Annotated in this window: 55 protein-coding genes, 1 other RNA gene and 3 riboswitches (2 of these 59 cut by a window edge); of the genes, 41 read left to right on the plus strand and 15 right to left on the minus strand. The window is 58.7% G+C overall.

The annotated features are described in order from the left end of the window. The 4 genes in view from G3578_RS01115 to pyrE are tightly spaced (at most 15 nt apart) and all read left to right on the plus strand, a layout consistent with a single transcriptional unit that may run on beyond the window. Window positions 1-282: the 3' portion of a carbamoyl phosphate synthase small subunit gene (locus G3578_RS01115; RefSeq protein WP_165207797.1), read on the plus strand. It extends 816 nt beyond the left edge of the window; 282 of the gene's 1,098 nt are visible here — the last part of the coding sequence; its start codon lies beyond the left edge, outside the window; its stop codon occupies window positions 280-282. Further along, window positions 266-3,478, plus strand: a complete 3,213-nt coding sequence (gene carB, locus G3578_RS01120; protein WP_165207799.1) for a carbamoyl-phosphate synthase large subunit — start codon at window positions 266-268, stop codon at window positions 3,476-3,478. Before G3578_RS01115 ends, carB begins: the two co-directional genes overlap by 17 nt. 15 nt (window positions 3,479-3,493) lie before the next feature. Further along, window positions 3,494-4,243 carry an orotidine-5'-phosphate decarboxylase gene (gene pyrF, locus G3578_RS01125; protein ID WP_165207801.1) on the plus strand — a complete coding sequence of 250 codons (750 nt, stop codon included), beginning with the start codon at window positions 3,494-3,496 and terminating at the stop codon, window positions 4,241-4,243. Further along, complete coding sequence (gene pyrE, locus G3578_RS01130) at window positions 4,240-4,887, plus strand: orotate phosphoribosyltransferase (protein WP_165207803.1); 648 nt, start codon at window positions 4,240-4,242, stop codon at window positions 4,885-4,887. Before pyrF ends, pyrE begins: the two co-directional genes overlap by 4 nt. A 21-nt stretch (window positions 4,888-4,908) precedes the next feature. On the opposite strand, the gene G3578_RS21235 is transcribed toward pyrE, so the two are convergent. Next, window positions 4,909-5,244: a HAMP domain-containing protein gene (locus G3578_RS21235; RefSeq protein WP_165207805.1), complete on the minus strand. Its 336-nt coding sequence runs from the start codon at window positions 5,242-5,244 to the stop codon at window positions 4,909-4,911. Between the two features lie 27 nt (window positions 5,245-5,271). Beyond that, a complete protein-coding gene (locus G3578_RS01140; RefSeq protein WP_165207807.1) occupies window positions 5,272-5,895 on the minus strand; it encodes a LysE family translocator in 624 nt (207 codons plus the stop codon). A gap of 271 nt (window positions 5,896-6,166) precedes the next feature. Here G3578_RS01140 and G3578_RS01145 point away from each other — a divergent pair, with 271 nt between their 5' ends. The 11 genes from G3578_RS01145 to G3578_RS01195 all read left to right on the plus strand — a co-directional run bounded on the left by G3578_RS01145 (window position 6,167) and on the right by G3578_RS01195 (window position 17,855). Then, window positions 6,167-7,123 (plus strand): nucleoside hydrolase, encoded by a 957-nt coding sequence (locus G3578_RS01145; RefSeq protein ID WP_165207809.1) that lies wholly within the window; start codon window positions 6,167-6,169, stop codon window positions 7,121-7,123. 178 nt (window positions 7,124-7,301) lie between these two features. After that, window positions 7,302-9,410 (plus strand): sigma 54-interacting transcriptional regulator, encoded by a 2,109-nt coding sequence (locus G3578_RS21100; protein ID WP_277603089.1) that lies wholly within the window; start codon window positions 7,302-7,304, stop codon window positions 9,408-9,410. A gap of 117 nt (window positions 9,411-9,527) precedes the next feature. Then, on the plus strand, window positions 9,528-10,526 hold the full coding sequence (gene dhaK / locus G3578_RS01155; protein ID WP_165207811.1) for a dihydroxyacetone kinase subunit DhaK: 999 nt from the start codon (window positions 9,528-9,530) through the stop codon (window positions 10,524-10,526). Between the two features lie 31 nt (window positions 10,527-10,557). Continuing rightward, window positions 10,558-10,953: a dihydroxyacetone kinase phosphoryl donor subunit DhaM gene (gene dhaM / locus G3578_RS01160; protein WP_165207813.1), complete on the plus strand. Its 396-nt coding sequence runs from the start codon at window positions 10,558-10,560 to the stop codon at window positions 10,951-10,953. A 27-nt stretch (window positions 10,954-10,980) separates the two neighbouring features. Continuing rightward, window positions 10,981-11,625 (plus strand): dihydroxyacetone kinase subunit DhaL, encoded by a 645-nt coding sequence (gene dhaL, locus G3578_RS01165; protein WP_165207815.1) that lies wholly within the window; start codon window positions 10,981-10,983, stop codon window positions 11,623-11,625. Continuing rightward, the gene (locus tag G3578_RS01170) at window positions 11,609-11,893 is read left to right on the plus strand and encodes an HPr family phosphocarrier protein (protein WP_165207817.1); all 285 of its coding nucleotides are present in this window, start codon (window positions 11,609-11,611) and stop codon (window positions 11,891-11,893) included. The genes dhaL and G3578_RS01170 overlap by 17 nt, the downstream gene beginning before the upstream one ends. A gap of 265 nt (window positions 11,894-12,158) precedes the next feature. Beyond that, on the plus strand, window positions 12,159-12,983 hold the full coding sequence (locus G3578_RS01175; protein ID WP_165208377.1) for an MIP/aquaporin family protein: 825 nt from the start codon (window positions 12,159-12,161) through the stop codon (window positions 12,981-12,983). A gap of 74 nt (window positions 12,984-13,057) precedes the next feature. Continuing rightward, a complete protein-coding gene (gene glpK, locus G3578_RS01180) occupies window positions 13,058-14,602 on the plus strand; it encodes a glycerol kinase GlpK (RefSeq protein WP_165207819.1) in 1,545 nt (514 codons plus the stop codon). 188 nt (window positions 14,603-14,790) lie between these two features. Then, window positions 14,791-16,452: an FAD-dependent oxidoreductase gene (locus G3578_RS01185; RefSeq protein ID WP_165207821.1), complete on the plus strand. Its 1,662-nt coding sequence runs from the start codon at window positions 14,791-14,793 to the stop codon at window positions 16,450-16,452. A 24-nt stretch (window positions 16,453-16,476) separates the two neighbouring features. Continuing rightward, complete coding sequence (locus tag G3578_RS01190) at window positions 16,477-17,037, plus strand: glycerol-3-phosphate responsive antiterminator (RefSeq protein ID WP_165207823.1); 561 nt, start codon at window positions 16,477-16,479, stop codon at window positions 17,035-17,037. Between the two features lie 143 nt (window positions 17,038-17,180). Continuing rightward, window positions 17,181-17,855: a uracil-DNA glycosylase gene (locus G3578_RS01195; protein WP_165207825.1), complete on the plus strand. Its 675-nt coding sequence runs from the start codon at window positions 17,181-17,183 to the stop codon at window positions 17,853-17,855. 10 nt (window positions 17,856-17,865) lie between these two features. Here G3578_RS01195 and G3578_RS01200 read toward each other — a convergent pair whose 3' ends face one another. Next, window positions 17,866-18,705 (minus strand): alpha/beta fold hydrolase, encoded by an 840-nt coding sequence (locus G3578_RS01200; RefSeq protein WP_165207827.1) that lies wholly within the window; start codon window positions 18,703-18,705, stop codon window positions 17,866-17,868. A gap of 148 nt (window positions 18,706-18,853) precedes the next feature. Then, window positions 18,854-18,959, plus strand: a riboswitch (SAM riboswitch). A 67-nt stretch (window positions 18,960-19,026) separates the two neighbouring features. Then, a riboswitch (SAM riboswitch) is annotated at window positions 19,027-19,132 on the plus strand. Window positions 19,133-19,305: 173 nt separating this feature from the next. On the opposite strand from G3578_RS01200, the gene G3578_RS01205 reads away from it, so the two are divergent. Further along, window positions 19,306-20,628 carry a homoserine dehydrogenase gene (locus tag G3578_RS01205; RefSeq protein ID WP_165207829.1) on the plus strand — a complete coding sequence of 441 codons (1,323 nt, stop codon included), beginning with the start codon at window positions 19,306-19,308 and terminating at the stop codon, window positions 20,626-20,628. Window positions 20,629-20,736: 108 nt separating this feature from the next. Beyond that, a complete protein-coding gene (locus tag G3578_RS01210; protein ID WP_165207831.1) occupies window positions 20,737-22,032 on the plus strand; it encodes an MFS transporter in 1,296 nt (431 codons plus the stop codon). Between the two features lie 53 nt (window positions 22,033-22,085). On the opposite strand, the gene abc-f is transcribed toward G3578_RS01210, so the two are convergent. Further along, window positions 22,086-23,732, minus strand: coding sequence for a ribosomal protection-like ABC-F family protein (gene abc-f / locus G3578_RS01215; protein ID WP_165207833.1), 1,647 nt, complete (start codon window positions 23,730-23,732; stop codon window positions 22,086-22,088). Window positions 23,733-24,139: 407 nt separating this feature from the next. On the opposite strand from abc-f, the gene G3578_RS01220 reads away from it, so the two are divergent. Beyond that, window positions 24,140-25,318, plus strand: a complete 1,179-nt coding sequence (locus G3578_RS01220; protein ID WP_165207835.1) for a MalY/PatB family protein — start codon at window positions 24,140-24,142, stop codon at window positions 25,316-25,318. Window positions 25,319-25,377: 59 nt separating this feature from the next. Here G3578_RS01220 and G3578_RS01225 read toward each other — a convergent pair whose 3' ends face one another. Both G3578_RS01225 and G3578_RS01230 read right to left on the minus strand, forming a co-directional pair. Then, window positions 25,378-25,851 carry a CcdC family protein gene (locus G3578_RS01225; protein WP_165207837.1) on the minus strand — a complete coding sequence of 158 codons (474 nt, stop codon included), beginning with the start codon at window positions 25,849-25,851 and terminating at the stop codon, window positions 25,378-25,380. A gap of 96 nt (window positions 25,852-25,947) precedes the next feature. After that, window positions 25,948-27,165 carry an MFS transporter gene (locus G3578_RS01230; protein ID WP_165207839.1) on the minus strand — a complete coding sequence of 406 codons (1,218 nt, stop codon included), beginning with the start codon at window positions 27,163-27,165 and terminating at the stop codon, window positions 25,948-25,950. A 181-nt stretch (window positions 27,166-27,346) separates the two neighbouring features. On the opposite strand from G3578_RS01230, the gene G3578_RS01235 reads away from it, so the two are divergent. Next, window positions 27,347-28,015, plus strand: coding sequence for a CPBP family intramembrane glutamic endopeptidase (locus tag G3578_RS01235; RefSeq protein ID WP_241254394.1), 669 nt, complete (start codon window positions 27,347-27,349; stop codon window positions 28,013-28,015). A 29-nt stretch (window positions 28,016-28,044) separates the two neighbouring features. Here G3578_RS01235 and G3578_RS01240 read toward each other — a convergent pair whose 3' ends face one another. Then, the gene (locus G3578_RS01240; RefSeq protein ID WP_165207841.1) at window positions 28,045-28,575 is read right to left on the minus strand and encodes a DUF309 domain-containing protein; all 531 of its coding nucleotides are present in this window, start codon (window positions 28,573-28,575) and stop codon (window positions 28,045-28,047) included. 89 nt (window positions 28,576-28,664) lie between these two features. Here G3578_RS01240 and G3578_RS01245 point away from each other — a divergent pair, with 89 nt between their 5' ends. After that, the gene (locus G3578_RS01245) at window positions 28,665-28,910 is read left to right on the plus strand and encodes a hypothetical protein (protein WP_165207843.1); all 246 of its coding nucleotides are present in this window, start codon (window positions 28,665-28,667) and stop codon (window positions 28,908-28,910) included. A 39-nt stretch (window positions 28,911-28,949) separates the two neighbouring features. On the opposite strand, the gene G3578_RS01250 is transcribed toward G3578_RS01245, so the two are convergent. Beyond that, window positions 28,950-29,120, minus strand: a complete 171-nt coding sequence (locus tag G3578_RS01250; protein WP_165208381.1) for a YjzC family protein — start codon at window positions 29,118-29,120, stop codon at window positions 28,950-28,952. Between the two features lie 131 nt (window positions 29,121-29,251). Between G3578_RS01250 and G3578_RS01255 the strand changes: the two genes are divergently transcribed. From G3578_RS01255 to G3578_RS01275, 5 genes are all read left to right on the plus strand, one after another. Continuing rightward, window positions 29,252-30,196 carry a GntR family transcriptional regulator gene (locus tag G3578_RS01255; RefSeq protein WP_165207845.1) on the plus strand — a complete coding sequence of 315 codons (945 nt, stop codon included), beginning with the start codon at window positions 29,252-29,254 and terminating at the stop codon, window positions 30,194-30,196. Between the two features lie 36 nt (window positions 30,197-30,232). Continuing rightward, window positions 30,233-31,117 carry a DMT family transporter gene (locus tag G3578_RS01260; protein ID WP_165208383.1) on the plus strand — a complete coding sequence of 295 codons (885 nt, stop codon included), beginning with the start codon at window positions 30,233-30,235 and terminating at the stop codon, window positions 31,115-31,117. 464 nt (window positions 31,118-31,581) lie between these two features. Beyond that, a complete protein-coding gene (locus tag G3578_RS01265) occupies window positions 31,582-31,923 on the plus strand; it encodes a DUF4870 domain-containing protein (RefSeq protein ID WP_206529397.1) in 342 nt (113 codons plus the stop codon). 263 nt (window positions 31,924-32,186) lie between these two features. After that, window positions 32,187-33,362: a CaiB/BaiF CoA transferase family protein gene (locus G3578_RS01270; protein WP_165207847.1), complete on the plus strand. Its 1,176-nt coding sequence runs from the start codon at window positions 32,187-32,189 to the stop codon at window positions 33,360-33,362. Next, window positions 33,359-34,126: an enoyl-CoA hydratase/isomerase family protein gene (locus tag G3578_RS01275; RefSeq protein WP_165207849.1), complete on the plus strand. Its 768-nt coding sequence runs from the start codon at window positions 33,359-33,361 to the stop codon at window positions 34,124-34,126. Before G3578_RS01270 ends, G3578_RS01275 begins: the two co-directional genes overlap by 4 nt. Window positions 34,127-34,234: 108 nt before the next feature. Here the strand turns inward: G3578_RS01275 and G3578_RS01280 are convergent, their stop codons facing one another. Continuing rightward, a complete protein-coding gene (locus G3578_RS01280) occupies window positions 34,235-35,200 on the minus strand; it encodes a carbon-nitrogen hydrolase family protein (protein ID WP_165207851.1) in 966 nt (321 codons plus the stop codon). A 248-nt stretch (window positions 35,201-35,448) separates the two neighbouring features. On the opposite strand from G3578_RS01280, the gene ssrS reads away from it, so the two are divergent. Next, window positions 35,449-35,640: non-coding RNA, 6S RNA (gene ssrS, locus G3578_RS01285), on the plus strand. A 43-nt stretch (window positions 35,641-35,683) separates the two neighbouring features. Here the strand turns inward: ssrS and G3578_RS01290 are convergent. The 4 genes from G3578_RS01290 to G3578_RS01305 all read right to left on the minus strand — a co-directional run bounded on the left by G3578_RS01290 (window position 35,684) and on the right by G3578_RS01305 (window position 39,856). Further along, a complete protein-coding gene (locus G3578_RS01290) occupies window positions 35,684-36,919 on the minus strand; it encodes a stalk domain-containing protein (protein WP_165207853.1) in 1,236 nt (411 codons plus the stop codon). A 204-nt stretch (window positions 36,920-37,123) separates the two neighbouring features. Next, the gene (locus G3578_RS01295; protein WP_165207855.1) at window positions 37,124-37,537 is read right to left on the minus strand and encodes a hypothetical protein; all 414 of its coding nucleotides are present in this window, start codon (window positions 37,535-37,537) and stop codon (window positions 37,124-37,126) included. Window positions 37,538-37,575: 38 nt separating this feature from the next. After that, window positions 37,576-37,920 carry a DUF2512 family protein gene (locus tag G3578_RS01300; protein WP_165207857.1) on the minus strand — a complete coding sequence of 115 codons (345 nt, stop codon included), beginning with the start codon at window positions 37,918-37,920 and terminating at the stop codon, window positions 37,576-37,578. Between the two features lie 196 nt (window positions 37,921-38,116). Further along, complete coding sequence (locus tag G3578_RS01305; RefSeq protein WP_165207859.1) at window positions 38,117-39,856, minus strand: Rqc2 family fibronectin-binding protein; 1,740 nt, start codon at window positions 39,854-39,856, stop codon at window positions 38,117-38,119. A gap of 271 nt (window positions 39,857-40,127) precedes the next feature. Here G3578_RS01305 and G3578_RS01310 point away from each other — a divergent pair, with 271 nt between their 5' ends. From G3578_RS01310 to rpe, 14 genes are all read left to right on the plus strand, one after another. After that, window positions 40,128-41,015 (plus strand): YicC/YloC family endoribonuclease, encoded by an 888-nt coding sequence (locus G3578_RS01310; RefSeq protein ID WP_165207861.1) that lies wholly within the window; start codon window positions 40,128-40,130, stop codon window positions 41,013-41,015. Window positions 41,016-41,038: 23 nt separating this feature from the next. Beyond that, on the plus strand, window positions 41,039-41,299 hold the full coding sequence (remA, locus tag G3578_RS01315; RefSeq protein WP_165207863.1) for an extracellular matrix/biofilm regulator RemA: 261 nt from the start codon (window positions 41,039-41,041) through the stop codon (window positions 41,297-41,299). A 20-nt stretch (window positions 41,300-41,319) separates the two neighbouring features. Beyond that, window positions 41,320-41,934 carry a guanylate kinase gene (gmk, locus tag G3578_RS01320; protein WP_165207865.1) on the plus strand — a complete coding sequence of 205 codons (615 nt, stop codon included), beginning with the start codon at window positions 41,320-41,322 and terminating at the stop codon, window positions 41,932-41,934. A gap of 2 nt (window positions 41,935-41,936) precedes the next feature. Continuing rightward, complete coding sequence (gene rpoZ, locus G3578_RS01325; RefSeq protein ID WP_165207867.1) at window positions 41,937-42,143, plus strand: DNA-directed RNA polymerase subunit omega; 207 nt, start codon at window positions 41,937-41,939, stop codon at window positions 42,141-42,143. 235 nt (window positions 42,144-42,378) lie between these two features. Further along, window positions 42,379-43,623, plus strand: a complete 1,245-nt coding sequence (gene coaBC, locus G3578_RS01330; RefSeq protein ID WP_165207869.1) for a bifunctional phosphopantothenoylcysteine decarboxylase/phosphopantothenate--cysteine ligase CoaBC — start codon at window positions 42,379-42,381, stop codon at window positions 43,621-43,623. After that, complete coding sequence (gene priA / locus G3578_RS01335) at window positions 43,623-46,073, plus strand: primosomal protein N' (RefSeq protein WP_165208387.1); 2,451 nt, start codon at window positions 43,623-43,625, stop codon at window positions 46,071-46,073. Before coaBC ends, priA begins: the two co-directional genes overlap by 1 nt. A 34-nt stretch (window positions 46,074-46,107) precedes the next feature. Next, the gene (def, locus tag G3578_RS01340; RefSeq protein WP_165207871.1) at window positions 46,108-46,584 is read left to right on the plus strand and encodes a peptide deformylase; all 477 of its coding nucleotides are present in this window, start codon (window positions 46,108-46,110) and stop codon (window positions 46,582-46,584) included. Between the two features lie 4 nt (window positions 46,585-46,588). Beyond that, complete coding sequence (fmt, locus tag G3578_RS01345; protein WP_165207873.1) at window positions 46,589-47,542, plus strand: methionyl-tRNA formyltransferase; 954 nt, start codon at window positions 46,589-46,591, stop codon at window positions 47,540-47,542. 1 nt (window position 47,543) lies between these two features. Further along, window positions 47,544-48,902 (plus strand): 16S rRNA (cytosine(967)-C(5))-methyltransferase RsmB, encoded by a 1,359-nt coding sequence (gene rsmB, locus G3578_RS01350; protein WP_165207875.1) that lies wholly within the window; start codon window positions 47,544-47,546, stop codon window positions 48,900-48,902. 190 nt (window positions 48,903-49,092) lie between these two features. Beyond that, complete coding sequence (gene rlmN / locus G3578_RS01355) at window positions 49,093-50,163, plus strand: dual-specificity RNA methyltransferase RlmN (RefSeq protein ID WP_165207877.1); 1,071 nt, start codon at window positions 49,093-49,095, stop codon at window positions 50,161-50,163. 4 nt (window positions 50,164-50,167) lie between these two features. After that, window positions 50,168-50,932 (plus strand): Stp1/IreP family PP2C-type Ser/Thr phosphatase, encoded by a 765-nt coding sequence (locus G3578_RS01360; protein ID WP_165207879.1) that lies wholly within the window; start codon window positions 50,168-50,170, stop codon window positions 50,930-50,932. A gap of 5 nt (window positions 50,933-50,937) precedes the next feature. Continuing rightward, window positions 50,938-52,890, plus strand: a complete 1,953-nt coding sequence (gene pknB / locus G3578_RS01365; protein ID WP_165207881.1) for a Stk1 family PASTA domain-containing Ser/Thr kinase — start codon at window positions 50,938-50,940, stop codon at window positions 52,888-52,890. 20 nt (window positions 52,891-52,910) lie between these two features. Next, window positions 52,911-53,801 carry a ribosome small subunit-dependent GTPase A gene (gene rsgA / locus G3578_RS01370; protein ID WP_165207883.1) on the plus strand — a complete coding sequence of 297 codons (891 nt, stop codon included), beginning with the start codon at window positions 52,911-52,913 and terminating at the stop codon, window positions 53,799-53,801. Next, a complete protein-coding gene (gene rpe / locus G3578_RS01375; protein WP_165207885.1) occupies window positions 53,795-54,442 on the plus strand; it encodes a ribulose-phosphate 3-epimerase in 648 nt (215 codons plus the stop codon). The genes rsgA and rpe overlap by 7 nt, the downstream gene beginning before the upstream one ends. Window positions 54,443-54,561: 119 nt before the next feature. On the opposite strand, the gene G3578_RS01380 is transcribed toward rpe, so the two are convergent. Then, a complete protein-coding gene (locus G3578_RS01380; RefSeq protein WP_165208389.1) occupies window positions 54,562-54,762 on the minus strand; it encodes a Uma2 family endonuclease in 201 nt (66 codons plus the stop codon). Window positions 54,763-54,805: 43 nt separating this feature from the next. After that, window positions 54,806-55,936: a M20 family metallopeptidase gene (locus G3578_RS01385; protein ID WP_165207887.1), complete on the minus strand. Its 1,131-nt coding sequence runs from the start codon at window positions 55,934-55,936 to the stop codon at window positions 54,806-54,808. A gap of 137 nt (window positions 55,937-56,073) precedes the next feature. Beyond that, window positions 56,074-56,184, plus strand: a riboswitch (TPP riboswitch). A 108-nt stretch (window positions 56,185-56,292) separates the two neighbouring features. Here G3578_RS01385 and thiT point away from each other — a divergent pair. After that, a protein-coding gene (gene thiT / locus G3578_RS01390) for an energy-coupled thiamine transporter ThiT (protein ID WP_165207889.1) crosses the window boundary here: on the plus strand, window positions 56,293-56,491 show its start. 371 nt of this gene lie beyond the right edge of the window; the window shows 199 of its 570 coding nt (coding positions 1-199); its start codon is at window positions 56,293-56,295; its stop codon lies off the right edge, out of view.

The following is a 56,491-nucleotide window of genomic DNA, read 5'->3' on the forward strand; positions in this document are numbered from 1 at the left end:
CCGGTGAAGGAACTGGCGACCGGCCGTACCTACATCACGTCGCAAAACCACGGGTATGCGGTGACGGAAGCCTCCATCAAAGGCACAAGCCTGGAAATCACCCATGTCGCCCTCAATGACGGCACGATCGAAGGGCTGCGCGATGCATCCAAGCAGGCGTTCTCCGTTCAGTACCATCCGGAGGCGGCGCCCGGCCCGTACGATTCCGGCTACCTGTTCGACCAGTTCATGGCGATGATCGCATCCGCGAAGGAGGAGAAAGCACATGCCAAAGCACGCTGACCTGAAAAAAATCCTCGTGATCGGCTCCGGCCCCATCGTGATCGGTCAGGCGGCCGAATTCGACTATGCAGGGACGCAGGCCTGCCAGGCCCTGAAGGAAGAAGGGCTGGAAGTCGTCCTCATCAACTCCAACCCCGCCACCATCATGACGGACACCAACATGGCCGACAAGGTGTACATCGAGCCGATCACGCCCGAATTCGTCGCCCGTGTGATCCGCCAGGAAAAGCCGGACGGCCTGCTGCCGACGCTGGGCGGCCAGACGGGGCTCAACATGGCCGTGGCGCTTGCGGAAGCGGGCGTGCTGGAAGCGGAAAACGTGAAGCTGCTGGGCACCAGGCTGTCCTCCATCAAGCAGGCGGAAGACCGCGAGCTGTTCCGCGCCCTGATGAACGAGCTGGGCGAGCCGGTGCCGGAATCGACGATCGTCAGCACGGTGGAGGAAGCGGTCGCATTCGCCGAGCGCATCGGCTATCCGATCATTGTGCGTCCGGCCTATACGCTGGGCGGCACCGGCGGCGGCATCTGCGAGGACGAGGCGGCCCTGCGCGAAATCGTCGCCTCCGGCCTGAAATACTCGCCGATCACCCAGTGCCTGATTGAAAAAAGCATCGCCGGCATGAAAGAAGTGGAGTACGAAGTGATGCGGGATGCCAACGACAACTGCATCGTCGTCTGCAACATGGAGAACATCGATCCGGTCGGCGTCCACACCGGGGACAGCATCGTCGTGGCGCCGAGCCAAACCTTGTCCGACCGCGAGTACCAGATGCTGCGCTCCTCCGCGCTCAAAATCATCCGCGCGCTGGGAATCGAGGGCGGCTGCAACGTCCAGTACGCGCTTGACCCGCACAGCTTCCAGTACTATGTGATCGAGGTGAACCCGCGCGTCAGCCGCTCGTCCGCACTGGCCTCCAAGGCGACGGGGTACCCGATCGCCAAGATGGCGGCCAAGATCGCCATCGGCTATACGCTCGACGAATTGAAAAACCCGGTGACCGGCCAAACCTACGCCTGCTTCGAGCCCACTATCGACTATGTGGTAAGTAAGATTCCCCGCTGGCCGTTCGACAAGTTCCAGTCGGCCAACCGCCGGCTGGGAACCCAGATGAAAGCGACGGGCGAAGTGATGGCGATCGGCCGGACCTTTGAAGAGTCGATCATGAAGGCGATCCGTTCGCTGGAGGTGGGAGCGTATCATCTGGAGCTGCCGGATGCCCGCGAGATTCCGAACGACGTCCTGCGCACCCGTCTGGTTGCACCCGATGACGAGCGTTTGTTCCTGCTGGCGGAGGCCCTGCGCCGCGGCTTCAGCCTGGAAGAGCTGCACGAGCTGACCAGGATCGACCGGTTCTTCCTGCACAAGATCGCCAACATCATCGAGCAGGAGCGCTCGATTGCCGACGTCGGCCTGACGGCAGAAATCCTGTACCAGGCGAAGCGCTGCGGCTTCACCGACCGCAAGATCGCCGAGCTGGCAGGCAGGACGGAGGAGGACGTGCGCGCGCTGCGCGAGCGCCACGGCATCATCCCGGTCTACAAGATGGTCGACACCTGCGCAGCCGAGTTCGAAGCCCAAACCCCGTACTATTATTCGACCTATGAGCAGGAAGACGAGCGCATCGAAACGGGCAGGAAGCGCGTCGTGGTGCTGGGGTCCGGTCCGATCCGCATCGGCCAGGGAATCGAATTCGATTACGCCACCGTGCATGCGGTCTGGGCGCTGAAGGAGGCGGGCTACGAGGCGGTGATCATCAACAACAACCCGGAGACGGTCTCCACCGACTTCAACACCTCCGACCGGCTCTACTTCGAACCGCTCTACTTCGAAGACGTGATGAACGTCATCGACAAGGAAAAGCCGGAGGGCGTCATCGTGCAGTTTGGCGGCCAAACGGCGATCAATCTGGCGGATAAGCTGGCCAAGCGCGGGGTGCGCATCCTCGGCACCAGCCTGGAAAACATCGACGCGGCCGAAAACCGCGAGAAGTTTGAAGCGCTGCTGCGCAGCCTCAATCTGGCGCAGCCGCCGGGCAAAACCGTCACCTCCGTGCAGGAAGCGGTGACAGCCGCCGATGAACTGGGCTTCCCGGTGCTGGTGCGCCCGTCGTACGTCCTGGGCGGCCGCGCGATGGAGATCGTCTACACGCAGGATGAGCTGCTCGCTTACATGGAACAGGCGGTGAAGGTCAACCCCGAGCACCCGGTCCTGATCGACCGCTACATGCTGGGGACCGAAGCGGAGGTAGACGCCATTTGCGACGGCGAAAACGTCCTGATCCCCGGCATCATGGAACATATCGAACGGGCCGGGGTTCATTCCGGCGACTCGATCGCGGTCTATCCGCCGCAGTCCCTGTCGGCCGCCATCAAGCGGGAGCTGATCGAGATGACGACCAAGCTGGCGCGCGCCCTGCAGATCAAGGGACTGCTGAATATCCAGTTCGTCATCTTCCAGAATCGTCCCTATGTGATTGAGGTAAACCCGCGCTCCTCCCGCACCGTGCCGTTCCTGTCCAAGGTAACGGGCATTCCGATGGCCAACATCGCGACGAAGGCGATTCTGGGGCAGTCGATCCCGTCTCAGGGCTATGATACGGGCTACCATCCGGAAGAGGAGATGGTTTCCGTCAAGGTGCCGGTCTTCTCCTTCGCCAAGCTGCGCCGCGTGGACATTACGCTCGGTCCGGAAATGAAGTCCACCGGCGAAGTGATGGGGAGGGAACGGACGCTGGCCAAAGCGCTGTACAAAGGGCTGCTGGCGGCAGGCATGAACATCCCGACGCACGGCTCGCTGCTCGTCACGGTGGCCGACAAGGACAAGGCCGAAGCGCTCGACATCGTGAAACGCTTCCGCCAGCTCGGCTTCAAGCTGCTGGCAACTGCGGGAACAGCCGACTATCTGGAAAAGGCGGGCCTTCCGGTCACCCGCGTGCACAAGCTGTCGGAAGGTACGCCCAATCTGCTCGACGCCATTCACTCCGGGGAGGTCAACATCGTGCTCAACACCTTGACCAAGGGGAAAACCCCGCAGCGCGACGGCTTCCGCATTCGCCGGGAAGCGGTGGAAAACGGCGCGGTCTGCCTCACGTCGCTGGATACGGCCAAGGCGCTCCTGCATGTGCTGGAGACGATCACCTTTTCGGCGGAAGCCATGCCGCAGCAGCGGTTGGGCAGCATCGCGGCAGCACGGTAAAGGAGGGTGAAAGGAATGGCCGCCAGAGACACAGACCTGCGCGACCGCGTGATCCTCGCGCTGGATGTTCCAACCATCGGGGAAGCAGAAAGCTGCCTGAACCGGCTGGAAGGAGAAGTCCGCTACGTCAAAGTGGGGATGGAGCTGTTTTACGCCGCCGGGCCGGAAGTGATCCACATGCTGAAAGAACGCGGCCTGCGCGTCTTCGTCGACCTGAAGGTGCACGACATCCCCAATACGGCACGCGGCGCCATGAAAAGCCTGGCCCGGCTCGGCGCGGATATGGTCAATGTGCATGCCGCCGGCGGAAAGGCGATGATGGCAGCGGCGCGGGAAGGATTGGAGGAGGGAACGCCTGCGGGCGGCACACGACCGCTCCTGATCGGCGTCACGATGCTGACCAGCACGTCGCAGGCGGTGATGAACCAAGAGATCGGGATCCCCGGGCTGGTGGAAGAGACCGTCGTCCGCTATGCGTCGCTGGCCCGTGACGCCGGCTTGGACGGGGTGGTTGCTTCCCCGCTGGAGGTGCCGCTCATCAAAAAGGCCGCAGGAGAGACGTTTCTCACCGTCACGCCGGGCATCCGGCCGGCAGGCGCCGACAAGGGAGATCAGACGCGGGTCACCACCCCGGCGGAAGCGTTCCGGCTGGGCAGCGATTATCTCGTGATCGGGCGAGCCGTCACTGCGGCTGATGATCCGCTGGCCGTCTGGCAGTCCGTCATTCACGCAAGCTATGGATCGACAGGGAGGAACAGGGGATGAGTTACACACAGTCATCAGATACCGCCAAACAAATTGCCGCTCATCTCTTGGAGATCGGAGCGGTGCATCTGCGGCCGCAGGAGCCGTTTACCTGGACGTCGGGCATCAAATCGCCGATCTACTGCGACAACCGGATCACCATGTCCTATCCGGCCGTACGTCGCTTGATCGCCCAATCGTTTGCCGCTCTTGTTCGGGAGCGTTATCCGGAGGCACAAGTGATCGCGGGTACGGCGACCGCCGGGATTCCGCACGCCGCCTGGGTGGCGGAGCTGCTGGACCTGCCGATGATTTATGTGCGCGACAAGGCGAAATCGCACGGTCGGCAGAATCAGATCGAAGGCGTTCTCGCGCCGGGACAGAAGGTGGTTGTAATCGAAGACCTGATCTCCACCGGCGGCAGCTCGCTGAAAGCGGCGCAGGCGGTGCAGGCAGAGGGAGGCGAAGTGCTGGGGGTGGCCGCCATCTTCAGCTATCAGTTCCCAATGGCGGAAGAGATGTTCCGGGAAGCGGGCATCCCGTTTGCCACCCTGTCCAACTACACGGCGCTGCTGACAGTCGCCCGCGAGCGCGGCGTGATTGACGAGGATCAGGAGAAGCTGCTCGCCAACTGGCGCGAATCGCCGCAAACGTTTTACGCATAAAAGCAACTCCCTTCCGTTGTGTCAGGAAGGGAGTTGTTTTTTGCTCATTTCGTTCAACTGATCCGCCAACAGGCAAAATTCCGTCGGTCCGACCGCGGGTACCTCCATTTGAACATCGCCGGACGCGATCCGCTTGGATTCCTCCGTGATGCGATGGATGGCAGTTTCCAACGGTTTGGTCAACAGCAGCACGCCGCGCGACAGTTTTTTGGGGGATGCTCCTTTCCGATACAGGATGAAGAAATAGCCTGCAACGATCGGAATACATGCGGGAAAAAGGAGGCCGCCTCCTTTGAATGCGACTACGAGAAACAGCAAGATAGCTGAACCGAACAGCCAGCAGATGAGATCTTTCACGGGGAAGGTTCCTCCTTCCGCAATCAGCTACTCCTCGGGCAGCACCAGCCGAATCCCGATAAACGCAAACAATCCTGCCTTGGCCAGGTTGACATATCTGCCGATTCGCGGGTTATCGAACAGCTTTCGCCCCAGGCTTCCCGCGAAGACGGCCACGATCGTAAAGATGACGATCGCCTGCAGCATAAAGAGCAGACCCAGCACGATCATCTGCATCGCCGCGCTGCCTGCCCCGGGCGTGACAAACTGGGGAAGGAAGGCGAGGAAGAAGAGCGACACCTTGGGGTTGAGCACGTTCATGAGGATCCCCCGTTTGTAGAGCTCGGGAAGCGGCAGCTGCGGCACGGCTTCGGCCGTCAGCGCGCTATGGCCTTCACGGACAGCCTGCCAGGCCAGATAGAGCAGGTAGCACGCCCCCGCCACTTTCAACGCATGAAAAAGCGCCGCCGATTGCGCGATGATGGCGGAGATGCCGAGTGCGGCGGCCAGCGTATGCACCGTCACGCCGGAACAGAGTCCGAGAGCCGTGGCAATGCCGGCCTTGCGTCCCTGAGAGATGCTCTGCATGATGACAAACAGGATGTCGGGCCCCGGCATAAGGGTGAGCAGTACGCACGCCGCAAGAAAGTAGGCGACATGGGAAACATCCATGAAGGATCACCTGCCGTATCACATTTTTTCCAATCGTAGCACTGTTCGCACGATTGGGCAATAGACCGGACGGGCAGGGGCGCTGCCGACGCCGCGCAGGCCATGGCGATATCCGCCGCTCCTTGCGGGGGATGGCACCTGCTGCGACACAGGTTTCACCGTGTAGAACAAATTACTCCCCTATTGGAAATTTTCTGTGATAGAATAAAAATGGCATGAAACGGTGCCGTCAACGATCCAGCAAATACATGTTCCAGACTGGGAGGATTTGATGAAAAGAATGAAGGTGTATTTCAATCATGACGGCGGCGTTGATGATCTGGTTTCCCTGCTGATGCTCCTGCAGATGCCGCACGTGGATCTGATCGGTGTCTCCGTCATCGAGGCGGACTGCTACCTGGAACCGGCCGTCTCCGCCACGCGCAAAATCATCCGGGCTTTTCATCACCGGGACATTTCCACAGCCGTATCGGATTCCCGCGGCAAGAACCCGTTCCCGCACGAATGGCGGATGCATCCGTACTATGTGGACGCGCTGCCCATGTTGAACGAAGCGAGCGCGGACATGAGCCTTTCCCCGCTGCCGGCTCACCGGCACCTGATCGCGGCGCTGCGGGAAGCGGAGGAGAAAGTGACCCTGCTGTTCACCGGTCCGCTGACCGACCTGGCCAGAGCGCTGGATGAAGATCCGGAGATCGAAGCCAAAGTGGAGCGCTTGGTCTGGATGGGCGGATCGTTTCTGCGCTGGGGGAATGTGCATGAGCCGAAGCATGACGGCACGGCCGAGTGGAATGTTTATTGGGACCCCGAAGCCGCAGCGCGTGTCTGGGAAAGCTCCATCCCGATCGTGCTCTGCCCGCTGGATGCGACCAACCAGCTGCCGATGACGGTGGCGAGACGGGAAGCATGGGCCAAGCTGCGCCGTTATCCGGCCATCGATTTTATCGGCCAGTGCTATGCCATGACGCCCCCGCTTGTCCATTTTGAGACCAACTCCACCTACTATCTTTGGGACGTGCTGGCCACCTCCTACCTCGGCAACCCGGATCTGGTGCAGATCAGCGATGTTCGCTGCCGGGTGCTGACGAGCGGCCCGAGCCAGGGAAGAACGGAGAAGTGCCCGGACGGCCGCATCGTGCACGTCATGGAACAAGTAGATACCGAAGCGTTTTTCGCCTACATGACCAACCTCTTGCAAACGGCGACGTATCGCGGAGCAGCCGAATAAGATTGCTCGTCCCGCCTCCTTCTGTCCGAGAAGGAGGTTTTTTTGTCAGATCGGAAAGAGGGAGTTTAAGTTCATGAAAATGATAAAGTGACGAAGCAAGGTTGGGGGCCCCCGCCGACAACAGCGATAGCTTAAGTCGGCGGGGATTTTTGTCGGCGGAAGGAAGTGGAGCGTCCGGATGGAATACCTAGATATTGAAATCACCCGATTCCGGGCAAGGCAGGGGATGTCTGTGCAAACGATCGAACTGACGGTAAACAAAAGCAACGGGCTGCACGTCCGCATGGTGGCTGCCCTGATTGCCAGGCTGCAGTCCCTGGTGGAAGATTCCGAGGTGCTGCGCCATGTGTATCTTGAGCATCAGGGCAGAAAAGCGGCGATCACCAGCATCCTTGCGCTTGTTGCGCTCAAGGTCAGGAAGGGGGACAAGGTGACGTTCCGCTTTGACAGGGAAGTGCCCTCCTCCGTCATCGAAGCATTGAAAGCGTTCCTGGAAAGCGCGGACCGGCAGGAATCGACGGACGAGAACCGGACGGACCAGCTGTTGATGGAAAATTCCACGACGGTGGATGTGGTGCTGTCCAGCCTTCCCTACGGCATTCTCGTGGTCAACCGGGAGAATGTGATTACCTATGTCAATCGGGAGGCGACGCGGCTTCTGGGACGCCGGGAAGAGGAGCTCCTGAACCAGTCGGCCGAACGGTTGATTCCCCACTCCCGGCTGCATTGGGTGCTCAAGACCGGCAAGGCGGAGATCGGCAAGCGGCAGAAGCTGGGCAGCCGCGTCCTGATCACGAACCGCTGCCCCATCTACGCCGAGAACCGGCTGATCGGGGCGGTCGCCCTGTTCCAGGATATCTCCAGCGTCGAAAAGCTGGGCAAAGAGCTGAAAGAGGTGAAAGCGCTGAAGGAACAGCTCGATCTGGTCCTCCAATCCGTGGAGGAACTGATCGGCTTGTTCGATCCCGCCGGCCGTCTGATTTACGCCAATGCGCACCTGGAACGGGCCCTGCAAAGCCTTCCGCACAAGGACCTGCTCTCTGCGCTCTTTCCCACGAAAGGCTGGAAGCAGGGGACGCCCCCCGGCAAAAGCATGACCGACATCGTGCACCTCGACGGCAAACAACCGTATATCGCCAAGCTCAATCCGGTGCTGGTGGAGGGAGAGCACTGCGGCAGCGTCTTGACCATGAGCCCGCTGAACGATGTCAAAACGCTGATGGCACAGCTTGATTTGGCCCTGGAGCGGACGCGCTATCTGGAAAAGGAGCTGTCCAAGCACGAAGCGCCGGCTGACGGCTTTGCGCACATCATCGGGTACAGCGGGCCGCTGGTGGAGTGTCTTTCCATCGCGAGCAAAGCGGCCAGGACCGACTCAACCGTGCTGATCACCGGGGAGAGCGGAACCGGCAAGGAACTGGTGGCCAGAGGCATCCATGAAGCCAGCAGCCGCAAGCAGAAGCCGTTCATCCGGGTCAACTGCGCCGCCATCCCCGCCAATCTGGTGGAGAGCGAGCTGTTCGGGCATGAAAAAGGCGCGTTTACCGGCGCCCTGCAGATGCGCCGGGGCAAGTTCGAGCTTGCCCATACCGGCACGCTGTTTCTGGACGAGATCGGCGACCTGTCCCTCGATCTGCAGGCGAAGCTACTGCGCGTCATCCAGGAACGGGAGTTTGAACGAGTCGGCGGCTCCGAAACCATCAAGGTGGATGTCCGGCTGGTGGCCGCCACGAACCGTGACCTGCAGAAGATGGTGCAGGCAGGCGACTTTCGCGAAGATCTCTTTTACCGCCTTCACGTCATCCCGATACACCTGCCTCCCCTGCGCAGGCGGAAAGAAGATATTCCGCTGCTGGTCGATCACTTCCGCGAGAAGCTGAATGAACGCCTGGGAAAAAATATCAAGGATTATGAAAGCGGTTTCATAAAGGTGCTGCGGGAGTACGATTGGCCGGGCAACGTCCGCGAACTGCAAAACGCGCTGGAGCGGGCGATGAGCATGTGCGAAGGGGACACCCTCATGATCAGGGATCTGCCCGAATATATTCTTCATAGCCGCACCGGCAGCAGCCAGGCTACATCCGCCCCGCCTTCCCAACTGCTGCGGGAGGGGGAGGTACGCACGATGGAGGAATATGAAAAGATGATCCTCCAACATGCCATCCGCCATTTTCCCAGCTTCAACCAGGCGGCCAAAGCGCTTGGCTTGACGCACAAGACGGTGGCGGCCAAAGTGCGGAAATACGGCCTGGAGCCGCTCATGGGGAAAAATTCCCAAAGCGATTGAGACAAAATCCCAATCCGCTTGACGCACACCCTGCCGCACCGGCGTTTGACGGCTTGGCACAGGGATTGCAGCCTATGGCAGGCGGAAGGCTGAGAAAGATAAAGGGAGGTAGGGAATGTGAAGAAGTTGATCAATCACCCGGAAAATGTGGTGCGGGACATGATTGACGGCATGGTGCTTGCACACCCGCAGAAGCTGAAAAATCTGCCGGACACGACGGTGCTGGTGCGGGCCGATGCGCCGGTCCACGGCAAAGTGGCGTTGGTGAGCGGCGGCGGGAGCGGCCATGAGCCGTCCCATGCCGGTTTTGTCGGTCTGGGCATGCTGCATGCAGCCGTGGCGGGCGAAGTGTTTACCTCCCCGGCGCCGGACCAGGTGCTTGCGGCGATCAAGGCGGTGGACAGCGGAGCGGGGGTCCTGCTGATCATCAAAAACTATGCGGGCGATGTGATGAACTTCGAGATTGCGGCCGAATTGGCGGCAGCGGAAGGGATCTCCGTCGCCCAAGTGATCGTCAATGACGACGTGGCCGTGGAAAACAGCACTTACACCACAGGGCGCAGAGGGATTGCCGGGACGGTCTTCGTGCACAAGATCGCCGGGGCGCTGGCCGAACAAGGGGCGCCGCTCGAAGAAGTGCAGCAGGTGGCGCAAAAGGTGATCGCCAATGTACGCAGCATGGGCATGGCGCTCAGCCCCTGCACGGTCCCCGCCGCAGGAAAACCCGGTTTTACGCTTGGGGAGGATGAGATGGAGATCGGGATGGGGATCCACGGCGAACCGGGCACGCACAGGGCAAGCATCGCCAGCGCAGACACGATCGCCGAGACCCTGACGGGAAAAGTGTTGGACGATCTGCAGCTTCAGACCGGGGACCGGGTAGCCGTGATGATCAACGGGTTGGGCGCCACACCGGTCATGGAACTGTACATTGTCTATAACAAAGTGGCCCGGATGCTGCAGGAAAGAGAGATCGTCATCCACGACACATTTGTCGGGGAATACATGACGTCTCTGGAGATGGCGGGCTGTTCCGTCACGCTCCTGAAGCTGGACGACCAATTGGCGGCCCTGCTGGATGCCCCGGCGGATACGATCGCGTGGAAGAAAAGATAACATACAGCCTGTACGGAAAGTGAGTGTTAGCATGGAAAAAGTCGGCATCGTCCTGGTATCCCACAGTTATGAACTTGTGCGCGGACTGGAGCGGCTGCTCCGCCAGCTGAATCCGGCTGTGCCGCTGGCCATCGCCGGCGGAACGGAAGAGGGGGAGATCGGGACCAGCGCGTATAAAATCAAGGAAGCGATTGAACAAGTGATGTCCCGGCAGGGGGCCGTGGTGCTCTTTGACCTGGGCAGCGCCCTCATCAACGCCGAACTGGCCATCGAGTGGCTGCCGGAAGCGAGCCGGGAACGGGTGCGGATCGTCGATGCCCCGCTGGTGGAAGGGGCGTACGCGGCGGTGGTGCAGTCGGGTCTCGGCGGCAGCCTGGCGGAGGTGGCGCAAACGGCGCAGGATGCCAAACAGATGGGCAAACTCTGAGGATGCGATCAAAAGGGGGACCGGAAGTTGCGATTCACGACCGAACAGGCAGTCGCCTGGATCAAACGGGCGAACGAACGGATACAGGAAAACCGGGAATACCTGACGGAACTGGATCAGGCGATCGGTGACGGCGATCACGGGATCAATCTTGCCCGCGGTTTCAGGGAAGCGGTCACCGCACTGGATCGCGGCGGCTTGGACGACATCGGTGCGGTTTTCAACCAGACGGGCATGACGCTGCTTTCCAAGGTGGGAGGCGCATCCGGGCCGCTGTACGGGACGGCTTTCATCAAGATGGGGGGCGCGCTCAAGGGCAGGCGGGAGATCGCTTTTTCCGATCTTGCGCAAGCGATCGACGCTGCGGTGGAAGGCATCGGCATGAGAGGAAAAGCCCAGCCTGGAGACAAGACGATGCTGGATCTATGGGAGCCGTTCGCCGGGTTTATTCGGGGATGTGAGCATGGCGTGGACCTCAAGGCGTTCCGCGACATGTGCGAGAATGAGCTGGAGAGAATCAAACAGCTGCAGGCCAGAAGAGGCAGGGCCTCGTTTCTGGGGAACCGCTCGATCGGCCATCACGATCCCGGCGCCGTTTCCTCCTGGTATTTGTTTGATACGCTGTGTGCGATTCTCTCAGAAAGCGGTGGACATGATGGAGACGACCATTAGTGCGGAGATCGTCGTGGGGCGGCCCGATGGCATCCACGCCCGTCCCGCCGGCGAATTGATCAAACGGCTGCAGGGCTTCACCAGCGCCGTGGAGTTCCAGGCGGGCGACAGGAAGGTAAACGGCAAAAGCGTGATCCAGTTGATGACGTTGGCCGTCAAGCAGGGAGAAACCCTGAGGGTGACGATCACGGGGGAAGACGCCGACGCAGCGCTTGCGGCCATCAAAGCGTTTCTGGCCGGCGATGAGGAATCGCCTGCGGTTCCATAAAATTGCATAGAAAAATCCCTTCACGCCAACAGATAACTTGACATTTTTTGAAAATTTAGTATACTTTGGGATGAAGTTAATAAACGCTGTGGAGATTGTGGAGAACAGCCGGTAGCTCAGAGAAGGGACCATCTTCTTGTCGGGTATTGGCTGTTTTTTCTTTCGATTTCGGCAGCGTTCCCAAACGTGGAAAGGAGGTGAAGCATGTTGTAAGCGCTTTACCGAGCATTGTTTTCCAAATATGATCACGGGAGGGGAAGGAATGATGTCGCCATTTTTGGGAGAAGTCATTGGTACGATGATTCTGATTATTTTGGGGGCAGGCGTGTGCGCAGGCCAAAATCTGAAAAAAGCGTTTTCCCAGGGGGGGGGATGGATCGTCATCACCTTCGGCTGGGGATTGGGAGTCGCCGTGGGCGTATATGCGGTAGGAGGCATCAGCGGCGCTCATCTGAATCCGGCCGTCACGATCGGGTTGGCCAGCATCGGGCAGTTCCCGTGGGAGAACGTGCCGACGTACATCCTGGCGCAGATGATCGGGGCATTCCTGGGCGCGGTGTTTGTCTGGCTCTACTACTACCCGCACTGGAAGGAAACTGAAGATCCGGGGGCCAAGCTGGGCGTCTTCTCCACCGGGCCGGCCATTTCGCATACGGCGGCCAACTTCATCAGCGAAATGCTCGGCACCTTCTTCCTGCTGCTGGGGATCCTGTCGATCGGGGCGAACAAGTTTACGGAAGGCTTGAATCCGCTGATCGTCGGCTTCCTGATCGTCGCCATCGGGCTGTCGCTGGGCGGAACGACCGGCTATGCGATCAACCCGGCGCGCGACCTGGGGCCGCGGATCGCGCATGCCCTCCTGCCCATTCCCGGCAAGGGCGATTCCAACTGGGGCTATGCCTGGATTCCGGTCGTGGCGCCGATTGTGGGCGGCATATTGGGATGTTTCTTCTATAAAGCGGCCTTCATCGATCACTCCATCACATCCATCATCCTCCTGGCAGCGTTCCTGATCCTTGCCATGGTGATCGGGAGAACCAGCGGGGCCAAGCATGAACAAGCAGGCACACAACGAAAAATAGCAGGCTGACAAGAACCTGCCAAAAATAAAAAATAAGTATGAATTGAGAATTATTATAAATAATGCCAGGAGGGATTGCAAGGATGGAAAAGCGGTATATGCTGTCGCTGGATCAGGGGACAACAAGCTCCCGGGCCATTCTGTTCGACAGGTCCGGGGCGATCATCGGCGTGGCTCAGAAAGAATTTACCCAACTCTATCCGAAGCCGGGCTGGGTGGAACACAATGCCGAAGAGATCTGGGAATCGCAGCTGGAAGTGTTGAAAGCGGTTTTGCTGGAGAATCACGTCAAGCCCGAGGAGATCGCGGGTATCGGGATTACCAACCAGCGGGAAACTGCGGTCGTCTGGGATAAGCACACCGGCAAGCCGGTTTACAACGCCATCGTCTGGCAGAGCCGTCAGACGATCGAGATTTGCAACCGGTTGAAAGAAGAAGGGTACGATCCGCTCGTACGGCAGAAGACCGGCCTGCTGATCGACGCCTACTTCTCCGGCACCAAGGTGACGTGGATCCTCGATCACGTGGAAGGGGCAAGAGAGAAGGCGGAGAAAGGCGATCTGCTCTTTGGCACCATCGATACCTGGCTGGTCTGGAAACTGACCAACGGCGCCGTCCATGTCACCGATTACTCCAATGCGTCCCGCACCCTGATGTTTAACATTCATACGCTGGAGTGGGATGAAGAGCTGCTGCGCATGCTCAATGTGCCGGCCAGCATGCTGCCGCGCGTCAGACCTTCCAGCGAGATCTATGGCTTTACCTCCCCCACGCTGTTTGACGTGGAGATCCCGATCGCCGGCATCGCGGGCGATCAGCAGGCGGCGCTGTTCGGGCAGGCATGCTTTACGGAAGGGGCAGCCAAGAATACATACGGCACCGGCTGCTTCATGCTGATGAATACGGGCGAAAAGGCGGTCGCCTCCAAAAACGGCCTCTTGACCACCATTGCCTGGGGCGTCGACGGCAAAGTGGAATACGCGCTGGAAGGCAGCATCTTCGTCGCAGGCGCCACCATCCAATGGCTGCGCGACGGCCTGAAGCTGATCGAGAAGGCGGCCGATTCGGAAAAGCATGCGCTGGCCGTTGACAGCACCGATGGCGTCTATCTGGTGCCCGCCTTCGTCGGCTTGGGCGCGCCCTACTGGGATATGGAAGCGCGCGGCGCCATCTTCGGGCTGACGCGCGGCACGACGCAGGATCATCTGATTCGCGCCGCGCTCGAATCGCTCGCCTACCAGACGAGGGATGTGCTGGAAGCCATGGAAGCCGACTCCGGCATCAAGCTGCAGAAGCTGGCTGTAGACGGCGGGGCGGTCGCCAACAACTTCCTCATGCAGTTCCAGGCAGACATCCTGGCCACGCCTGTGGAGCGTCCCCGCGTCAACGAAACCACCGCGCTGGGCGCCGCCTATCTGGCAGGCCTTGCCGTCGATTACTGGAACAGCAAGGAGGACATTATCAACAACAAGGTGGTGGAGCGCACGTTTACCCCCCAGCTCGACAAAGAGCGGCGTGAAGCGCTCTACGCCGGCTGGAAGAAAGCCGTCGAAGCCACGATGGGCTACAAGCTGCCAAAGAGCGGCGGCGATGAAGCGGGCAAAGTGACGGCCGAACAGCTGACCTGATGCCAGGCATGCACCCCCGGGTCCGTCTGAGCGCGTTCCGTTATGTCGTAAACACAAGTTAATCATGCTGTGGAGAAGATTGGAGTACAGCTAATGGCAAGAGGGCATGCAGCCATTCCCTTTTGTTCGTTAGCTGTTTTTTCTTTCATACCGGTACCCGTCCGCGGGGACAAAGAGGTGATGTCAACGTGAAGGAAGCAAACAAACTGTCCACCCTCAAGCGAGAAACCTATTTGCGCAGCATGGCGGATCGCAAGCTTGATCTGCTGGTGATCGGCGGCGGGATTACGGGGGCCGGCATCGCGCTGGATGCCGCTGTCCGTGGCTTGTCGGTGGGGCTTTTGGAGAAGCAGGATTTTGCGCAGGGAACCAGCAGCCGTTCCACCAAGCTGATTCACGGCGGGCTGCGCTATTTGAAGCAGGGGGACGTGAAGCTTGTCCGGGAGGTGGGACGGGAGAGGGCGATCCTGTACCGCAATGCGCCGCATATCGTCATCCCGGAAAAGATGTTGCTGCCGATCGTGGAAAAGGGGACCTACGGCAGGCTGGCCACCTCGTTCGGCCTCTGGCTGTATGATTATCTGGCCGGCGTCAGGAAGGATGAACGGCGGGTCATGCTGTCGAAGCAGGATACCATCGCGCTGGAGCCGCTCTTGCGCTCGGATATTCTGAAAGGCGCGGGCCTGTATTACGAATACCGGACGGATGACGCCCGTCTGACCATCGAAGTGCTGAAAACGGCTGCATCTTACGGCGCGGCCTGCGTCAATTATGCCATGGTGACCGATTTTCTCTACCAGGACGGAAAGGTGACGGGAGTGAGAGCGGCCGATCGGATCAGCGGCAGGGAGTACCGGATCTATGCGAGCAGGATTGTGAATGCGGCAGGTCCGTGGGCCGACGAGCTGCGCGCGAAGGATGGTTCCTTGTCCGGCAAACGGCTTCATCTGACCAAGGGGGTCCACCTGGTGGTTCCTCATGAAAAGCTGCCGCTGCGCCAGGCGGTCTATTTCGATGTGCCGGACGGCCGGATGGTGTTTGCCATCCCGCGCGATCGGGTGACCTACATCGGCACGACCGATACCAATTATGACGGGGATACTTCACGGCCCCGCGCCACGCGGGAGGATGCGGCGTATCTCCTGGAAGCCGTCAACCATATGTTTCCCGGTGCCAAACTGACCCTGGCGGACATCGCTTCCAGCTGGGCGGGATTGCGGCCGTTGATCCATGAAGACGGCAAATCGCCGTCGGAGCTGTCGCGCAAGGATGAGATCTTCCACTCGCCGACCGGTTTGATCACCATTGCCGGCGGGAAGCTGACCGGTTTCCGCAAAATGGCGCAGCGGATCGTCGATCTGGTCATGAAGCAGCTGGCCGCCGAAGAGGGCAGGGCGTTCGTACCGTGCACGACCGACCGGATTGTCCTGGCGGGCGGCCATTTCCCGTCACCGGAAGCCATTCCGGCTTTTGTCCGGAACCTTGCAGACGGAGTGGAGGAAGAACGGATACGCCAACTGGTAGGAAAATACGGCACCCAGGCCGAAATCATTCTGGAGAAGATGAAAACACTCGCTGCCGTGTCGGACGATCCGGCCCTGCAGATGGTGATCGCGGAAATCCATTACGGCGTGGAAGAAGAGATGGTAACCAATCTCCGCGATTTTCTCTTCCGCCGCACGGGACGCCTTTATTTCGAACGCCAGACGCTTCCCGCCCTGACAGAACCCCTACTGGCCGTGTTGGCGGAACGGTTCGCCTGGTCCCCGGATCGAACGGCCCTCGAACGGCAGATGCTGGAGGCGGAATATGCAGAGGCGGTGTCATTTCCGGAAGAGCGGGAGGCCTGACAGTGGGCAGGAGGAGGAAAGCTAGTGGAAGGATGTTTGCATCAGAAAATACTGCCGGCGATCCGGAACCTGAAAGATTTTGACGAGCTGCTCGACAGCGAATTTGAACGGCTGGTCTTGCTGAACATCCATATCGCCCAGCTGAAAGCGGTGGTCAACCGTGCCAAGGAGCACAAGAAAAAAATTTTTGTGCATGCCGATTTGATCGACGGGTTGAAGTCCGACGAGTACGCCACGGAATACCTGGCCCAGGAAATCCGGCCCGAGGGGATTATCACCACCCGCAACAACGTGATCCTGACGGCAAGGAAAAAAGGCATCATTTCCATTCAGCGTCTTTTTCTCATCGATACGATGGCGCTGGAAAACAGCCTTGCCCAGCTGGAGCGGACCAAGCCGGACTACGTGGAAGTGCTGCCGGGGGTAATCCCCCGGATGATCCGGGAAATCTCGCAGCGCATCCCGATCCCCATCATTGCGGGGGGATTGATCCGCACGAGGGAGGACGTGGAGCGGGCGCTGCAGGCCGGGGCCACCTCCGTCACGACGTCCCGAAAGGAACTGTGGGCGGCTCCCAACAAATGAGAGAACGCCCTTCGCGAATCAAAGGGGAGAGCCCTGAGCAGTATGTACAACCTTTGCCATCGCGGTACCTCTTTCTGCGGACATCCGTTATAATAGAATCGGAAAAAATCACGAACCAGGCAATAGGATGTGTGGAACCGCGTATGGCGATTTTGAAAAACGATTGGGCACCTTTGCTGGAGGAAGAGTTTCAGAAGCCGTACTATCTGAAGCTGCGCCAGTTCCTGATGCATGAGTACAAGACCAGAGTTGTTTATCCCGACATGTACGATATTTTCAACGCCCTGCACTATACCCCGTATGCCGGAACGCGCGTGTTGATTCTGGGACAGGACCCGTATCACGGGCGGGGACAGGCGCATGGGTTAAGCTTCTCCGTCAAGCCGGGCGTGGCGGTGCCCCCTTCGCTGCAGAACATTTACAAGGAACTGCAGCAGGATCTCGGCTGCCCCATTCCCGACCACGGCTATCTGGTGAAATGGGCGGAGCAGGGCGTCCTGCTGCTGAACACCGTCCTGACCGTGCGGGAGGGATCGCCCAATTCGCATAAGGGCATGGGGTGGGAGATCTTTACCGACCGCGTCATCGAGCTGTTGAACCAGCGGGAGGAGCCGGTGGTGTTCATCCTGTGGGGCAGGCACGCCCAGGAAAAAGGGCAGCTGATTACCGCCCCCCATCACCATATCATCCGTTCGCCCCATCCCAGCCCCTTTTCCGCGAACCGGGGCTTTTTCGGCAGTCGGCCGTTCTCCCGTGCCAATCAGTTCCTGCGCCGGATCGGACGCGAGGAGATTGACTGGGAAATTCCGAATCGATAAGCAGGTTCGGTTATTCCGACAGGAAGCGCAGAGTATGGGAGACCGTTTCCTGCGGATGCGACAGCATCAGGAGATGTTGGGAACCGGGAATCTTCACGGCGCGCGCCTGCCGGGTGCGGGACAGATAATCCGCAGCCGCATGGCGAAGGAATGTTTTTCCTTCCTCGAGCGGCATGTTTTCTTCGTCGGAAAGAAGCAGCAGCACGGGACAGGCAAGGCGGGAAAAGAGCGCAACCCTGTCAAAGCGCTCATATTCCTGAAAATAGGAGGCCAGCGCCTCCACCGGCAGCTTGAACCGGTAGCGGCCGTCCGCATCCGGCTCCACCTCGCTTTCGGCGATGGCCGGCGGAACCGTCGAGCCGGGATGATGGCGCGCGAAGGCGCGGTGTACGTCGTCGAGGGTGGAAAAGACCGTTTGCTGGTATTTTCTGACCTGCGCGTCGATGCGGAAACCGGGCAAATCCCCCAGATTGTAGAATCCCCCGTCGAGGAGCACCAGCTTCCGGACGCGCTGCGGATAGGTGGCGGCAAACAGCTGGGCGGGCACACAGGCAAAAGAGGCGGCCACGATCGCGATCTCCCTGATGGTTTCGTGGTCCAGCAGGTGCGCAAGGTCCTCGACCACCTGCGCGAATGTGTAGGGGCCCTGTCTGGAGGAACCGCCATGCCCGCGAATATCGGCGGCGATCAGGCGGTACTGCGGAAGAAACGCCGGCATGATCAGCCGAAACAATTCCTTCGTGCTGCGGATGGAATGGAGGAAGAGAATAGCGGGCGCATCCGCCGGGCCAAGATCGAAGTATTCGGTGGTAAAACCGTTGTATGTAAAGCGTTTCACGGATTGCATCATGTTCGTCCCCCTGTTTTCGGTCATTTGTTATAAGCAGTTATAGCACGCGTGAAATGGCGTGACAACCTGCCTCTTTGGAAAAATAATGTTGACGTTTCGGCTGCCATTCCTTTACAATGAAGCCATTCACATGAACAGCATAACCGGATTCTTATCGCGAGAGGTGGAGGGACTGGCCCGATGAAGCCCGGCAACCGTCAAAGAGATTGACAAGGTGCCAATTCCTGCAGGATGCATGTCCTGAGAGATAAGAGGAAGTGATGAGCGGATCAGCCTTCTTCTTATCGGGGAAGGCTTTTGTTATGTCCAATTTCATATGGGTTCTTATCGCGAGAGGTGGAGGGACTGGCCCGATGAAACCCGGCAACCGTCCAGGCATGGACAAGGTGCCAATTCCTGCAAGGCGTATCGTCTTGAGAGATAAGAAGCGGGATGTGGAGACCTTCTTCTTATCGGAGAAGGTTTTATTTTTACTTTCAGAAAGTTTAAATTCGCTAACGCGATAAAGGTTGAAAGTATAAGAAAAACTTCGGCTTTCGCCATTAGGACTGGGTGACAAGCCGAGTTTTTCTAATAGCTGAAACGGGAGGAAGAAGAGAGATGGCAAACATTCGCGTGGGATTGCTGGGATTGGGAGTGGTAGGCTGCGGCGTGCTCAAAACGATCCGCTCGCAGGCAGACAAGCTGGCGGAGCGGCTGGGCAAACGGGTGGAGATCGTCAAAATTCTGGTGCGCGATCCGGCCAAGGAACGGCCGGTGACGGTGGAGAACAGCCTGCTGACCACGCGCTTCGAGGACGTACTGGAGGCGGGCGCGGATGTGATCGTGGAGGTGATGGGGGGCGTGGAGCCGGCCGGAGCGTATGTGCGCCGGGCGATTGCGCATGGCTGTCATGTGGTGACCGCCAACAAGGAGCTGCTGGCCAAGCACGGCTGTGAGCTGATCCGGCTTGCCAATCAGCATCGCGTCCACCTTGCCTATGAAGCGAGCGTCGCCGGCGGCATCCCCATCCTGGCCGTCTTGCGCCAATTCCTGCGGACCAATGAGATCACCTGCATCCAGGGCGTCATCAACGGCACGACCAACTATATCCTCACCCGGATGGAACGGCATCAGCTCAGCTATCGGGAAGCGTTGGCCGAAGCGCAGAAGCTGGGATTCGCGGAGGCGGATCCGACCGCCGATGTGGAGGGCTATGACCCCGCCTACAAGCTGTACATTCTGTCCCAGCTTGTGTTCGGGAAGGCGGTGGCGTGGCAGGCCATCGTGCGGAAGGGCATCTCGCAGCTTTCCGCCGCTGAACTGCAGACTGCCCGGGCGCTCGGTTTTCGGGTGAAGCTGTTGGCCCGCGCGGTAAATACGGCGGCGGGCGTGCAGTTATCCGTAAGTCCGACACTGCTTCCGCCCGACCATCCGCTCGCCGGGCTGGAAGAGGCGTACAATGGGATCCAGGTGACGGGCAATATCGTCGGCGATCTGCTGTTTACGGGCCGGGGAGCGGGGGAGCTGCCCACGGCCAGCGCGGTGGTGGAAGACCTGGCTTATCTCTTGACCCAGCCCTTTGTCCCCCAGCCGGAATGGCAGCATGTGGAGCCTGCGTTCCGGGAGGAGACATTGTCCGGGAAGAGGGACACCTGGTTTCTCTATCTGGAAGAGGCGCCGTCGCACCGCGATCCTCACCGCGTGCTGCAGGGATTGGATCGGGAGGGAATCGAAGTGGTAAAGCTGCATGCCGAGTTTCATAAGCATGAGGTGCTGCGCCTGGGGCTCTTGGTCCGTGCCGGTTCATTGGAACGATTGGAACGGGCGGCCGATAGACTGGGAACTGCTGCCAAAATTTATCCGGTTCTCCTCACAGGGCAGGAGGCCGACATGGCTCCAGCAGCTTCAGATTCCCGGAAAGAGCTGGTGCTCAGCGAGTAGGGCCAGCCATATAACCAATGGATATACCCTTCTCCGGAAAGCGTATCATCTCCTGTCACACCGCACGTGGTAATGTTAAGGTAGAACCGAGAGGAGGAGGGAAAGCGGTTGAAGACGGAGCAGCTCAAAAGGGAAGAAAGCGATGGGCAGTCCCGCCGCCTCCATTACGGCTGGCTGGTCGTGGTCGTGACGTTTCTTGCCATCATTGTCACGGCAGGCATCCGGTCCACACCCGGCGTCCTGATCGTTCCGCTTGAACATGATTTCGGCTGGGACCGGGCCGGCATTTCCGGGGCCATCGCCATCAACCTGTTCCTGTACGGCTTGTCAGGGCCGTTTGTTGCGGCGTTTATGGAGCGGTTCGGCATTCGGCGCCTGATGGTCACCTCCTTGTGCATGCTGGCGGCGGGCACCGGACTGACCAGCTTGATCAGTCAGATCTGGCAGTTTGCCTTCCTTTGGGGTGTGATCATCGGCCTGGGCAGCGGGGGGATTTTGACGGTGCTTGGCACCATGGTGGCCAATCGGTGGTTTGTCAAACGGCGGGGGGTGGTCATCGGATTGATGACGGCCGGCGGTGCGACGGGCCAGCTTGTCTTCCTGCCCCTGCTGGCCTATCTGGTGACGAAAGCCGGATGGCAGACGGCTGTCTGGACGGTGGCCGGAGCGTCAATGCTGTTGATTCCGGTCGTCTGGCTGCTGATGCGGGAGCGTCCAAGCGATCTGGGGCTTGCCCCATACGGCGGGACGATGGAGACGGAAACGCCGCGCCAGACCGGCAATCCGGTCGCCGCAGCCTGGAGGGGGCTGCGGGAAGGAATCGGGTCATCCAACTTCTGGCTGTTGGCCGGCAGCTTCTTTATCTGCGGACTTACCACAAGCGGTCTGATCAGCACCCATTTGATCCCGGCATCGATGGAACATGGCATGCCGGAAGTGATGGCGGCCAGCCTGCTGGCCACCATCGGGGTGTTTGACATGATCGGCACCATGGTGTCCGGCTGGCTGTCCGACCGGTACAACAACCGTTGGCTGCTGTTCTGGTATTACGGGCTGCGTGGTCTAGCGCTCCTGGGCCTGCCTTATGCGCTGGAGGAAGCGCATTACGGCCTCGGACTGTTTATCGTCTTTTACGGCTTGGATTGGGTGGCGACCGTTCCGCCTACCGTGCGTTTGACAACGGACGTGTTCGGCAAGGAAAAAGCGGGCATCATGTATGGCTGGATCTTTTCGTCCCATCAGGTCGGAGCCGCCGCTGCCGCGTATGGCGGAGGCGTGATGCACACCTGGCTGGGGAACTATGAAGCGACGTTTGTTGCGGCCGGCTTTTTCTGCATGGCGGCATCCGCGCTCGTCCTGCGGATCAGGCGGCCGCAAGCGATGCGCTACGTCCACAGCCAGTAAACGAACAAACGAAGAGGCTACCCCGCCATGATGGGGGCAGCCTCTTTGTTTGTTCAACCCGTCTGCAGCATGCCGTCAGCAAGCTGCCAGACCGTTCCGCGGAACCGTTCCCGAAACCAGCGGTCATGGGAGACCACGATGATCGGCCCGGGAAAACGGTCAAGAGCGGACTCCAGCTCTTCCAGAATGTCCAGACTGAGGTGGTTGGTCGGCTCATCGATCAGGAGCAGATTGGCCTTCGATGCCAGCAGGCGGGCGAGCAGCAGCTTGCGGTACTGCCCCGGGCTTACGCTCCCGATTTTCCTCTGTAACTCTTCATAGCGGAAGAGTCCGTAGGAGAGCAATAGGGCGATATGGTCCTCCCGGTAGCCAACGAGGTCCTTGCGAAACGCGTCGAGCAGGGTTTCGGCAGGATCAGCGGGGGAAAATTCCTGCTCGAAATAGCCGATGGTCACCTGGGGGGAGAGCGTAACGCTGCCCGCATCCGGGACGGTTTTCCCCGCGAGGATGTTGAGCAGGGTCGTTTTCCCCGACCCATTCGCCCCCTGGATCAGGATCCGGCTGTTGGCCTCAAGCGAAAAGCTGATGTCTCGCAGCAGCGGGCGGCCATCGTCCAGCGTTTTGCAGAGGCCGGAGACGGTCAGCACGGAATCGCTTGACAGCTCTTCCGGAACAAAATCTGCGCGGAACTGCAAGGGGTCCGGCGGTTTGGGAACGGGTGCCGCCAGGATGCGCTCCAGCGCTTGTTCCGCCGCCTTGATATTGCGGGAAATGGTCGCCTGCACCCGTTCCTCGAAGAAATGCGGGGCGAACTTGTCGTTATCCCTGGGGCTGCGCTGATGGGCCACCCGATAAGCCTTCTCCTTGATGCGCTGTTTCAGCTGTTTGATCTCCCGCTGCTGGCGCTCGTACCGTTCCTCCCATTCGGCCCGTTCTTTCCGTTTTTGGGACAGATACTGATCGTAATTCCCCGGATAAACCGTGACACTGTGGCTATGCTCATCGATCTCGATGATTTTCGTGGCGATCTCATTGACGAAGCGCCGGTCATGGGAAGAAAAGAGCAGCGCCCCCTGAAAGCTTTTGAGATACGATTCGAGCCACCGAATCGCGGTCAGATCCAGATGATTGCTCGGTTCATCCAACAGCAGGAGATCCGGCGAACTGATCAGGAGCGCGGCAAGCCCCACCCGTGTTTTCTCGCCGCCGGAGAGCGTGGCGATCCGCCGGTCTTTCGGCAGATGGGCGAGACCGAGTCCCTGCAGCACATATGCCGTGCGGTGTTCGATCTCATAGCCGCCTCGCCGCTCGAAACGCTCCAGCAGCTCGCCGTATTCGGCCAGGACCGCTTCGGCTGCGGATGCAGGCAGGTGCTGCAGCGTGGCTGCCAACGCCTGCAGCCGTTTTTCCAGGGCGACGAGCTCCCGCTGCGACTCCCGGATCAGCTGTTCGACGGTTTGTTTTTCGTGAGATGCCACCACCTGGGGAAGGTAGCCGATCTCGCAATGCGGCGCGAGGAGAATATCGCCGCTGTCCCGTTCGCACGCGCCCAGCGCGATTTTCAAGATGGTGGATTTTCCGGCGCCGTTTGCACCCACCAGCGCGGCTTTTTCCCCTTTGTGCAGATGAAAGGAAACATCCTGCAGAACGATATGGTCACCAAACGATTTGTGCACCGCATGAAAAGCAAGCGTCAGCATCGAATCACTCTCCGTGTACATGGTCAAATGGCATGCAAAAAGCCGTGAGTGCAGACGCACCCACGGCTGAATAAACAGATGCACACACATCAACCGCAGCAACACGGTTCCGTTGACATCGGTTCCTTTCTCCGCAGGGATCACGTTGGACGGATAACGGCTTGCGGACAGACCAAGCCCTTACCCGCTGCTTGCAGGCAAGCAGCGTCTGCATTCTACGCCTATTTGCATAGGAACATTAGAATACAAACAACGTGTCCATGTCGGAGATGGATACCACCTTTCAGGAAAAGTTAGCGTGACTATACCACAGCGGGGAAGACATGGCAATCTGCGTTTTCAGGGAGAGTGTGGTAAAATAAGGTATTGTCGGCCTGAGCGCCAGCGGATAAGGGGAGGAAAAAGCGATGAATCAACTCTATGATTTCGATCGCGTGATTCCACGCAGAAATACCCATTCGGTGAAATGGGATTTGATGGCAAAGGTTTCCAGGGAGCCGGATCTCATTCCCCTGTGGGTGGCGGACATGGATTTTCCGGCGCCGCCGGAGGTCGTAGAGGCGGTAACGAGACGGGCGGAACTGGGCATTTACGGCTATGCCGTGAATCCGGACTCCTACTTCGAGGCGGTCGGCGGCTGGATGAAGAGGAGGCATGGCTGGGAGATCCGGCAGGAATGGCTGGTGCATGCGCCGGGGGTCATTCCGGCGATCAGCATGCTGGTGATGGCGCTGACCGCCCCGGGGGATCGGGTGGTGATCCAGCCGCCCGTCTATCCGCCGTTTTTTGACGTGATCCGGAAAAACGGCAGGGAAGTGGTGGAAAACCCGCTAGTTCTGCGGCATGGCCGCTACGAGATGGATTTCGAGGATCTGGAGCGGCAGCTGGAGGCCGGAGCGAAGATGCTGATACTCTGCAGCCCGCACAATCCGGTGGGGCGGGTATGGACCCGGGAGGAACTGCTGCGGCTGTCGCAGCTTTGCCTCGCGCACAAGGTGATTCTGGTGTCGGATGAAATTCACAGCGATCTCGTCTACGACGGGTATCGGCACATTCCTGCGGCCTCGCTGTCGGAAGAGATCGCGATGAACACCATCACCTGCATCTCCGTGGGCAAAACGTTCAATCTGGCCGGGCTGCAGACGGCAAACGTGATCATTCCCAACGCGGAATGGCGCCGGGCTTATACCCATACGCTGCATGCCCTGCATCTCTTTATACAAAATTATTTCGCCGGTGCGGCGGTGGTGGCGGCTTACACGCACGGGGAGGCGTGGCTGTCTCAACTGATGTCCTACATCAGGGGAAATCTCGACTATCTGACCGACTATCTCGCCAAGCATATGCCCACCATTAAGCCGGTCAAACCGGAAGGCACCTATCTTGTCTGGCTCGACTGCCGGGAGCTGGGAATGACCGCTCCTGAGATCAAGGAGTGGATGTACCGGAAGGCAAAAGTGGCACTCAATGAAGGCTCCACGTTCGGCAAGGAGGGAGAAGGGTTTCTGCGCATCAACCTGGCCTGCCCGCGGGCCACGCTGGCGGAAGGGCTTGTGCGCATGGAACGGGCGCTGAAGGAGCGATAAAAGATGGAAGTTTCCTGCAAAAAAACGAGTGGTGCTTCCCACTCGTTTTTTCCATCCCTTCAGATTTGCTTTTTGATCAACCGCTGATACATGAACAGCATGGCGACACGCCATGGCAGGATCATACCGAAGGCGAGGATGAAAAACAGCCCGCCCGTTTGCATGGGTGTAAACGCATCGCCAATCCACAGCTTGATGGCGGTGCGGATGATCAACAGACCCAGCAGAATGACAAAAAAGATTTTGGACCGCCGGAGGTACACATCCTGCCCAACGATCTCGAATTTGGAAGTGAGAATCAGCGGGATGGACAGGACCATGCCGACCAGAAAGGCCAGGATATCGTAAGGGAGAGGAGTGATGGCCTCCGGAAAGTGAAACATGATGAATCCGGTTGACATGAACAGCGGGGGAAGAATGATTTTACGGGCCGAGACCGGCTTCTTTGCCGCACGCATCCGGATCATGATGACAAAGGTCGCCATCAGCAATGGGACGATGATCCCCAGTGATGCCATAGATAAAGACGTCATGCTGCCTTACTCCCTTTCTCACATGCTTTCGCATCTACCCTCTAGTCTACACATTTCCCGCAAATTCACAACTGTCGATTTGGCAGGCCGGGGCAGCTATATGGTAACAGGGGGTTGAACCGGCCCGGGCGGACGGACATCTGCCCGCTTTCGCTTGCCGTAGACCAGCATAACGCCAGCGCAGAGCAGGGTGATGCCGCCGATGCACAGCATATACCGGGCGATCCCCAGCAAATCCAGACATGCGCCCGTGGTGGCAACGGCCACCAGAAACAGGGTTCGTTCGTACATGTCCCGAAAAGAGAAGAAGCGGCCGTGCGTATGTTCGGGCAGTCGTTTCTGAAAGATGGTGGTGATCGCCGGAAAGAAGAACGCGACCGTTGCGCCAAACAAGGCAAACGAGCCCAGTACCACATAGAGATTGCCCGCGACAGACATGCCAAATTCCGCGAGGGCAAACACGCAAACGAGCCATGTGGAGGTGGCAACCAGGTTCCTTTCTCCGATCAGGCGCTTGGCTGCAAGGCCGGCAACCAGGATGCTCGTGCCTTCCACACTGTAGATCCAGCCCATCAGTTCCGGTCGCTGCTGGAATTGGCTGAATTGCAGGACCAACAGGTTGAATCCGCCAAGAAAGAGGGTGATCATGCCCAGATTGACCAGGCCCACGATGACGGCAGGCTCCTTGCGCATCTGGGTGAAGATTTCGCGGAACTGGATGGTTTCCCTCTGCTGTACGGCCCCTTGATCCAGCTGCGGAATATGCAGGCAGAGGGTAACGATCGCCAGAAAGGCGTAGGCGATGATCGACAGCGTGTAAAGGCTTGACAGCTCCATGGAGGCTGCCATGATGCCGCCGAGAGCGGTTCCGCCTATGCGGGACAAGGTGGCAACAATCATGTAAACGCTGTTTGCTTTCATGAGTTCCCCTGGCGGCAGGATGGCCGGGATAGCCGCCTGGACGGCCGGGAAATAAAAGACATCGCTCGTCTGCATAATAATCAGAGAGGCAACCATCCACGCAATCGAGTCATGGGCGAGCGCGGGAAACATGCAAAGCGGGCTGATGCACCGCAGCAGGATGGCGATCAGCATGATCCTGCGCTTGTCATAACGGTCGATCACGACGCCGGCCTTCGGGGAAAAGAGGATGCTGACCAGCATGCCGCTCATCAGGATCAGTCCCTTGAGAAAATCGGACGGGACGAGGTGCTGCATGAACGACAGATTGCCGATGATCGAAACCCACAGACCGGTGCAGGCGATCATTTCTCCGGTCATCAGGAGGAGAAAGGATCGATGGCGGAAAATCACTGGGGCTGCCTCCTTTTTGCATGCTTCTTAATGAATTTTGACAGGCGACACCCAGTATACCATTCCGCTCGCCCATTGCCTACTGTCTGTTGAAGCCAAACAGGTGTCGTATCAAGCCGGAGCAGCCTTGCAGCAGTCAAACGGAAAGGATCGGTTTTCCCTGAAGAGAAAAGGTTCTGTCTTGTTATTCGTTTGCTATGGGTTCTGCGCCACACTGGCCCTTGTCTACGGCCTGCTGGTGAGGCAGAGCCTGTTGGCGACCTTTGTTGTCTTTCATGTCGCGGTGTTGTTGGGGATTCCGCTGGCGCACGGATGGCGGGAAGGGGATATCCGGCGTCACTGGAGGGAAGCTTGGACGGGGTTGCGCGGCGGCACGGCCGGACTAGCCATCGGGGCGGCCAGCGGCGTGCTGCTGGGCGCTCTGGCGATGGGGGGACTCTGGCTGCTCATCCGAGCCGGCATTCAGCCGGAGCGCGTCCGTGCCATCCTGGTCCACTGGGGGTTGACCGAACAGGGGAAATGGCTGTTTGCCGGCTATATGATCGTGGTCAATTCCTTTCTGGAAGAACTGATGTGGCGGGGATTTGTGCTGCAGCGGCTGACGGATGTCCTGCCGCGCGTACAGGCCATGCTGCTCAGCAGCTTCTTTTTTGCGCTGTACCATCTGATTCTCGGCACCGTGCTGTTTGGATGGAGATGGGGGCTTCTTGCAACGGTTCTCGTCTTTTGGACGGGATTGTTCTGGGCATGGATGAAGCATCGGTATCCATCCGTCTACCCGACATGGATCAGCCATCTGGTGGCGGACGTGGGCATTATGGTCGCGCTGTTTCTTTGGATACTCGGTTAAGAAGGGAAACGGGATGTCCGACGGGCGGCCTATCCGTCCGCTTGACCCGCCTGCCTGCGCTTCAGGCTTTCCTCCCGTTCGCGGATCACCTCGCTGCGGTCGCGCAGGGTGTGCTTGTGGATCAACTGCGGGTTTGTCAGATCGCTTGCCTGCCCAAACACCATCCCCCGCTCTGCGCACAAGTTCCGGCACAACTCCAGCAGGCCGGGGTCCGCGATGGGAAGCTGGAAGCTTTCATAGGGCAGCTGCTGCCGGATCGCTTCCAGCTTGCCGGTCAACAGCCGGATCAACCGGGCGGCGTGCAATCCGAGCTTGCGGACCTCCTCCTCGCAGCCCTGCAGAATGCGGATTGCGCTGGCCATCATCTTGGCCGCCCCGGCGAAGTTGCCGCGCCGCTGATGGTACAGCGCCACCGCAATCTGAATGAGACCGACCCACACGGCGGAACGCTTGTGAGCAGGCTGCGCTTTCCAGTATGCTTCCAGAATTTCGTGACATTCAAAATAATCGCGATCGCCATGGAAATGGGCGAGATACAGCAGATATGCGTCCGGATACATGAGGGTTCTCCTGTTTGCTTCATTTTTCCTTTATTATAAAAGAATATAAACATATTGATCTACCCAAATACAGAGACGGAGTGTGAACCATGACAAGAGATGAACTGGTGGCTCTTTTGCAGGAGAAGAAAATGACGGAGGTGATCGAACTGATCGAGGATGCGGAAGCCGGGGAGCTGGAAGAGCTCGAGCTGGTGGAAGGGATCGGCCTGCTGTACGATGAACAGCTGAACCGGGAAGTGCTGGCGCTGCTGGAGAGTCTGGGGGTAACGGTTATCTATCTGAAAGGAGACGACCTGGAAGGGGAAGAAGAGGACGAAGAGGGGAACGCATGACGGAGAGGCCACGAAGGTGGTCTCTCCTTGCTTGCGGGGCTATTTCTGGGTCCAGACGCGGTTTTTGTTGCGTGTGGCGGGAAATCTTTCCCCTTTGCCCAGCTCGACGATCATCGGGTCCTGGACGCTTGCCCCGGATTCTCCGATCTCCATGTACACCCCGTTTTTGGGCGACTTTTCCCCGGGCTTGAATCGGCTGCGTTCTCCCACATCGCTCACCTCGCTTTCGCTGTCCGTCATTAGTATGTCCCCTGCCCGCCCCTTCATCCCTCAACGGGTGATTGACGCCAGACCCTTTATTGAATTAGTATTGAAATCAAAAGTTTGATCAGGAGGAAGCTATGCTGCGCGTCAGCCTGCAGAAAGAGTCCAATATCTCCTACCATGAGCAGCTTTATCAACAAATTGCCTCCCTGATCCGGAGCGGCGAACTGCCACCGCATTCGCAGCTGCCTACCGTGCGGGAACTGGCCGCTCATCTCCATGTCAACTACAATACGGTCAGAAGCGTTTACCTCCGACTTCAGCAGGAAGGGCTCGTCGATTCGCGGCAGGGGCGCGGAACCATCGTGAGCAATCTGGTCAACGATCCGCTGCTGACCCGGAATCCGGCACACCTTGCCCTGCTGGCAAAAGAGACGCTGCACAAGGTGAAGGCGATGGGGTATACGCTGGAGGAATATACGCGGGTGCTCGCTGCGGTAAGCCAGGAGATCAACCAGCTGCCGGTTCTCTTCCTGCGCTTTACGGAATTGGAATTGGCAGAATATTGCCGCCTGGTGCAGTATCACTTGCCGAGCGTGATGGTGGAAGGCTGGACCCTGGATGTTTTTTGGGAGCGGCTGGGGTCGGATACGCACTTCCTGCAGGAATACAAGGCCATCGTCGTCCATCCGTCCGTGACGCCTCGCCTGAAACAGGTTTTGCCCCGGGAGGCACCGCCGATCGTCAGCCTTGATTTCATTCCTGATCCGACCGTGGTGATTCCCGCCGTGGACGCCTATCCGCGCAACACCAAAGTTGGCCTGATCTGCGCCACCATCCGCGGGGCGGAAGGGATGATCGCCGATCTGCACAATGCGGGGATCACCCATCTCGACTTGCGGACCATCGAGGCGAACCACCCCGATGTGTTTGACCTGATCGCCAACTGTGACGTGGTGTACATCTCGAAGCCGGGATACATGACGCGGCCGCAATTGCTGACACTGCCAAAAGTCAAAGAATTCCGAGAAATTCCCGACCATCACGGCATCATCGAACTGCGCAAGATTGTCAGTCAATAAGGAGAGAGAGGGAACGACTTGAATAAGGCAAACGCCATGCTGTTAGTCGCGGTCGCCCTGTGGGGGATCACGATTGCGCCGACCAAATGGGCGCTGGAATCAATGCCGCCGTTTACCCTGATGTTTTTGCGCCTTTTTTGTGCCAGCCTGTTCTTTCTTCCGTACGCGTGGATGAAAGCGAAGCGGGAAACTGAAACATCTCCTTCCGTGCCGTGGCTGCGGATGTGTTCTCTCTCCTTTACCGGTGTGGCGGGATACTTTCTGTTCAATTATCTGGGCATCGGGCTGACAAGCGGGGTGAATTACAGCATCATTTCCGCCTCCCTGCCGTTATGCACGATCCTGCTGGCCGCTCTGTACCTGAAGGAAAAGATCACCATCCCGCAATGGGGAGGACTGCTGCTCGGACTCGCGGGCGTGCTGCTCATCACCGTCCATCCGGCGGGAGCGGGCGGCGGTACCCTGCTGGGCGATCTCCTCGTGCTGGCCAGCGACATGATCTGGGCCTTCTATGTGGTGCAAATGAAAAAACCGCAGGGAGAGGCGGCCTTGCCAAGCGAACTGTTTACCGCCCTCACGCTTGGGATCGGCGCGATGATGATCCTGCCGTTCACGCTGGTGGAAATCGGGGTGTCCGGTCTTCCCGCGGTTACCCCGAAAGGCTGGGTCAGCCTGGCCGTACTGGTTGTCGGGCCTACCATCCTGGCTTACTGGCTGTGGAACCGCGCCATGGAATCCGTCTCGGCGGGAAAAGCCGGCTTGTACCTGAATGCCTTGCCGGTCATCAGTGTCATCACTTCGATCGTCCTGCTGGGCGAAGCATTGACCTGGAAGACCTTCGTCGGCGGCTTGCTGGTGCTGTCCGGCGTCCTGTGGGCGGAGAAAAAGGAACGCATCTCCTCTGTGGCGAATCAGGCCTGATGGGTGGATAGACGCTGATTTTTGCATGGATTGGACGGATGTACCATTCCGCATACCCCCGATCATCATACCTTGTAGATGTAAAGGAATGAGGGGGTGAACCAAATGAGCTGCGGATGCAAAAAGTCCCACTGTCACACGAAATGCCACTGCAAAAAGTGCTGCAAGAAAAAGCATTACAAAAAAGTATGCCATTACGTTCCCTACTACAAAACCAAATGTCACGGGTATCGCACACATGGCAGGCACCACGATTCCTCTTCTCACGCTTCATCCTTCGGGTACGACTCTTCCATGTCTTCCTTCCACCACGGCCATCACAGGTTTGTGGACTCGCACATGGGCTTTGACTACTAAGTTTGGTTGCGGAAAGGCGCCGGTTTGGCGCTTTTTCGCATTTGTGGGAAAATTGGGGATCGCCTATAATAATATAGATATGGAAAAAATCACAAAGGAGGAACCGTATGCCAACCAAAGATGAGCGTACCTGGGGCATGATTGCCCATTTATCGGCGTTATCCGGTTTTATCATTCCGATTGGCAACATTCTGGGTCCGCTGGTGATCTGGCTGATCAAGCGGGAAGAGATGCCATTTGTCAACGAGCAGGGGAAGGAAGCGCTCAATTTTGGCATCAGCGTGACGATCTACGCGGTGATCAGCTGGCTGTTGATGTTTGTTTTGATCGGATTCCTGCTGTTTGTCGTCGTAGGCATTTTCTGGGTGGTGGTGGTGATTATCGCCGCGATCCGGGCCAGCGAGGGAAAATCGTATCGGTACCCCCTCAATATCCGCTTTGTCAAGTAAGACTACGGATAGATGCCGTCCGTCGCGGTGCAGACTTGCGGCGGGCGGATTTTCTTTTTCCCAAGCGATGCACGATAGGACAGGGGCCGCGCCGACACGATTTTTAGGGGTTCCTGAAAAGTAATCGGAATCAGCTTCGAAGGCAATCTTCACTATTGGGGGTTGAGCAAAGCTATAGTCGGTAGGGTTTTTTATTCATTAACAGGATTGGTACGTCCTGGCAGCGAAATAGATAAGGAGCATGTGCGGAGAGGAGGGAGTTGATGTTAACCGGCATTACGGTCGTTGATTTTACGCGCCTTCTGCCAGGGCCGTATTGTACCATGCGTCTTGCGGATCTGGGGGCGGAGGTGATCAAGATCGAAGCTTTTCCGGAAGGGGATCCGGGGCGGACGCACCATCCCCAGGTAAACGGAACCGGGGCGGTCTACCTGAGCGCCAACCGCAACAAGAAAAGCGTGATGCTCAATCTGCGGGCACCGCTTGGCCGAGAGCTCGCATTCGCGCTGGCGTCGCAAGCGGATGTGGTGGTGGAAAGCTACCGGCCCGGGGTGATGAAGCATCTGGGATTGGATTACGAGTCTTTGCAGCAGGCGAAGCCGGACCTGGTGTACTGCTCGCTTTCCGGATACGGGCAGTCCGGCCCGATGCACCAGCTGGGGGGGCACGACTTGAATTATCAAGCGGTGAGCGGGTTCCTGTCGGCCAACCGCGATGCGGAAGGACGCCCCGTCGTATCGGAAGTGCCCGTGGCCGATTATGCAGCCGGCGGGCACGCAGCCGAGCAAATCTGCGCGGCGCTCGTCCAGCGTTTCCGGACTGGGAAAGGCGCGTATCTCGACATCGCCGCGGCGGATCTGCTCGCTTCCTGGATGGGCGTCCATGCCGCGATGGCGCAGGAAGAGGCTTATGACGGATTGGGACCGCTGTTGAAGGGCCTGCTCAATTACCAGGTGTACGAAACGGCGGATGGACGCTTTGTGGCGCTGGCGGCGCTGGAGGAGAAGTTCTGGCATAATTTCTGCCGGGCGGTCGGGCGGGATGACTGGGAGACGCTTGCGGATACCAGCATTGCAGCCAATCCGGAGATCTACGAAGAGATGAAAGCGCTTTTTCTGACCCGTACGCAGAGCGAATGGAGCGAACTGGGCGGCGAAGTGGACTGCTGCCTGACAGCCGTGGAAGAGATGGATACGTGGCGGGAGAGCCCGTATATCACCGGCCGGGGACTTGTCTTCTCCCTTCCGTTCGGGCAGGGCCGCGAGATCCTGCAGGTGCGCGCGGAACAGATACGGCCCGTGGACAGGATGACGCCCCCTCCCGTCTGCGGGGCGGATACCTATGAGGTGCTGCGCACCAAATTGCAGTGCACCGACAAACAATTGGAACAATACGCGCAAAGCGGAATCATCGCAAAAGGAGAGGCAGCAACCCTATGAGCGAAACAGGAAGCAAAACCGTTCTCACACACCTGGCCGATGGGGTCTTTACCATCACGCTCAATCGGCCCCACGTCTTGAATGCTCTTACCATTCCCATGTTTCACGAGCTGGCGGAAGCGATCGGGCAGGCTGCCGCAGAGCCGCTTGCCCGCGTGGTCCATCTGCGCGGAGCCGGCGGCCACTTCTGCTCGGGTGCCGACCTTGGCGTTCTCGCCGCCATTTCCGGGGCGGAGCAGGCAGACGAGGTGCTGCGTGTGATCAACGGCTTTTTGACACAGCTTCACCACATGCCGAAACCGGTCGTGGCCGTGATTCAGGGAGCGGCGGTTGGAGCAGGCCTAAATCTGGCCCTGCATGCCGATTTCGTCCTGGCTGCCGAAGAGGCGGTGCTGCAGGAGCCTTTTGTCCACATCGGGCTTGCCACCGATTTCGGCGGGACGTATCTGCTGCCGCGTCTGGTCGGGATGGCGCAGGCAAAGCGGCTTGCCATGCTGGGTGAAAAGCTCTCCGGCAAAGAGGCGGAGCGGATCGGACTGATCTACAAGGCGGTTGCGGCTGACGCGCTGGAGGCGGAAGTGGACAGGCTGACTGCGGCCCTTCTCCGCCTGCCCAAGGACGCCCTGCAGAAAGTGAAAGAAGGCATCATGCGATCGCCGGAGATGACATTGGAGCAAGCGCTGGCATGGGAGAAGGAAACGCAGCCGCGGCTGATTCAACAGCCGGAGTTTCAAGCGCTGGTCAAGGCCAGATTGAAGAAATAAGCGGGGAGCACCTGTCCGGCAGCTATGGCCGGGCAGGGTGCTCCTGTTTTTCCATGCCCATCACCACGTCCGTGATGCGGAAGTATCCCTGTGTGACCCGTCCAATTGTCATCGGAAATGATTGAACCATTTTACGCTCTCTTTCTTCTCTTCATTGACAAGCAGCTGAAATACATCTGGTCGGGCATAATGCCCAACGACGTCAAAATCAAATTGGCTGGATGCAATGAGCCGCAAGTCAAGATCGGCTATCAGGATTTCTTCCCGGCCGTAAACGGGTTCAACAAGATACTCCCCCAAAGGCCCGACGATGGCGCTTCCCCCTTTGCTCATCTCGAATTCGGATGATTCCAATTCGTGATAGCAGGCTAAATCGGTGGGATACATGTCCTTTGTCACATATTGATTGCACGATAAAACGAAACATCTCCCTTCCAATGCGATATGCCGAATGGTAGATTGCCATGTATCCCTTGCATCCGCAGTAGGGGCGATATAAATCTGAACGCCTTTGGCATACATGGCTGCCCTTGCCAATGGCATATAGTTTTCCCAGCAAATCAATGCCCCGATTTTTCCATATGGCGTATCAAAAACAGGCAGCGTACTTCCGTCTCCTTCGCCCCAGATGATTCTCTCGGAAGCGGTCGGCTTCAGTTTGCGGTGTTTGCCAAGCAATGTTCCATCCGGTCCGAAAAACAAGACGGAGCAGTAGAGGGTACCACCGCTAAACGCGTTGTCTCTTTCGATTACTCCAATTACGAGATAGACACCGGCTTTTCGAGCGGCATCTCCCAGCCATTCCGTTGTTTCACTCGGCACGGGAACCGAGTTTTCCCAATAGCGGAGCCAATCTCTTCGGCCTTCGGGTGACCTGCTTCCCACTTTCGTCCCAAAAGTAAGCCCTCGTGGGTAGGCGGGAATAAATGCTTCGGGAAAAACGACCAGATTCGCTCCTTTTTCCGCTGCTTCCAACGTGAAAGAGACAGCTTTTTTGGCAGTCGCCTCACGATCCATGATGACGGAGGCAGCCTGAACAACAGCCACGCGAACGGCATTTTGGCGGTTACTCATCTTCTTTCTCCCCCTTTATAAACAAAATATTCTTATTTTTGTATCTTAATGGTAAATCAAACTTGTCTGGCTGTACTCATCCAATTTGACGGTTTATCCACCATCCAGCAGCATCTGCCGCATATAAATGCTGCAGTCTGTTGCATGCTTGTCGGGAAACCGGGGAAAACGCGCGTGGGAAGGTAAGATTTTGCGTTGTTTCCGCAGCTTTTGTTGTGGTAGTATAAAGGTGTTCACAAGTTCACGGACTTGTCCTGCGATGTACGTTAGGCCCTTTCGATTTTTTAACCGATGACTGTTTCGAGGGAGACAGAACTCTGTGCGGTATGTCAGGCCCACCTCCGCTTGCGGACGCATGGGAAGGCAGAGCCCACAGACGGGTCACCCACCTGCTAGGTGCGGGTTAAGAAACATGGGGCGGACGGCAGAGCGGGGTATTTACGCACAAATAACCCGGAGCGGACAGCTCCGGGTTTTTGTCTGTTACGGTCGGGCGGGGGTAAACTGCTGCATGATCTCTGCGCGCAGCGCCTGTTTCTTTGCGGCCAACACCTTTGCCATCACCTGATCCCGCACGTCGGCATAGGGGAGGACGCTCCGCTTTTCCACGAGGATCACGTGATAGCCGTATTCGCTTTTTACCGGCATTCCCACTTTGCCCACCTCCTGGGTCAGCACCGCCTGCCGGAACGATGCCACCCAATGGTCGTCAACCGGAACGTTGGCATACAAGCCGCCGTTCTCCCTGCTGCCGGGATCTTTGGACCGTTCCTTGGCCAGCGCGGCAAAGTTTGCGCCGTCATCCAAACGCTGGAGGATGTCGTTCGCTTCGTCTGCCGTATCCACCAGGATGTGGCGGACGGATGCGATCAGGAAATCGTTTGGATGCTCCTGATAATAGGCCGTCAGCGCCGTTTCCTGGATGGTGGGTTTCAGACAGGCGGCGATGTACAGGTCAAGCAGGGCAAAATCGCGCAAATCCTGTTCGCTGATGTCCGCTTGTGCCATCGCCTGCTTCAAGCCCGCATCGCTGCCATAGAACCGATGCTGCGCGAGGGCTTTCATCGTGGTTACATATTGGGCGAGTTCGGCGTCGTTCACCTTGATTTGATCGCTGTGCTGCGCCTGCAGGTAGCGGAGGAGAATCGTATCCGCTGTCAGGCGTTCCTTGAATGGCGAGGCATACGGAACGCTTTGGCTGCCCAGCGCAAACATGGTGAAGATGCGCCACATGTTGTCCAGCTCATCCTGATAAACGGTAAGAGATCCGATCCGGCCGAATGCCACTCTGTCGGCGATGAGGACGCTCTGCTGCGCGGCTGCCCAGCTCACTTGATATTGCAGCGCCTCGGCGATGAAACGGATCGGCACCATCGTTCGGCTGTTCATGATTCTGGCGGGGGTATCCAGCAGGATGGGTTGATGGTTGCGCAGGGCTGTCTGGCGGTCGATGGTCAATTGGACTTGATTTGCACCTTTTGAGATGGTCACGGTGCGGCTTTTGCCATTCCAGCTGACGGCAAACCCCAGCCTTTCCGCAATCGGGCGAATCGGCACAAGCGTCCGACTGTTTTGAATCACCGGCTTTTGATCGGGAAACTGGATCGCTTTGCCGTTGTAGCTGACGTGGATCATGCCTGCCGCCGTGGCGGGAGCAGAGGAGGCGAGCGCAAACAGGGAGAGGCTGAGGGAGAGTGCGGTTATCCGTTTCGGCAGCATCGCATGCATTCCTTTCAACGAGCTATGTATCGTTTTCATCTTAGCGGAACTGCAGGCGGTTTGCCCACTGTTTTCATGAGGGAAATAAATGGAAAAAGGGCGAACCGGCATGCTTCCGGCTTCGCCCTCTATTCGTATTTAGGAAAGTTTAAGGGTCGGGGGCCCCCGCCGACAACAGCGTTAGTTTAAGTCGGTGGGGTAGTTTTACTGCATGCCCGGAATGCTTAGATCCTGCCCTTGCTGCTGGGTTTGCCCCTGTTCGTCCCCGCGGCTGATCACCGTGCATTTTTGCTCGATGTCCTGCGTGGCTTTGGCGTCCTGGATGATTTGATACATCTGCAGGAACGTGGCTTTCTCTCCCTCGGGAATTCCCTTGATGCGTACCGTCATCTCCTGCGGCCCCTGATTTTGCTGTGTGAGAGCCTGATTTTGCGAATCGTCGTCGTTCAACAGATTAAAGATGCCGGAATTGTCGTCACTGCTGTTCTGCTGACCGCTGCCGCCGTTTTGCTGATGTTGGTTTTGGCCGCTTCCCTGCTGGGATTGATGATTTTGTCCCTGATCAAACAGGATATTAAATTCATTTAAGTCCGTCTGCACAATTCCGATTACGTTCATCGAACATCCTCCGTTGTCAGGAAATAAGTAGGGCATGGTTATCCCGGCTGCCTGGTATGGTCGATGCTTTGGCGCAGCAGGTAGCTGTGGTACAGATATTCGACCACGGACAGTGCGAAGGAGGTGAGAAACAGTCCGGACAAGCTGAACGTCTGCAGAAAAACGATACTGGCCGTCCATAGCAGGGAGAATGACAAGAGAAAATCGGCGAAGCTCGCAAACGTATTGTTTGTCTTCGGCAGGATCACCCGATCGCCGACCAGATAAGAGAACAGGCTCAACCCAAGAAAGGCCCATACGGCAAAGGGAAGCGTGGTACCGGACCACAGCAGACCGGGAATGACGATGATTCCGTTTGCCGCGAGCTTCCACAAGAGGTTCATGCGGCTACACCTCCGTTTTGGGCGGCAGGAGCTTCTCCATGTGTCCTGCCAACCCGAGGGATCTGCTGCATGCGCCAACGTCCCGCTGGCAGCACCGACGCCTGCGCATCCTGCTCGGGCAGCCAGGAAGCCCTGCGCCTGCAGGCTTGCACCAGCCACGTTTTCGATGCTCTTAGTATGGGCAGAACCGGTCTGCTTATGCGTTTTTTTCCTCTCCGGCGGGGCGGTTTGCCTTTAATGTCTGCACGATGCTTTCATCCGGGGTGACAAACAGGGTGCGCTGCTGTTCATAAATGCAGAATCCCGGTTTGGCGCCGCTTGGTTTCTTCACGTGTTTCACCAGCGTGTAATCCACCGGGACCTGGCTGCCGTGTCTGGCTTTGCTGAAAACGGCGGCGAGCATGGCCGCTTCGCGCAGCGTCTGTTCCCCAAACTCCCGGGAGCGAATCACCACGTGGGAGCCCGGGATATCCTTGGTGTGCAGCCAGGTTTCATGCGGCAGGGCAAGCTTGTTCGTCAGATAATCGTTCTGCTTGTTGTTTTTGCCGACAAGAATCGGGATGCCTTCGCTGGAATAGTAAAGATCCAGCTCCGGCCGCAGCTCTTTTTTCTTTTTGCCATGTCGCTTCTGGCGGTCACGGACATAGCCCTGCTCCACCATCTCTTCGCGAATCTCTTCCGCATCCTGCAGGGTGGCGTGTTCGAGCTGGACCAAAAGCCCTTCCAGATACAAAATCTCCTCTTCCGCCAGCGCGATCTGCTCGGTGACGATCCGCACGCTGCTTTTTGCCTTGTTGTAGCGTTTATAGTAGGCCTGCAGATTTTCGGACGGCGATTTTAACGGGTCCAGGGGAATGGTGACCGTGCCGCCGTTTTCGTCGTACCAGTTGACCGCCTGCAGCTCAGCGTCGCCCCGTTTGATCCGGTGCATGTTGGCCGTGATCAGCTCCCCGTACAGCCGGTAGCGTTCCGCTTCCTTGGCTTCCTCCAGGGTTTGCTTCAGCTTCTCGATCTTTTTCTCGTTCTTGCTTTTTTCGCTGGTGACGATGCGAATCAGGTCGTGCACCTTCTGCTTCACCACATCGCGCATCGCCTTGGCGGCATAGAATGCCTGCAGGCACGCGCTGACCGACGCGAAAACGGCGCGACTGCCGTCCGGCAGATGGGTCAGTTCGGTCACGGAGAACGCCGCCTTCTCCTTGCTCTCCACGATGTTGGGGAGGTATTGATGCCGCTTCACCTCGTCCATCAGTTGGGAGAACGATGCCCACAGCCGTTCCCGGGTGGGCAGGCCGGCGCGGTGAACCACTTCCTTGGCCAAGAGGGGACTGATGCCGCTGAAGGCGTCCACCAGCTGTTTGTCCCATTTCCCGCTGTTCCAGTCCAGGGCCGAGATGAAGTCAGGCTCGGTTACCAGCAGCGGGTTGCGTTTGTTCTGGGCGGGGGGAGCCACATACGTCCTTCCGGGCAGCACCTGCCGGTATTGGCTGACCGCCGCAGAGACGTGATGGACGCTGTCCAGAATCGTGTTGCTGGCGGGATCTGTCAGGATGATGTTGCTGTGCTTGCCCATGATCTCGACGATGATCCGCTTGAGGGCGGCATCCCCCAGTTCGTCGCGCGTTCTCACGTCGATATGGACAATGCGCTCCATTCCCACCTGGGCAATGGATTCGATCACACCGCCTTCGCAATGTTTGCGCAGCAGCATGCAGAACATCGGCGCTTCCTGCGGATTGACGAACTCCTCCGTGGTCAGATGCAGGCGCGGGTAAGTCGGGTTGACGGAGAGGAGCAGCTTCAGGTTTTCTCCCTGTGCCCGGATATGTAAGACGATATCGCTTGCATGGGGTTGATGGATGCGGGAAATGCGGCTGCCGGTCAATTTTTGCAGCTCATGGACGACCGCACGCATGACAACGCCGTCAAAGGCCATAACCAATCACCTCGGTAGCACTCGCCCGGGCGTCGCCGGCGCTTCCCGTCCGGCGGCAAAGGCTCCCTCCGCTCGGCTCGCGAACGCTTCGCGGAAGGGCCCGGGCATGGTCTATAATCTATAATATAATCAGAAACTCTGTTCATTCAGTCTATCATAGGATGGGGGAATGCCCAAGCCTGGGAAGCCGGTTGATCAGGGATCGGTTGACACTGCCAATGATTGTCTCCTATAATAGAATAACGATTTTGTGTCCATGGAAGTGAACGTGATGATCCGAAGCATGACAGGATACGGCAGGAGCGAGACCGTGCGCGGTTCGCTGCGGCTTACCGTGGAGATGCGGGCGGTGAACCATCGGTATTGTGAAATCGCGGTCCGGCTGCCGAAAGCGTGGGGAATGCTGGAGGATCGAGTGAAAAAGATTGCGGCGGAGAGTGTCAGACGCGGCCGCGTCGATATTGCCGTTGCGGTCGAACAAAGCGAGGTTTCCTCCCATGGCTTTCATCTGGATTGGGAGACAGCTGACCGTTACGTCGAGGCGATTCGTCAGATCCAGTCCCGCTATGCGCTGCCGGACACCTTCACAGCCAACGATCTGCTGGCGCTCCCGGGAATCCTGCAGTCGGACGACAAGCTGATCGGTTCCCCGGACGATGTGGAAGGCTGGCTGGCCGAAACGGTGCAGGCGGCTGCGGATGACCTGCTCTCCATGAAGCGGGCCGAGGGCATGAAGCTCTGCGAGGACCTGCGGAAGCGGCTGGATCAGATCGCGGTATGGACGGATCAGATCCGCGCCCTGGCGCCGCACGCGACGGCCGAGCATCGCCAGCGGCTGCTGCAGCGCCTGGAGAAACTGAAGGAAGAACTGCCGTTTGAATTGGATGAACAACGACTGGCGCAGGAGATTGTCTTATTCGCCGAGCGTTCCGATATCTCTGAAGAGACGACGCGCATGATCAGTCACTGTACCCAGTTTTCCGAACAGCTCTCCAAGGAAGAGGCGGTTGGACGCAAGCTTGATTTTTTGCTGCAGGAAATGAACCGCGAAGCGAACACGATCGCCTCCAAAGCCAATTACCTGCCGATCCAGCGCCTCGCCGTCGACATCAAGACGGAACTGGAAAAAATGAGAGAGCAAGTTCAGAACATCGAGTAGAAAGAAAGGATGGACTGGGCAGAATGGGAATCAAGCTGATAAATATCGGATTTGGGAATATCGTCAATGCCAATCGGATCATCTCCATCGTAAGTCCGGAATCGGCGCCGATCAAGCGGATCATCCAGGAAGCGCGCGACCGGAGCATGCTGGTTGACGCCACATACGGCCGCCGCACGCGTGCCGTGATCATCACGGACAGCGATCATGTGATCCTGTCTGCCGTCCAGCCGGAAACCGTGGCGCAGCGGCTCAATACCAAAGACGATGAGTCTGACGAATAGAGTGGGAGTTGAATAAACGGATGGGCAATGACAGCGGACTCCTCTTGGTTCTTTCGGGACCGTCCGGCGTGGGCAAAGGCACGGTGTGCAAGGCGCTGCGCAAACGGATGCCCGAGCTGGTTTACTCCGTGTCCGCGACGACACGCCAGCCGCGTGCGGGGGAAGTGGAAGGAGTCAACTATTTTTTCAAGACCAAGGAAGAGTTCAAGAAAATGATTGAAGAAGACGCTCTCCTGGAATGGGCCGAGTATGTGGGCAACTACTACGGAACGCCGCGCCGTTTTGTCGAGGAAACCTTGGCCAGCGGACGGGACGTGATCCTGGAGATCGAAGTGCAGGGAGCCCTGCAGGTGAAGCAGAAGTTCCCCCAAGGCATCTTTCTTTTCCTGGCGCCGCCCGATTTGACCGAGCTGCACAACCGGATCGTCGGCAGAGGCACCGAAACGGAAGAATCCATTCGTGACCGCATGTCCATGGCAAAAGCGGAAATCGAGTTGATGGATAACTACGATTACGTCGTGGTGAATGATGTGATCGAAGCCGCCTGCGATCGGATCCAGGCGATCATTACCGCCGAACACTTGAAAAAAGACCGGCAGATTCACAAATTCCGCAAATGGCTCAAGGAGGTATAACGATGCTCTATCCATCCATTGACAAACTGGTCGAGAAAGTGGGCAGCAAATATACGCTTGTCACCGTTGCCTCGAAGCGCGCCCGTCAGCTGCGCGAAAACAACAACCTGCAGCTGGAGAAACCGCGGTCAAAGAAATTCGTCGGGCAAGCCTTGGAAGAATTGATCGAGGAGAAGCTGTATTACGAAACCCAAGGACGCAAATCATGAATCCTTTTCTTGTCTAGGCAACAACCTCCGAGCAGGTTGTTTTTTTTCGCAATATCGGAAAGCTAATGTTCTTTAATGCGCTGAAGCATCTGAGAAAGGTTGGGGGCCCCCGCCGACACCATTTTTTCAGGGGGCCCCGAAAAGTATTCGGAATTAGCTTCGAAGGCAAACGTCACTTTTTGGGGTTGAGCAAAGCTACAGTCGGCGGGGTTATTTCATGAGGGAGTGAGACTCGATGCAAGCGTTGATAGGGAAAAACATCGTCCTGGGCGTGACCGGCGGCATCGCCGCGTACAAGGCCGCTGCCCTCACCAGCAAGCTGACGCAGGCGGGCGCGGCGGTGCACGTGATCCTGACGCAAAACGCCCGGCAGTTCATCCAGCCGCTCACCTTTCAGGCATTGTCCCATCTGCCGGTCTATACCGATACCTTCACGGAACCCGACCCGCAGCAAATCGCCCATATCGATCTGGCCGACCGGGCAGATCTGGTGCTGATTGCACCGGCTACCGCCAATGTGATCGGGAAGCTGGCCAACGGGATCGCGGATGACATGCTGACGACCACGCTGTTGGCCACCAAGGCCCCCGTCATGCTGGCGCCGGCGATGAATGTGAACATGTATGGGCATCCGGCTGTAGCCGCCAATATGAAACGGCTGGCTGACTACGGCTACCGGTTTATCGAGCCGGGGGAAGGGCTGCTCGCCTGTGGATGGGTTGGCAAGGGGCGCATGGCGGAGCCCGAGGAGATCGTGGAGATTGTGCAGCGCTTTTTCGCGGAGGGACAGGCCGAGAAGCGGGAGGCCGTCCGGGACCTGGCCGGCAAGCGCGTCCTGATCACGGCGGGGCCGACGCGGGAGAGGATCGATCCGGTGCGCTACATCTCCAACCATTCATCCGGCAAGATGGGGTATGCCCTCGCCGAGGCGGCCCGCGACCGAGGGGCCGATGTGGTGCTGGTCAGCGGACCGACCGATCTGCCCCGGCCGGACGGGGTCACGTTTGTTCCGGTGGAATCGGTGCAGGAGATGTACGATGCCGTCCTCGACCGGTTTGAAGCCAGCGATATTGTCGTCAAGGCGGCTGCGGTTTCCGATTATCGACCCGTCAGCACCCATTCCCATAAGATGAAAAAGACAACGGGCACGCTGCGGCTGGAACTGGAGAAAGCTCCCGATATCCTGCAAACCATCGGCCGGCAAAAAACCCATCAATACCTGGTCGGGTTCGCGGCGGAAACGCAGGATCTGCTTCGTTACGCGCAGGAGAAGCTGGTCCGCAAAAATGCCGATATGATCGTGGCCAATGATGTCCTGGCCGAAGGGGCCGGCATGGGCGTGGATACCAATATCGTGACGCTCGTGACCAGCGACGGGGAGACCATCGCCTTGAACAAGATGAGCAAGCGCGAGGTGGCGGACAAGATCTTCGACACGGTTCTGGCCAAGATGTCCGCCCGCACGGTGAAACGGACATGATGATCGCCAAAGTGATCGTGGATGTGCCGGTGTCGCGGACGAACAGGCCGTTCGACTATCTGGTGCCGGATTGGCTTCAGCCGCTGATGGATGTCGGCAGCCGGGTGATCGTGCCGTTTGGGCCGAGGAAGCTGCAGGGGTATGTCATCGAGGTGGCCGAGATGGAGGAAAGCGGACCGGTGGAGCCAAACGGGAAACAGCCTGCTCTGCGCGAGGTGGAGCAGATCCTGGATGACGTTCCCCCGCTGACCCCCGAGCTGATCCGGTTGGCCCAGTGGATGAGCAGGCAGTATCTGTGCCCCTGGGTGACGGCCATGCAGACGCTGCTGCCGTCCGTGTTGAAAGGGAAGGCGGAGAAGGTGCTGGTTCCCACCGAAGCGCTGGAGCGCAGCGTCGCGGTCGGGTCGCCTCTGTTGAGCGAACTGCTGGCCAAAGGGATGCTTCCGGCTGCGGACGCGGAAAAGCGGTTCCCCCAGGAAGCGCTTCTCGTTCCCGGGTGGATCAAGGCCGGCTGGCTGGCGAGCGAATATCGGGTAAAAGACAGGGTGACTCGCAAAACGGTTTCCTGCGTGACGCTTCTCCTGAAAGACGAGCAGGTGGAGGAGGCGCTCGCGACGCTGCCCGCTCGAGCCGAGCAGATGAAGCGGGTGATCCGCCATATGGCGATGTTCGGCGGGGAGCCGATGCCGGTGAAGGAGCTGCTCGAGGTACTCGGCATCAACCGCAGCACCCTGAAAAGTCTGGAACAGAAAGGATACGTTCGCATCGAGGAGAGGGAAGTATACCGCGATCCGTATGCGAACAGGCGGTTCACGCAGGCGGTCAGGCATCCGTTTACCCCCGAACAGGCAGCGGTCTGGGCGCCCATTGCCCAAGCGATTGATGAGGGGCGTTTCGCTTCCTTCCTGCTGCATGGGGTGACGGGCAGCGGCAAGACTGAGGTTTACATGGAAGCGATCGAGCGGACCCTGGCGCAGGGAAGGGAGGCCATCTTCCTCGTGCCGGAGATTTCGCTGACGCCCCAGATGGTGGAGCGTTTCAAATCCCGTTTCGGCAACCGGGTGGCGGTGCTGCACAGCGCGCTGTCCCAGGGGGAACGGTACGATGAGTGGCGCAAGATCCTGCACAGGCAGGTGCAGGTGGTGATTGGCGCCCGTTCGGCGATTTTTGCCCCCTTCCGCAACCTGGGACTGATCGTGATGGACGAAGAGCACGAAGCTTCCTACAAACAGGAAGAGACGCCCCGCTACCATGCCCGGGATGTGGCGCTCTGGCGCGCCAGGGAGACGGGGAGCGTGCTGATTATGGGCAGCGCCACCCCGGCCTTGGAGACCTACGCCCTGGCGGCGCGCGGACGCTATCAGCTGCTGACGATGAAGGAGCGCGTCGGCAACCGGCCGCTTCCCCGGGTGCATGTGGTGGACATGCGCGAGGAGCTGCGGGAAGAGAATCGCTCCATGTTCAGCCGGAAGCTCTATGCCATGATGCAGGATCGGCTGCAGAAAGAGGAGCAGATGGTGCTCTTTTTGAACAGGCGCGGATTCTCCACCTTTGTGATGTGCCGCTCATGCGGGCATACGCTCCGCTGCCGGCATTGCGACATCTCGCTGACCTATCATAAAACCAATCATACGGCACGCTGCCATTATTGCGGTTATACCATCAGACAGCCGGACCGCTGTCCGGACTGCCAAAGCGAGCACATCCGCTTCTTCGGCACCGGCACCCAGAAGGTGGAGGCCGAGCTGGCCAGACTCTTTCCGGGCATTCGCGTGATTCGCATGGATGTGGACACCACCTCCCGCAAAGGGGCCCACGAGGAACTGCTGGGCAAGTTTCGCGCCGGACAGGGCGACGTGCTGCTCGGCACGCAGATGATCGCCAAGGGGCTTGATTTTCCGCGCGTTACCCTGGTGGGGGTGATCGCCGCCGACACCTCGCTGTGGCTGCCGGATTTCCGGGCGGCGGAGAAAACCTTCCAACTGCTGACACAGGTGGGAGGCCGGGCGGGGCGGCACGAACTGGCGGGCGATGTGGTGATCCAGACCTATACCCCGGAGCACTACAGCATCCGCTGCGCCACCCGGCACGATTATCAGGCGTTTTTTCAGGAGGAGATGCTTCAGCGCCGACGCGCCGGCTACCCGCCGTACTTCCGGCTGGTGCTGGTCACCTTCTCCCACGAGGACGTACCCGTGGTGATTCGGGCCGCCGAAGAGGCTGCCCAGTTTTTGCGCCCACGGTTGGCTCCGACCACCCAGCTGCTGGGGCCGGTCGCTTCGCCGATCGCCAAGGTGAAAGATAGATTTCGCTTCCAGATCATGTTAAAATACCGTGACGAACCAGATATCAGCGACGTGCTCGGCCGCATGGCTTCGCACATGGACGACTGGCTGAAACAGCATCAGGCGGGCATGACGATCGATATGGACCCGCAGATGCTGCTCTAAGCGCGTCGTGAAGGAAAAGGGAGGACAACAGAACATGGCCATTCGCACGATTGTAAAGCATCCTGATCCGATTCTGCGGGAGAAAGCGGCTCCCGTCACCAAATTTAATGCCAATTTGCACAAGCTGCTTGATGATATGGCGGAAACCATGTACGACGCGGACGGCGTCGGCCTGGCCGCTCCGCAGGTGGGCATCCTGAAACGGGTGATTGTGATGGACTGCGGGGATGGATTGATCGAGGTGGTGAATCCGGAGATCATCGCCTTCGAAGGCGAGCAGTTTGACTATCCCGAGGGCTGCCTCAGCATCCCGGGACTGCGGGGCGATGTGCGCCGCCACAAATGGGTGAAGCTGCGCGGCCAGGACAGACACGGCCAGCCGTTTGAGCTGGAGGCGGAGGATCTCTTGGCCCGCTGCGCCCAGCACGAGATCGACCACTTGAACGGCGTTCTCTTTATCGACGTTGCCGAGCGCGTGTATCCGGTCAAACCGGACGAGGAAGGGGAATGACCGCGTGAAAGATACGCGAATTGTTTTCATGGGTACGCCCGATTTTGCCGTTGCCAGCCTGGAGGCGCTGGTGGAGGCCGGGTACAGGATCGTCGCGGTGGTGACGCAGCCGGACAGACCGGTCGGGCGCAAGCAGGTGTTGACCGCTCCGCCCGTGAAGGAGGCCGCCCTCCGTCACGGACTGCCCGTCCTGCAGCCGGAGAAGATCAAAGAGTCCGGCGCGCTGGATGAGCTGCTGGCGTACCAGCCGGAGTTGATCGTGACCGCCGCGTACGGGCAGATTCTGCCGAAGCGGCTGCTGGAAGCGCCCCGCCACGGCTGCATCAATGTGCACGCGTCGCTTCTGCCCAAATACCGGGGAGGAGCGCCGATCCACAAATGCATCGTGGAGGGCGAACAGGAGTCCGGCGTCACCATCATGTACATGGTGGAGGCCCTGGATGCGGGCGATATGCTGGCGAAGGTGCGGGTGCCGATTGAGGAGCGCGACACGGTCGGCACCCTGCATGCCAAGTTGGCGGCAGCGGGGGCCAGGCTGCTGGTGGATACCCTCCCCGAACTGCTTGCCGGCCGGATTGAGCCCGTGCCCCAAAACCATGCGGAAGCCACCTTTGCGCCCAACATCAAGCGGGAGGACGAGCGGATCGATTGGCGCAAAACAGCCGTCCAGATCTACAACCAGGTGCGGGGGCTCAACCCCTGGCCGGTTGCCTTCACCACCTTTGACGGCAAGGTATGGAAAATCTGGTGGGTGGAGATCGTCCGACAAGACGGAACCGTGGGGGAACCGGGAACGATTGTGGAGCGGCAGGCGGACGGTCTCGTGATCGCCTGCGGGGAGGGAGCGGTGAAGATCACCGAACTGCAGCCGGAAGGAAAGAAGCGGATGAGCATGCGCGACTACCTGCAGGGAGCAGGAGCCGCGATCGAAATCGGGACGAAGGTAGGGAGCGAATAACGTGGCGGCAGGAAAAAAAGCGGGTGCGCGCGACATCGCGCTGGATGTCCTGACCCGGATTGAGGAAAAGCGCTCGTACAGCAATCTGGAATTGAAGCATGTGCTGGACAAGACGCCCTTGTCCGCCCCTGATGCCGGTCTGGTGACCGAACTGGTGTACGGGACGATTCAGCGCCGCCATACGCTTGAATATGTGCTGGCTCAATTCGTCAAAGGACAGAAGAAGCTGCAGCCCTGGGTGCGGCAGCTGCTGCTGCTCAGCCTTTATCAGATCCGCTATCTGGACCGCGTGCCGGATCGGGCGGCCGTTCATGAAGCGGTGGAGATCGCCAAGCGCAGGGGACATGCGGGCATCGCTTCCCTGGTCAACGGCGTGCTGCGCAATGTGCTGCGCCAGCCGCAGGTGTGGGAAAAGCTGCCGGACAAAACCCCGGTGGAGCGCATCGCCTTTCAGGAATCCCATCCCGAGTGGCTGGTCGCGCGCTGGCTCCGCGTATACGGCGAAGCGGAAACAAACGCGATCTGCCGCAGCAACAATTTGCCGCCGCATCCGTCTGTAAGAGTGAATCGATTGAAAACCACGCGGGAGGAGCTGCTGGCAGCCATGCGCGCGGAAGCTCCCGAAGCGTCCTTGTCCTCCGTCAGTCCATTCGGCATTCTGCCGGGACCCGGCAACCCGGCCCATTCCCGCTGGTACCGCGAAGGCTATTGCACCATCCAGGATGAAAGCTCCATGCTGGTCGCCCCCGCTCTGGGCGTCAAGGCGGGGCATCGCGTGCTTGACGCCTGCGCCGCGCCGGGTGGAAAGACCACCCATCTGGCCGAACTGATGGAGAATCAGGGGGAGATCATCGCGTGCGACATCCATCCCCACAAGGAGGAACTGATCAGACAAAACGCCGAGCGGCTCGGCATTACCATCATCAAGACGCTGGTGAGCGATGCGTGGCATCTGCCGGATCGGGGGTTGGGACAGTTTGACCGAATCCTGCTCGATGCGCCCTGCACCGGCTTCGGCGTCATCCGCCGCAAGCCGGATCTGAAGTGGAACAAAAGCGCCGATGACATCGCCGAAATCGCCGCCCTGCAGATGCAGCTGCTGACCCGCCTCTCAGGCATGCTGGCTCCCGGCGGCCTGCTGGTGTACAGCACCTGCACCATTGAGCCGGAAGAGAATCAGCTGCTGGTGGAACGGTTTGTGGCCGAGCATCCGGAGTTTGCGCTGGATGACGCGCTCGTCGAAGATCTTCCGCCGGCGGTGGCGGCCAAAGCGGAGACGGGCAGGGGATATGTGCAAATCCTGCCGCACCATTTCCACAGCGACGGCTTTTTTATCGCGCGCTTGAAGCGGCGGGCGTAGGCCATGAAGCGGCGGGCCGGCCCGGGATGCCGTTCGTTCCCTTTTGCGTGAGCCGGTCTGACTTCCCGAAATTTCACGTTTGTTTGGCAATCGGCCAAAAGGCTTACAATAGTGAGGAAAGCGATTCATTGATGCCTGCCGTCCGTACGGGGTACAATGAAGACAAATTTGGATAAAAGGTGAACGCACAATGCCGATGATTTCCCTGACCGGTAACAAACCGTTAATTTACAGCATGACGCAGGATGAACTGAAAGAGTGGCTCACCTCCAACGGGGACAAAGCGTTCCGCGCCCAGCAAATCTTTGACTGGCTGTATGTCAAGCGGGTTGGCTCCTTCGATGAGATGAGCAACCTGTCCAAGGAACTGCGCCAAAAGCTGGCGGAGCATTTTCGCATCGATCCGCTGGCGGAGATCACCCGCCAGCAGTCGCAGGACGGGACGATCAAATTCCTGTTCCAATTGATCGACGGCCACGCGATTGAGACCGTGATCATGCGCCACAACTACGGCAACAGCATCTGTGTGACGACGCAGGTGGGCTGCCGGATCGGCTGTACCTTTTGTGCCTCCACCCTGGGAGGACTGAAGCGCAACCTGGAGGCGGGGGAGATCGTCGCCCAGGTGTTGATGGCGCAGCGGGCGCTGGATGCGGAGAAGGAGCGGGCCAGCCATGTGGTCGTCATGGGCATCGGGGAACCGTTCGAGAACTTCGAGAATCTGCTTGCGTTTTTGCGCATCATCAATGACAACCGGGGGCTCAATATCGGCGCTCGTCACATCACCGTCTCCACCAGCGGCATCATTCCGAAAATCTATGAGTTCGCCGAAAAAGGGGGGCAGGTGAATCTGGCCATCTCCCTGCATGCGCCCAATACCGAGCTCAGGACCAAACTGATGCCGATCAACCGCGGTTTTCCGCTGGAGAAGCTGATGGAAGCCTGCCGCTATTATGTGGAGAAGACGGGAAGACGCATCAGCTTCGAGTACGGGCTGTTCGGCGGGCAGAACGACCAGCCCGAGCATGCCGAGGAGCTGGCCGACCTGATCGGCGATATGCTGTGCCATGTCAACCTGATTCCGGTCAACTACGTGCCGGAACGCAACTATGTACGCACACCGCGCAACGAGATTTTCCGCTTCAAACGCATTCTGGAGGACAGAGGGATCAACGTGACGATTCGTCGCGAGCATGGCAGCGACATCGCGGCTGCCTGCGGCCAACTGCGTGCCCAGTACGCAAAAGAAACGGCGGGGTGATCGAATGGAAATCGCGATGAAATCGCATGTCGGTCGTGTCCGGCAGGTGAATGAAGATTACTATGCGTGTATGGTAACCATGAAAGGCCGGGTTCTGGCGATTGTCGCGGACGGGATGGGCGGCCACCGGGCGGGGGACGTCGCCAGCCGCCTGGCCGTGGAGAAGATCGTGGATTCCCTGCAGGACCTGGAAGCAGGGCTGGAACCGGAAGACGAACGGGAAAGGCTGATGAACGCGCTTCGTTACGCCAATGAAGAGGTGTACCGCTATGCCGAGGAACACCCGGAATGCAGCGGGATGGGAACCACCGTGGTGGCCGCCCTGCTTGGACCGACGGGAGGCATTACCGCCCATATCGGCGATTCCCGTCTCTACCATTTCGGGGAGGGGAGACTCTCCTTGCAAACGGAGGACCATTCGCTGGTGCAGGAACTGATGCGCAGCGGCCAGATTACGATGGAGGAAGCCTCCGTCCATCCCCAGCGGAATGTCCTGATGCGCGCGCTGGGGACGGAAAAAGATGTGCGCATCGATCTCGGCACTTTCTCCTGGGTGCCGGGAGATGTCGTCCTGCTCTGTACGGACGGGTTGAGCAACAAAGTAAGTCCGGAAACCATGGAAAAGTGGCTGGTGACGCCGCTCTCCCTGCAGGAGCAGGTGGACGCCCTCGTGCAGCAAGCGATCGACGCGGGCGGCGAGGACAATATCACGCTGGTGGCGGTGCGCAATGTGGCGGCACCGCTTGACAACAGCGGGAAGGAGGGGTGAGAGAGATGGTAGGTCAGCGATTAGGAGGACGATACCAACTGGAAGAACGCATTGGAGGCGGTGGGATGGCCATCGTCTACAAGGCGAAAGACCTGCTGCTGCATCGGCCGGTGGCCGTGAAGGTGCTCCGGCCACAATTCGGCACGGATGAAGATTTCGTCAATCGCTTCCGGCGTGAAGCGCAAGCCGTGGCCAGTCTGTCGCACCCCAACGTTGTTAGTGTGTACGATGTTGGTCAAGATGAAGATACCCATTACATGGTAATGGAATACATAGAAGGGCCGACGCTCAAGGATGTGATCAACCAGATCGGGGCGCTGCCGGTGGAGGAAGCGGTGCGCATCGCGGTGCAGGTCTGCGATGCCCTTGATCATGCCCACCAAAACAAGATCATCCATCGGGACATCAAACCGCACAATATCCTGATCGGCAAAAACGGCCGGGTGAAGGTGACCGACTTCGGCATCGCCCGCGCCGTCACAGCGGCGACGATCACGCATACCAATTCCGTGATGGGCTCCGTTCATTATTTCTCGCCTGAACAGGCACGCGGCGGGGTGACGGCGGAGAAATCGGACATCTATTCCCTCGGGATCGTCTTGTATGAGATGGTGACCGGCCAACTGCCGTTCTCCGGCGATTCGCCGATTACGGTGGCGCTCAAGCACCTGCAGGACCCGCTCACGGATCCCCGGCAGATCAATCCGTCCATCCCCCAGAGCGTGGAGAATATCATTCTCAAGGCGCTGGCCAAAGATCCCTTTTTGCGGTATGCGTCCGCGCGGGATATGCTGTCCGATCTGGAAACCTGCCTCTCCCCAGAACGGCGCAATGAACCGAAAATCCAGTTTCCCGTCGATGACGAGATGACCAGGGTCATCCCGGCGATTACGGAGGAGATGCTGGAACAGGCGCAGTGGGAGAAGGAAGGGATACGCCGGACGCAGGGGGAAAGCGACGATGAGGAAGAGAGCAGCGGACGGAAACGCTGGTGGTGGAAAGCCGCCGCCTGGGTAGGAGCCATCGGCTTGTTCTTCGTGCTGGCCCTCTTCGGGATGAATCTGGTGCAGGGGATATTCGATGTGCCGGAAGTCAACGTGCCCCATGTGGAAGGAGCGCCGGTCGAAAACGCCATTGCCATGCTGAAGGAGAAAAACCTCGTTCCGCAGGTGGAGGAAGAATACAGCAACACGGTGGCAAAAGGGCTGGTGATCAGCCAGGATCCCGCCCCGCCCATGCGGGTCAAAGAGAATGCGACCGTCAAGCTGGTCGTGAGTCTGGGCAAGCAATCGATCAAAATGCCCGACCTGAAGAACCAGAACCGCAGCGTGGCGGAGACGACGCTGAAGCAGTACGGCTTTACCGTTGACGACAACACCTTTATCGAGCAGGAAAACGACGATGTTCCCGCCGGCGTCGTCATCTCCCAGGATCCGCCGGCCGAGCAGCCGGTTGTCCCGAGTGAGACGGATGTGAAGGTATACATCAGCAAAGGAAAGCAGTTCGTGGATATGCCCAATCTGGTGGGCGATACCCTGGAAGAGGCGAAGGTAAAGCTGTATCAGCGCGGGTTGACCGTCGGGAAGGTATCGCGGGAGCCGACCTATATGACGGAAGAGAAAGATATCGTCATTTCCACCTTCCCGTTCGAACCGAACATGAAGGTGCAGAGCGGGGCGGCGATTGATCTGACGGTCAGCAGCGGCAGTTACCCGGCGGACGCCAAATTCGCAGCGGCGCCGATCACGATCAATCTGATTCCGGGGGAGACGGCCAAGATCCGCTTCGTGGTGGATGATGCGCGCGGGGAAACGCAGCTGCCGGAAGAGACCCTGACCGAAAGCAAGGAATACCAGGTGCCGGTCGTGCTGTCACCGACCAAAAACGCCAAGGTGACCGTCTACAAAGATGGCAACAAGGTTCAAACCTACTCGATCGATTACAACAGCTTGCCGTAAATGATGATGGGGGGAAATGCATGCCGGAAGGACGCATTGTCAAAGCGTTAAGCGGTTTTTACTATGTGGCGGACGGCGATCGGGTGATCCAGTGCCGTGCGCGCGGCCTGTTCAAGAAAAAGGACGCCAAAGTAAACCCGCTCGTCGGGGATTGGGTGGTATATGAGTCCGTCAGTGAGACGGAAGGATATATCATGCAGGTTCATGAACGCAAAAGCGAGCTGCTGCGGCCGCCTGTTTCCAACGTCGACCAAGCGATCCTTGTCTTCTCTCTGAAAGAACCGGCATTCAGCTCGCTTTTGCTGGACAAATTCCTCGTGCATACCGAGCACGCCGGGATCGATTCGGTCATTGTCTTGTCCAAGGCGGACCTGGCAGGCGCGGAAGAGACGGCGGAGGTGATCCGCAAATACGAGCGCGTCGGATACCGGGTGATCCCGACGTCCAAGCAGGACGGCCGCGGCGTGAACGAACTGCGCGCGGAACTGCGCGACCGCATCTCCGTGTTTGCGGGGCAGTCCGGGGTGGGCAAATCCTCGCTGATCAATCTGCTGTTCCCGGGCATCGAGCTGCAGACGGGGGATGTCAGCCAGAAGCTGGGGAGAGGGCGGCACACCACCCGCCATGTGGAGCTGATTCCACTGGCGGAAGGTGGGTATGTGGCGGATACCCCCGGCTTCAGTTCCCTGGAATTCATCGGCCTGAGCGAACTGGATTTGGCCCGATCTTTCCGCGAGTTTGAACAGTTGGCCGACGGCTGCAGGTTCCGGGGCTGCCTGCATCTTTCGGAACCGGGATGCGCCGTCAGGGAAGCAGTGGAGACGGATGAGATCGATCCTGCACGGTACGAGCATTACAAGCAATTTACGGAGGAGCTGAAAGAGTATCAAAGGAGGAACAAGCCATGGTAAAAGTTGCGCCATCCATCCTATCCGCTGACTTTGCCCGATTGGGAGAAGAGATACGGGACGTGGAGAAAGGGGGGGCGGACCTGATTCATGTGGACGTGATGGACGGGATGTTCGTGCCCAACATCACGATCGGCCCGCTGGTGGTGGCGGCGATCCGTCCGGTAACCACGCTGCCGCTCGATGTCCATCTGATGATCGAAGAGCCGGACCGTTACATTCCGCAGTTCGCCAAAAGCGGAGCGGACTACATCTCCGTCCATCAGGAAGCATGCCGCCATCTGCATCGCACCCTCCATCTGATCAAGGACCAGGGGGTAAAGGCCGGCGTCGTGCTGAATCCGGCAACGTCGCTCGTCACCATCGAATCCGTACTGGAGGATGTGGATCTGGTGCTGTTGATGACGGTGAACCCGGGCTTCGGCGGACAAGCCTTTATCCCCGGTGTGCTGCGGAAAGTAAAAGAGCTGCGCCGCATGCTGGATGAACGCGGGCTGTCCCACGTGGAGATCGAGATTGACGGCGGCGTGAATCCGGAAACCGCCCGCCTTTGTGAAGCGGCAGGCGCTACGATCCTGGTGGCGGGCAATGCCGTCTTCAACCAGCCTGATCGCGGCCAGGCGATTGCGGCTATCAGAGGATAAAAAACCGCCTTCCTATGCATGAAAAACGCAGCCTGCTTCCGAAGAAGCAAGGCTGCATTTTTTTCGGCCAATATTCAAAACGAGAGAGTACTTTTGCAGTGCTCTCCTTGTCGCTGATTTTATCCGAAAATTTCCTGTAGATCAATGGTGAGATCCTCAAAAATCCCGACGGTGACCGCCTCTTCCCGGGAATAAACGGAAGGCGCTCCGTACTTCCCGCCATCCTGAAGCCGGTAGATTTGGGCGTATTGATTGCCGGGATCCACGATCCAATACTCTTTCACGCCAAACCGCTCATACAGCGACAGCTTGACGGTGATGTCTTTTTTGGCCGTTGCGGGTGAAAGAAAAAAGAGGGAAGGGCTACAACGTGGTGAGCAAGCGCAGCAGGAGAGCGATGCGCGGGGCGATCTCGCTCACCACGATATGCTCATGCGGCGCGTGGGCACCGCCGCCGACCGGCCCTAATCCGTCCAGCACCGGCGTGCCGGCCGCAGCGGCGAAGTTGCCGTCGCTTGTGCCGCCCACGCCGATCTCCCGGAGTGCGAATCCTTCCAGGGAAGCCTGTTCCTGCGCATGCAAAAACAACCGTTCCGTCAGGGCCGTGCGCTCCATCGGCGGCTTGCTGGTCACGATCTCCGCGCTTACCTCCGCTCCCGGCAGCACGGGGGTCAATCCCTGCAGCAGCGCCTTGATCCGATCCGCTTCGGGGCGCGTGCTCACGCGGTAATCCACTGCCGCTTCGGCATAGTCCGGGACGACATTGGAGGCGGACCCTCCCCGGATCGTGCCCACAGAGAAGGTGGTGCCCGCCCCGTAATCGGTCCATGACTGAATTCGCAGGATCTGATGGGCGATCTCCTCGATGGCGTTGATTCCTTTGGCGTGATCGTTTCCTGCGTGGGCGGCCCGGCCTGTTGCCTTCAGCAAAAATTCGCCGCCGCCTTTGCGGCTCGTCTTGAGCAGACCGTCCCCATAGGATGGCTCGATCACCAGCGCGCAGGCGCTTTTCTCCGCTTCGGCCCGGATCAGGGCCTCCGAGGAGGGGCTGCCCACCTCTTCATCCGTGTTCCAGAAAAAGACCAGCTTTTTCTGCAGCGGAAGGCCGTGGTCAATGATCGCCTGCAAGGCAAAGTAGCTGAAAATGATGCCGGCTTTCATGTCGTACACGCCCGGTCCGTACGCTTTGCCGTCTTCGAGACGCCACGGCTCCCTCTGCAGCGTGCCGATCTCTTTCACGGTATCAAAGTGGCCCAGGATCAGGATTTGCTCGTCTCCCGCGCCGTATTCGACACGCAGCTGATTGCCGTACACCGGCTGCGGGATCGTCTCCACCCGGCAGCCGAGCGAGCGGAAGCGTTCCGCGATTACGGTTCCCAACCGGTCCACGGCTTCCTTGTTGTGGGTGGGTGTCTCCATTTCCACATAGGTTTGCAGTTCGGCCAGAATCGAGGCCAGTCTCTCCTGAAAGTATGCCGTCCAACTGCTTGTCATGTTATCCCTCCGTCAGCAGACGTTTTTTCCCATTGAGTGTACCACACCGCTTTCGGGCCGGAAAAGAAGCGATTGGCAGTTGGACCGTTTACAAAAATAGCCTGAAGTGATAATGTAAGTATCGAACAAAGGCATACCGAATACCAAACGGGAGCCGAGCGCAGTCGGCTGAGATTGCAACCTATGCGTTGCTAACCGTGGAACCTGATCTGGGTCATACCAGCGGAGGGAGAGGTATTGGTCAGCTTGTGTGCATGCATGTGTACGCTTGTGGCGGCTTCTTTTCTTCCCCGTGGGATGATCCGGGGAGGAAAGGAAGCCTTTTGTTTTGATTTCGATGCAAGGAGGCATGATCTATGCAAAATCATCGTTTGTTAACCATGATGGAGATCGCGATCATGGCCGCTCTCGGGTATGTGCTGAGCAATGTGAAGGTGTTTGAGATGCCGCAGGGAGGATCGATCTCCCTGGTGATGGTGCCCATCGCCTTGATCGCCATCCGGCGCGGCCTGGTTCCCGGTCTCATCACCGGGTTGATCGTCGGCGAATTGAACC

It is taken from the genome of Brevibacillus sp. SYP-B805 (assembly GCF_011059135.1).
Classification (GTDB): Bacteria; Bacillota; Bacilli; order Brevibacillales; family Brevibacillaceae; genus Brevibacillus_F.

Coding starts and splice junctions, on each gene's coding strand:
- G3578_RS01305 (WP_165207859.1), bottom strand. CDS start 39,856: ATGGCCTTTGACGGCGTTGTCATGCGTGCGGTCGTCCATGAGCTGCAA.
- G3578_RS01255 (WP_165207845.1), top strand. CDS start 29,252: ATGCTGCGCGTCAGCCTGCAGAAAGAGTCCAATATCTCCTACCATGAG.
- carB (WP_165207799.1), top strand. CDS start 266: ATGCCAAAGCACGCTGACCTGAAAAAAATCCTCGTGATCGGCTCCGGC.
- gmk (WP_165207865.1), top strand. CDS start 41,320: ATGGGCAATGACAGCGGACTCCTCTTGGTTCTTTCGGGACCGTCCGGC.
- remA (WP_165207863.1), top strand. CDS start 41,039: ATGGGAATCAAGCTGATAAATATCGGATTTGGGAATATCGTCAATGCC.
- G3578_RS01170 (WP_165207817.1), top strand. CDS start 11,609: ATGGAGACGACCATTAGTGCGGAGATCGTCGTGGGGCGGCCCGATGGC.
- G3578_RS01245 (WP_165207843.1), top strand. CDS start 28,665: ATGACAAGAGATGAACTGGTGGCTCTTTTGCAGGAGAAGAAAATGACG.
- G3578_RS01295 (WP_165207855.1), bottom strand. CDS start 37,537: ATGAACGTAATCGGAATTGTGCAGACGGACTTAAATGAATTTAATATC.
- G3578_RS01270 (WP_165207847.1), top strand. CDS start 32,187: ATGTTAACCGGCATTACGGTCGTTGATTTTACGCGCCTTCTGCCAGGG.
- dhaM (WP_165207813.1), top strand. CDS start 10,558: ATGGAAAAAGTCGGCATCGTCCTGGTATCCCACAGTTATGAACTTGTG.
- G3578_RS01310 (WP_165207861.1), top strand. CDS start 40,128: ATGATCCGAAGCATGACAGGATACGGCAGGAGCGAGACCGTGCGCGGT.
- rsgA (WP_165207883.1), top strand. CDS start 52,911: ATGCCGGAAGGACGCATTGTCAAAGCGTTAAGCGGTTTTTACTATGTG.
- G3578_RS01275 (WP_165207849.1), top strand. CDS start 33,359: ATGAGCGAAACAGGAAGCAAAACCGTTCTCACACACCTGGCCGATGGG.
- glpK (WP_165207819.1), top strand. CDS start 13,058: ATGGAAAAGCGGTATATGCTGTCGCTGGATCAGGGGACAACAAGCTCC.
- pyrE (WP_165207803.1), top strand. CDS start 4,240: ATGAGTTACACACAGTCATCAGATACCGCCAAACAAATTGCCGCTCAT.
- G3578_RS01385 (WP_165207887.1), bottom strand. CDS start 55,936: ATGACAAGCAGTTGGACGGCATACTTTCAGGAGAGACTGGCCTCGATT.
- pknB (WP_165207881.1), top strand. CDS start 50,938: ATGGTAGGTCAGCGATTAGGAGGACGATACCAACTGGAAGAACGCATT.
- priA (WP_165208387.1), top strand. CDS start 43,623: ATGATCGCCAAAGTGATCGTGGATGTGCCGGTGTCGCGGACGAACAGG.
- G3578_RS01360 (WP_165207879.1), top strand. CDS start 50,168: ATGGAAATCGCGATGAAATCGCATGTCGGTCGTGTCCGGCAGGTGAAT.
- G3578_RS01220 (WP_165207835.1), top strand. CDS start 24,140: ATGAATCAACTCTATGATTTCGATCGCGTGATTCCACGCAGAAATACC.
- rlmN (WP_165207877.1), top strand. CDS start 49,093: ATGCCGATGATTTCCCTGACCGGTAACAAACCGTTAATTTACAGCATG.
- G3578_RS21100 (WP_277603089.1), top strand. CDS start 7,302: ATGGAATACCTAGATATTGAAATCACCCGATTCCGGGCAAGGCAGGGG.
- G3578_RS01265 (WP_206529397.1), top strand. CDS start 31,582: ATGCCAACCAAAGATGAGCGTACCTGGGGCATGATTGCCCATTTATCG.
- rpe (WP_165207885.1), top strand. CDS start 53,795: ATGGTAAAAGTTGCGCCATCCATCCTATCCGCTGACTTTGCCCGATTG.
- rpoZ (WP_165207867.1), top strand. CDS start 41,937: ATGCTCTATCCATCCATTGACAAACTGGTCGAGAAAGTGGGCAGCAAA.
- pyrF (WP_165207801.1), top strand. CDS start 3,494: ATGGCCGCCAGAGACACAGACCTGCGCGACCGCGTGATCCTCGCGCTG.
- G3578_RS01225 (WP_165207837.1), bottom strand. CDS start 25,851: ATGACGTCTTTATCTATGGCATCACTGGGGATCATCGTCCCATTGCTG.
- G3578_RS01195 (WP_165207825.1), top strand. CDS start 17,181: ATGGCGATTTTGAAAAACGATTGGGCACCTTTGCTGGAGGAAGAGTTT.
- G3578_RS01145 (WP_165207809.1), top strand. CDS start 6,167: ATGAAAAGAATGAAGGTGTATTTCAATCATGACGGCGGCGTTGATGAT.
- G3578_RS01290 (WP_165207853.1), bottom strand. CDS start 36,919: ATGCTGCCGAAACGGATAACCGCACTCTCCCTCAGCCTCTCCCTGTTT.
- G3578_RS01175 (WP_165208377.1), top strand. CDS start 12,159: ATGTCGCCATTTTTGGGAGAAGTCATTGGTACGATGATTCTGATTATT.
- G3578_RS01205 (WP_165207829.1), top strand. CDS start 19,306: ATGGCAAACATTCGCGTGGGATTGCTGGGATTGGGAGTGGTAGGCTGC.
- G3578_RS01280 (WP_165207851.1), bottom strand. CDS start 35,200: ATGAGTAACCGCCAAAATGCCGTTCGCGTGGCTGTTGTTCAGGCTGCC.
- G3578_RS01200 (WP_165207827.1), bottom strand. CDS start 18,705: ATGATGCAATCCGTGAAACGCTTTACATACAACGGTTTTACCACCGAA.
- coaBC (WP_165207869.1), top strand. CDS start 42,379: ATGCAAGCGTTGATAGGGAAAAACATCGTCCTGGGCGTGACCGGCGGC.
- def (WP_165207871.1), top strand. CDS start 46,108: ATGGCCATTCGCACGATTGTAAAGCATCCTGATCCGATTCTGCGGGAG.
- G3578_RS01300 (WP_165207857.1), bottom strand. CDS start 37,920: ATGAACCTCTTGTGGAAGCTCGCGGCAAACGGAATCATCGTCATTCCC.
- G3578_RS01140 (WP_165207807.1), bottom strand. CDS start 5,895: ATGGATGTTTCCCATGTCGCCTACTTTCTTGCGGCGTGCGTACTGCTC.
- G3578_RS01260 (WP_165208383.1), top strand. CDS start 30,233: ATGCTGTTAGTCGCGGTCGCCCTGTGGGGGATCACGATTGCGCCGACC.
- G3578_RS01240 (WP_165207841.1), bottom strand. CDS start 28,575: ATGTATCCGGACGCATATCTGCTGTATCTCGCCCATTTCCATGGCGAT.
- abc-f (WP_165207833.1), bottom strand. CDS start 23,732: ATGCTGACGCTTGCTTTTCATGCGGTGCACAAATCGTTTGGTGACCAT.